Source organism: Type-C symbiont of Plautia stali, assembly GCF_059730935.1.
The window spans coordinates 1,607,966-1,664,404 of record NZ_AP035923.1 but is presented as its reverse complement, the minus strand read 5'-3'; the positions used below and the strand labels follow the sequence as shown (position 1 = coordinate 1,664,404).

Here is a 56,439-nt window from a genome sequence, read left to right as displayed (position 1 = left end):
TAACGTCTGCTGCAGGCTGTAGTTTTGATGGCTGGCGTACAGCACGCCGGCGCAGAAGGCATCGCCCGCCCCGACGCTGCCGACAATCTCCTCTGCCGCTAAGCACCAGGCGGGCTGCCACAGGCCGTCGCCCGCTGGCTGCTGGCCCCAGGCGCCTTCCGGTGCATGAATTACCACGCGCTGGCGCACACCCTGCGCCAGCAGCCAGCGTGCCGCAGCAGCAAACGCCGCCGGTGACGCCAGCGTGCCACTGCTGCGCAGCTCGATGCCGGTGAGCGCCTGCGCTTCCAGTTCGTTAATCACCAGATAATCGAGCCAGCGTAGCGCCGGCTTCACCAGCGTCTGATACTCGCCGGCGCGCGAAACCAGATCGAGCGAAGTGAGATAGCCGCGCTGCTGCATCTCCGCCAGCAGCCGGGCGCTGCGGGTACCGTACTGCGCATCGGGCTGGTCGAGCTTATCCAGTAACAGCAGATAGCCGAGGTGGAAGATGCGGTGCGCGGTGGCGAGGTGAGCGAAGTGCGCCACATCGAGCTGCGCATTGGCCCCGCGCGCGTGAAAAAAAGTGCGCTGACCGTCCGGCGCGGTCATCACCTGCGTCATCGCCGTGGCTGCCGCACCGGTGCGCTGTACGTGCTGACGGTCAACATGATGCTCATCCAGCAGTTGCAGCAGGTAATCGCCGTCGCTGTCCTCGCCCAGCATCCCCACGGCGGCCAGCGGCAGACCGACCTGCATGCGCGCCAGGGTAAACAGCACATTCAGCGCCGCACCGCCGCTGCATTTCTCGCTGTGGCTAATCTCCGCCAGCCAGCCCTGTTCTGGCCAGTGGCTGATGCGCTGCACGTGATCCACCAGCATGTTACCCGCCGCCAGAATGCCGTTGCGTGCTGCCATGTCAGGCCCTCCCGGCGCTGCCAAACACCTGCATCTGCTGGGCCACAACGCTGGCGATATCGCGTTCAACCGCCATTAACAGTTCGGCGAACGAGTCGTAGCGCGCGTCGCGCTGGGTGATTTGCGTTTCAATCGCCCCGAGCGCCGCCTGCGACATACCGGTGTAGAAGTTGATTTTGTGGATGCCGAGGCTGATGGCGCGGCGGAAATCGGCGTCGCTGATGCCGGAACCACCGTGCAGCACCAGCGGAATGCCGGCCGCTGCGCGAATCGCCGCCAGACGGTCAAAATCAAGCTTTGGCTCGCCTTTGTATTTGCCGTGGGCGTTGCCGATGGCCACGGCGAGGCAGTCGATGCCGGTTGCCTGGACAAATTCCGCCGCCAGCGCCGGGTCGGTGAATTTATTGCTGTCCGCTTCGCCAAACAGCGCGCCACCCTCATCGCCGCCCACGGCGCCCAGCTCGGCCTCGACCGAAATGCCCAGCGCGTGGCACATCTTCACCACTTCCCGCGTCTGGCGAATGTTCTCGTCATAGCTCAGGGTTGAACCATCGAACATTACCGAGGTGAAGCCGAGGCGAATCGCCTGCATCACCGCATCAAAATGCAGGCCGTGATCGAGGTTGAGCACCACCGGGATGGCGTGCAGCGCCGCTTCGGCACGGATAGCGGCGATCTGCGGTTCCAGGCTGACGTATTTAAAATGCACCTCGGCAATGTTGATGATAAACGGCGAACGCTGCTGTTCCGCCGCATGGAACAGCGCGCGCAGAAAGTGGGTGTCGAGAACGTTGAACGCGCCGAGCGCGTAACCGTGCTGCTGCGCATGGGCGAGGCCCTGCGCCAGAGAGATCAGTGCCATGGAACACTCCTGTTATGCCAGCCAGCGGTGATATTCGTTACACAGCAGCCAGCGCGGCGCTTCATCCTCATCAATCGGATTAAAGCGCGCCAGCGGGGTAAGAAAGACGTTGTCGTGCTCATCGTCATTGGGCATGGAGACTTCGCCCACCAGCACATCGCCGTAGCCGGTTTCGCCCCAGAAGCTGTGCCAGACACCGGGCAGTAACGTGACGCTTTCACCGGGTGACAGCCGCAGTTGGGAACCGGCGGCATGAGTCTGGCAGATGCCATCCAGCGTGACCTGTACCGGCGTATCCGCCAGCCGATCGCCGTCGCGATTGTGTAGCGTGACAATCAGGTTGCCACCGCCGCGGTTGATAATGTCCTCCATTTTTTGCGGATGATAATGCATCGGCGTCACCTGCCCTTCGCGCACGTGCATGATCTTCTCCGCATACGGTTTGCTCCACGGCTGTCCGCCGCGTGAACCGTTGCGCAGGGTAAACAGCGTCAGGCCGGTCTGGCTGAAATCATCGGCACCAAAACTGGTGACATCCCAGCCGAGGTGCAGCGCCAGCAGTTCGGCAGCGGCTGAGGTATCCAGCGCGCGCCACTGGCTGAGACCGTAATCGGCCCACGGCGGCAGATGCACATCCTGCCGCAGAAAGAATTCGCGGGTCAGTTGCAAAATCGCGTTAACTTCGGAACGTTGCATAGCTGCGTCTCCGGCGGGCGTGGCGGCGCGCAGTGTGCACCGCGACGCCCGTGTGGCTTATTTCACCGTCCAGCCTTTGTAGCTGCTGACATTGTTACGATCGATCAGCGTTACCGGAATCAGCACCGGCTTATCCGGCGCTGGCTTGCCCTGCAGGATGTCATAGCCAATCTCAACCGCTTTGGCCGCCATCACCTGCGGATCCTGGGCTGGTGTCGCGACAAACAGCGAGCCTTTGCGCTTCAGCGCCTCTTCACCGTCTGGCGATCCATCGACGCCGACGATAAAGAACTCGTTACGCTGCGCCTGTTTCGCCGCCAGATCGGCACCGATAGCGGTAGGATCGTTGATAGCGAATACGGCATCAATCTTCGGATTGGCCGACAGCAGGCCGGTCATCACTTCCAGTCCGCCTTCGCGACTGCCTTTGGCGTTCTGGTTGTAAGAGAGCAATTTGATATCCGGGTGGGTTTTCAGCTCATTCATGCAGCCTTCCACGCGGTTCTGCACCGCTGATACCGGTGGTCCGTTGATGATGACCACGTTGCCTTTGGCTTTCAGGCGGTCGGAGATGTATTTACAGGCCATGGCCCCGGCCTGGGTGTTGTCAGAGGTGATGGTGGCATTGGCACCGTCCGCGGCCACGTCTACCGCCACCACCACGATGCCGGCATCACGCGCGCGCTTCACCGCTGGCGCGATGCCTTTGGAGTCGGCGGCGTTGAGGATGATCATGTCCACTTTAGCGGCAATGAAGTTGTCAATCTGCGCTACCTGCTGGCCAAGATCGTAGCCGCTGGAGACCAGCGTCACGTTGACCTTATCGCCCGCCAGCTGACGCGCCTTGAGCTCCGCCCCTTTGGTGATCTGGACGAAGAACGGGTTAGCCAGATCGCCCACCGTCACGCCGATGGATTTCAGTTCTTTGGCCTGCACAAATGGCGCACTGAACAGCGTCGCGGCCAGCAGTCCGGTGATAATCGGATTAAAACGCATAGTCGATGTTCTCCTGCTTTTTTGGTTTTATGCCCTGATTGCCTTTGCCTTTGCCCTCACCCTAACCCTCTCCCGCGTGCGGGAGAGGGAACCGTTCTGCATAGTTTTCAGGTGAAGCTCTCGTTTTCCAGATCTTCGCTCCGGGCTGCCCCCTCTCCCGCGAGCGAGAGAGGGAACCGTTCTGCGTGGTGTTCAGGTGAAGCACTTGTTTTCTAAATCTTCCCTCCGGACAGCCCCCTCTCCCGCAAGCGGGAGAGGGTTGGGGTGAGGGCCAAAGCCAGCGCCCGCCCCTCACCCCACGTGATGCCGCGTACGGTACTTATCGATCAGCACCGCAATGATGATCACCCCGCCCTTAATCACCAGCTGCCAGAAGTACGACACGCCCATCAGCGTCATGCCGTTGTTCAGCGTGGCGATAATCAGCGCGCCAATCAGCGTGCCGGTAATGGTGCCAATGCCGCCGACAAAGCTGGTCCCGCCCAGAATCACCGCGGCGATCGCGTCCAGCTCATAGCCCACGCCGAGGTTGCCGTTAGCGCTGTACAAACGCGATGCGCTCATCAGGCCACCCAGCCCGGACAGCAGGCCGCTCATGGCGTAGACGAACACCAGTACCGCGCCGACTTTAATACCGGTCAGGCGCGCTGCCTGCATGTTGCCGCCCACCGCATAGATATGCACGCCAAGCGTGGTGCGGCGCAAAATAAACCAGCACAGCGCAATCACCGCAAAGGCAATGATAATCAGCCACGGGATCGGGCCGAGATAACCGTTGCCTATCCACTCAAAGTTGATATCCGAGTTAATCACCGTGGTGCCGTTAGCCAGCAGATAGGCCGCCCCGCGCAGCGCGGTATAGGTGCCCAGCGTGACGATAAACGGCGGCAGGCCCGCCCAGGCGACCAGAATGCCGTTGAACAGCCCCATGATCAGCCCGGCTCCGAGCGCGGCGGGGATGGTCAGCCCGGCAAACGCCGGATCGAGCGACACCACCATCGCCACCACCGCCGTGGTGCCCAGCATTGAGCCAACCGACAGGTCAATACCGCCGGTGAGAATGACAAACGTCATGCCCGCCGCCAGCACAATGTTGATGGAGGCCTGACGCGTGATATTCAGCAGGTTAGCTTCGGTAAAAAAGTTCGGGGCGACAAAGCCAAATACCGCCACGATCAGGATCAGAATCGGCAAGATACCCACGGTTTGCAGCAGGTCACTCATCAACGCACGTTTTAGCGTTGGACTTTTTACGCGTGCGGTTTCACTGGTCATTCCCGTCTCCTCAGGCCTGGACCGGCTGCGCGCCGGTGGCCAGTGTCATTATGTTTTCCTGGCTAATCTGCTCGCCGCTCAGCTCGCCGGCGATGGTGCCTTCGCGCATCACGTACACCCGGTCGCTCATGCCCACCACTTCCGGCAGCTCGCTGGAGATCATCAAAATCGCCACGCCCTGCTGCGCCATCTGGTTCATCATGCGGTAGATTTCACTCTTGGCGCCGACATCTACGCCGCGCGTCGGCTCATCCAGAATCAGGATGCGCGGCGCTATCGATACCCAGCGCGAAATCAGCAGCTTCTGCTGGTTGCCGCCGGATAAACCGCCAGCGCGCACCTGGGCGTGCGGCACGCGGATATTCAGCGATTGAATCGCCTCGCTGGCGATTTTCTGCCCTTTGCGCCGGTTAAGCAGGCCGTAGCTGGCATCACGCTCAAGTGTGGCCATCACGATGTTTTCCTGCGCCGCCAGTTCCAGAAACAGCCCCTGCTCTTTGCGGTTTTCGGTCAGGAAACCGATGCCGCGCGCAATGGCGTCTCGCGGCGAGTGAATCTGCACTTTTTCCCCGTCGATCCAGATTTCCCCGCCGGCTGGCTGATGCACGCCAAAAATCAGCTGCGCCAGCTCGCTGCGGCCGGCGCCGACCAGCCCGGCCAGCCCGACAATCTCCCCGGCACGGACCGCCAGGCTGCTGGGATGCACTTTGCGGTTGTCGGTCAGATGATTTACCGCCAGGCGGATTTCGCCGAAGGTAATGGCGCGGTCTTTGTTGAACAGATCGCTGAGCGGACGGCCAACCATCATGCGCACCAGTTCGCTGGCGTTCAGCTGTTCGCGCGTCAGGCTGCCAACGTACTGGCCGTCGCGCAGCACGCTGACGCGATCGGAGAGTTCATACACTTCTGCCATGCGGTGGCTGATGTAGATGATCGCCATGCCTTCGCTGCGCAGGCGTTTGATCAGCGCAAACAGCTGTTCGGTTTCGCGATTCGAGAGCGCTGCGGTGGGTTCGTCCATCACCAGGATGCGGCTGTTGCGATGCAGCGCGCGGGCAATTTCCACCTGCTGCTGCTCGGCGATGCTCAGGCGGCTCACCAGATCGGTGGCGCTGAACTGCGCGCCAAGGCGGTTAATCACCTGCTGCGCTTCTTCCGCCATCTGGCGACGCTTCACCAGCCCGCCACGGGAAATCTCACTGCCGAGAAAGATGTTTTCCGCCACCGTCAGATTCGGTGCCAGGTTGATTTCCTGATAAATCAGGGTGATCCCTGCCGCCAGCGCCTCTTTCGGGCCCCTGATGGCGTAGGGTTGACCATCGATAAGAATTTCCCCGCTGCTGGCGGTATACGCGCCGGCCAGAATCTTCATTAAGGTACTTTTACCGGCACCGTTTTCGCCCATCAGCGCGTGCACTTCACCCGGCCAGACCGTCAGGTCGACGCCTTTCAGCGCATAGAAGCTGCCGAAGCGCCGGGTAATTGCCCGCATTTCTAATATCGGTGTCGCCGCCATCTTCAGGCTCCTGCTGCCAGTGGATAGCCGCGAGTTAAGCAACGCCAGATAAATGGAAAATGTCAGACGCCGTTCATATTTGTCATATTGCGCTCCGGCCGCGCTTCTATACTCGCCGGAGTTGAGCGGTGAGGAGCGGCAGCAATGAGTCACAGTCTGCACTGGCACGCCGGCGCGCGCGGGCGCCTGCTGATGTTTAACCTGCTGGTGGTGAGCGTTACGCTGGCGGTGAGCCTGGTGGCTATTTTCGGTTTTCGCCACGCCGGTCACATTCAGGAGCAGGCACAGGCGCAAACGCTGGCCGACATGAACGGCAGCCTGGCGCTGGCGCGGGATACCGCTAACGTCGCTATCGCCGCGGTGCGGCTGGCGCAGGTGGTGGGCGCGCTCGAATACCAGAGCGAATCGGCGCGTCTGCAGCAGACCCAGCAGGCGCTGCAGCAGTCGCTGAGTCAGCTGGCCAGCGCGCCGCTGGCCGCACAGCAGCCGGCGCTGCTGGCACGCATCCGCGAGCGCAGCCAGATGCTGGAGCAAAGCATCAGCCAGCTGCTGCTGGAGGGGCATCAGCGCCATTTACAGCGTAACGTGATGCTCAGCGGCCTGTGGCAGGCGCAGTTGCTGCTCAACCGTATCGACCTGCTGGCCAGCGACGGCGCGTTTCTGCCGCTGCGCCAGCAGACGGCCGCGCTGTTAACCGTGGCAATTCAGTCCGCCACGCCGCAGGCCGCAGTGCAACAGCTGAACAGCGTGCTGCCGATCTGGTCTGCGCTGCCGCTGCAGGGCGTGCTGGCGATGCAGCGCGCGCGGCTGGTCAGCACCAGCCAGCAGCTGCTGCCGGTGGCCGGTCAGCTGGAGCAGAGTGACATCGCCATCGCCTACGCCACGTATCGCATCAAGGCGCTGGTGGCGATGCTCAACGAAGACATCACCCACTACGTTCAGCTGGTAGCGCAGCAGAGCGATGCGCGCAGCGCCACCGCCCATCAGGAACTGGATTCAATCATCGGTTTCATCGGTCTGTTTATGTTACTGGCGCTGCTGATTACCGGTTACGCCGGTTACTACATCTACCGCAATCTCGGTTCCAGCCTTACCGCCATCGCGCACGCCATGACGCGGCTGGCGCAGGGGGAGAAAAGCGTCAGCGTGCCCGGCCTGGCACGGCGCGATGAGCTGGGCGATCTGGCGCGCGCCTTTAACGTGTTCGCCCGCAACACCGCTTCGCTGGCGCACACCTCGCAGCTACTAAAAGAGAAAAGTAACCAGCTGGAATCGACCTTCCTCGCCATGCGCGACGGCTTCGCGCTGTTTGATAACAGCGGTCAGCTGGTGGTGTGGAATGCGCAGTACGCCGAACTGCTGGGCTTCGCGCCGCGCGAGCTGCATCGCGGCATGCACTATCAGCGTTTGCTCGATCGCGTCGATGTGCAGCTCAGCAGCCTGCACGACGCGCAGGAAGTCAGGTTGCCGGATGGCCGCACGCTGGAACTGCGCTTCAGCCCGGTGCCGCGGCGCGGCATGGTCAACACGGTGCTGGAGCGCACCTCGCGTAAGGCGCTGGAAGCGGCGCTGCTGCACAGCCAGAAGATGAAAGCGGTCGGTCAGCTGACCGGCGGCCTGGCGCACGATTTCAATAATTTGCTGGCGGTGATCATCGGCAGCCTGGCGCTGACCGTCGATCAGCTGCCGCCCGGCACGCTGGCCAGCCGCATTGAGCGCGCGCGGCTGGCCGCCGATCGCGCCGCTCAGCTGACGCAGCGCCTGCTGGCCTTCTCACGCAAACAGGCACTTTATCCGCGTGCCGTTGCAGTGGTGGAACTGGTGGAAAATCTGCAGTCGCTGCTGCAGCACTCCCTGCTGCCCGGCCAGCATCTGGTGGTGGATGCGCAGCGCCCCGGCTGGCCGGCGTGGATTGATGCCGGCCAGCTGGAGAACGCCCTGATGAATCTGGTAGTGAACGCGCGCGATGCCATGGAGCGCCAGAGCGGCGAGATCCGCCTGCGCATCTGGAATCAGCGGATTCAGGAGGCCGATGGCAAGCGCGACCGCGTCACCATTGAAGTGATTGACCACGGCTGCGGCATGTCCGCCGAGGTGCGGGAACAGGTGTTTGAACCCTTCTTTACCACCAAAGCCACCGGCAGCGGCAGCGGGCTGGGGCTGTCGATGGTGTACGGATTTGTGCGCCAGTCCGGCGGACAGATCGAACTGGAGACCGCGCCGGGCCAGGGCACCACGGTGCGTCTGCTGCTGCCGCGCGCGCCGGAAGCCGCGCAACCGCTGGTGAGCGCGCCGGTGCTGACGCCGCGTGCCAGCCGCGATCGCCTGATACTGGTGCTGGATGACGAGCCGGCGGTGCGCCAGACGCTGTGCGAACATCTGCATCAGCTGGGTTATCTGACGCTGGAGTGTGCTGACGGCGAGAGTGCGCTGACGCTGCTGCGCCAGACGCCGGATATCGATCTGCTGATCAGTGATCTGATGCTGCCGGGCGCCCTGAACGGTGCGGATGTGATTCGTCAGGCGCAGCAGCAGTGGCCACAACTGGCCACCCTGCTGATCAGCGGTCAGGATCTGCGCCAGACGCCGGTGACGCTGCCGCTGTGTGAACGGCTGGCGAAACCCTGGCAGCAGGCGCAGCTGGTGCAGGCACTGGAGCGCGCCTGGCAGCGCAGCGAACGGCTCAGTCGCGCGCGGCAGGCTGCCACAGCGGCACCCCTTTCCCGGTGATGTAGCGTTTACGCAGCCGGCTGGAGATGGCGTCCATCACCATCACCACCACCACCAGAATCACGGTCAGGAACATCACCACATCCCAGTTCCACAGGCGCATGTTTTCGGCGTAGACCAGCCCGACGCCACCGGCGCCGACAAAGCCCAGCACCGCCGCCGAGCGGGTGTTGGACTCAATCTGATACAGACTCAGCGCGAGAAAGGTGGGAAACGATTGGGTAAAAATGCCGTAACGGTGTTTTTGCAGGCTGTTGGCCCCCACTGCGCTCAGGCCGCGACTGGGTGAGCGTTCAACCGCTTCATGCCCTTCGGCATACAGCTTGCCCAGCAGGCCGATGTCCTGCATCACAATCGCCAGCACCCCGGCCAGCGGCCCCATGCCTACCGCCCGCACGAAGATCAATCCCCAGATGGCCATGTCGATGCCGCGCAGCACATCCAGCAGCCGGCGCACCAGCAGCGATATCGGCCGCATCAGCGGATCGTGCATCACATTGCGCGCCGCCAGAAAGGAGACCGGTAGCGCGATGACGGTGGCGGTGAGCGTGCCGGCAAACACGATAGCCAGCGTGATGCCGACCTGCGAGAAATAGTAGCCAAACGGCCAGTTGACGAAATCCTGCCAGACGAACATGCGCAGGAAATAGCTTCCGAGCTGCTGGCAGCCGATGACAAAGCGCTGCCAGTCGATGCCGAACACGCTGAAGAAGAACAGATAGTAGAGCACCAGCGCCAGCGCAATCAGCGCGATGCGCCGCAGATAACGGTTTTGCGCGGCAAACAGTGCAGCGTGCTGCTGTTTCAGTTTCGCCACGTCGGGCGCTAAGGCGATCATTTTACGTCTCCTTCTACCACACGGCGGCGCAGCCAGCCGGATAGCGTATCCAGCAGCGACACCACCACGATGATCAGCAGCAGCGTCATGCTGACCTGATCGTAGCGATCCAGTTTGATGTTGGTCATCAGCTCCTGACCGATGCCACCCGCGCCCACCAGCCCGAGGATGGTGGAGGAGCGGAAGTTAATTTCCAGCCGCATAAAGCTGTAGGAGAGAAAGGTCGGTTTCACCTGCGGCCAGAAGGCGAAGCGCATACGCTGCAGCTTGCTGGCACCACAGGCGGCGAGACCGCGCACCGGTTTATCGGAGGCACTCTCAATCGATTCGTAGAACAGTTTGGTCAGACTGCCGATGGTGTGCAGCGCCAGCGCCAGAAAGCCGGGGATAGCGCCGATGCCGAACGCCATCACGAACATTACCGCCCACGCCAGCTCCGGCATGGTACGCAGGAAGGCAACAAAGGCGCGAATCGCCATGCGCAGGCTGCGCGGCGTCTGGGTGTTATCAGCGGCGAAAAACGCCAGCACGGCGGCGATCAGCACTGCAATCAGGGTGGAGGACAGCGCCAGCTGCAGGGTTTCCCAGATCAGCGGCAGCTGAAAGTGCAGGCGGTAGCCCCAGTAAGCCAGCGAACCTTCGGTTTTGACGTCCGCGAACAGCAGCGGCAGGTGCAGCACCGGCAGCGTTTCGCCGATGTAGTCAAAAAAGTGTGGCAGCGATTGCCAGACCGTGACCAGGTTGAATTCCGCCACGTTGCCGGCCGCGAGATAAAGCGCCACCAGCAGCAGCGACCACAGCAGCGTGTCGCGCTTTTGCTGGCGGCGAATACGTTGGTAGTAGTGTTCGAAATCGGTCAAGGGAGAGATCCTTTGTTGATGGCGAGGGATTGCCCTCACCCTAACCCTCTCCCGCCAGCGGGAGAGGGAATTGTCCAGCAGTATGATGCAGGCCCGTACCCCATCATCTCCCGCCAGCGGCGAGGAAATTGTCCGGTAAACAATGCCGGCTCGTGCGGCCCCCTCTCCTGCCAGCGGCGAGGGAATTGTCCGGTAGCTCGTGCGGCCCCCTCTTCCCCCGGGAGAGGGCTGGGGTGAGGGAAAAACCGCACGAAGCCACCCGCTCGTTACCCGCGTGCACCCTTCATCAGGTCGCGCTTCATATCGATGATATTCTGGTAATCCGCGACGCTGGCGGCGCCGATGTGCTGGGCACCGCCCACCGCTTTAACAAAGCAGCTGTGATCTTCTTTATCCAACTTCTTGATAGCGGCCACCACTTTCGCTTTGAAGTCAGCGGGCAGGTTATTACTCACCAGAATCGGGCCGTTAGGAATCAGCGGCGACTGCCAGATGATGCGGATCTGCTTCATCAGATCCGGGTGATCCATACGAATCAGACGACCAAAGGCCCCCGAGGTGTAGCCACTGTTGTAATCGCCAATCAGCGACGTCCAGGTCACCGCGCCGTCGAACTGGCCGTTCAGCACGCCGAGGATGTCCTGCTCGTGGCCACCGGAAAACGTCACGCTGGAGAAAGTGTTGTTGTACTTATCATCCACCGTACCGCCAAACTCTTTCTTAAAGGCCTGATTCGGCATCAGGAAGCCGGAGGTGGAATCCGGATCGGCCATGCCAAACGATTTACCTTTCAGATCTTCCAGCTTCTTATACGGGCTGTCGGCTTTGACGATCACCACCGAGTGGTAACCTTTCGAGCCATCTTTGTCGTCCACCACGATACCGACGATATCCACGGCCTTCGGGTTTTGCAGATAGACCGAGGCGTAAGACGCTGGCGACATGCTCAGCACCATATCGATCTTATTGCCCAGCAGCCCCTGAATCACGCCGGCATAGTCAGACGAGTTGCGCAGCTGCGTATCCACGCCCAGCTCTTTGTCGAAGAAGGTTTTCACACACTGGTTATCGCCAATCTGCTGGGTGGCGTTCTGCCCGCCCAGAATTCCCAGGTTCAGCTGTTTCGGTGCATCCGCTGCGTTAACGCCAAAAGCCATCAGAGCGCCTGTCAGTAAAGCTAAAGCAGTCAGTTTCATTGTGAGATTTTCTCTTGCCGTGGGAGTTAGTGGAGCTGGTTAATTTCGTCGCCGTACAGCGCATGCAGCAGGCTGTCGGTCAACTGAGCGGGATGGCCGTCAAACAGCACTTTGCCGCGCTGGATGCCGATCACCCGGGTGCAATACTGCTGCACCAGTTCAATCGAGTGCAGGTTGACCATCACGCTGATGCCCTGCTCGCTCACCTGGCGCAGCACATCCATGATGCGTTTGGTATTTTTGGGATCGAGCGACGCCACCGGCTCGTCGGCCAGCAGGATTTTCGGGCGCTGCATCAGCGCGCGGCAGATGGCGACGCGCTGCATCTGGCCGCCGGACAGATTCTCCGCCCGCTGCAGCGCCTGCGGCAGCATGTTCATCCACTGCAGCAGTTCAATCGCCTGCGCACGGTCGGTGTCGGAGAAGATTTTGAAAAAGGATTTCAGCGTTGAGGTCTGGCTGAGCCGGCCCAGCAGCACGTTGGTCAGCACGTCGAGGCGCGGCACCAGGCAGAAGTCCTGAAAGATCATGCCGCACTCGCTGCGCCATTCGCGCATCTGCCGGCTGTTGAGCGTCACCACATCGCGGTCCGCCTCGCCGTGACGCATGCTGAGAATCGCGCCTTCGCTGCTGGCAATGGTGCCGTTCAGCATATGCAGCAGGGTCGATTTGCCTGCGCCCGAGCGGCCGATTACCGCCACCAGCTCGCCCGCATGCAGATCGAAACTGACATCATCCAGCACTCGGTTATCACCGAAGGCTTTGCACAGCCCCTGCACCGACAGCACCTTGTCGCCATGGCGCTGGGCAGGATGTGCATTGTCGACGACGGTTTTGAGTAGTGCCTGTGCCATGTTGCGCTCCATCTCTTCTGAGGTGTTGATTGCCCGTTATTACGGACACTGGCGATGAAGGTCTGATGACAGAACCATGATTAAACGGTGACAGCGTCGCGCAAACCGACAGCAATCTGCTGGGCATCGAACGGTACGCTGACGTTTTCCGGTAACCCATTGTCCAGCAACCAGTTATCCATCTCATGTGACAGGTGCACCAGCCATGCCTGGCGCGGAGCCAGCCGGGCCACGATGTCCAGTGCGCGGGTAACGTCGTTGTGATTACCCACCGCGGCGCGCGGCGCATCGTTACAATCGATCACCAGCTGATCGAGCGGCTGGCCCTGCAGGAAATCGGCGGTGTCCGGCGGCAAACCACAGGTGTCGCACAGCCACGCCAGCCGCGTGCCATGCCAGTCGAAGAGGTAGCCGTAAGTCAGCCGCGAATGCTGCAGTGGCAGCGCCGTCACCTGCAGGGCGCCGAAGCTGTGCGCGACAAAAGGCGTCAGCGCCGGGCGAAACGCCAGCAGGCCGGGATGCTTAAACAGATCGTCGCAGCCCTTTTCATCCGGTGGCGCCCACACCGGAATCGACGCGCCCCGGCCCCAGCGCAGACTGAACAGGCCGGCCACGTGATCCATGTGGAAATGCGTCAGCAGAATGCGGCTCAACTCACCGGGCTGGAAGCGCTGATGCAGATCGGGCAGACCGGCATCGAGCAGGATGCGCTCGCGGCCGGTGTCGATCAGCGCGCTGGTGGCGTGACGCGCATAGCGCGGCTGCAGCCGGGCGCGTTCACAGGCGCGACAGTCGCAGCCAAACAGCGGCGCGGCCTGCACGCCGCCCGTACCGAGAAAGGTCAGATTCATGGCGGATGCTCCAGTAACTGGCGCAGCTGATGGAGCGTGTCGATCAGCGCGCCGTCGTTGTTGAGCGCGTGGCAGTGGGCAGGCAGCGGTTCTGCTGCGCGCGCCAGCCGTCGCTGAATGTCGGCTTCACTTTCGCGCCCGCGCTGGCGCAGCCGTGCCGCCAGTACGGCTGGCGAGACCTGCAGCACCAGCGGCAGCAGCTGCTCGCCGTAGTGCTGGCGCACGACTGGCAGATGCAGACGTGAACCGTTGACCAGCACGTTAAGACCGCGCGCCAGCCAGTGGTCAATCTCCTCGCCGAGCGCGTAGCTCAGGCCGTGTGCGCGCCAGCTGATGGCGAACAGGCCGAGCGCTTCACGCCGACGGAATTCGGCTTCGCTCAGCGCCACGTGGTTTTCACCGCCGGCATCGGCCGGCCGCGTGATATAGCGATGGGCGATCACCAGCTTGTCCGGCGGCGCCTCGCGCAGCGCGTTTAGCAGGCTGTCTTTACCCGAGCCCGAGGGCCCGGTCAGCCAGATGAGGCGCGCCATCAGAACACCAGCCTGCCCTGTGACCAGACGTGGCGAATGTGCACATGACCGTGATCGGTGTGTGCCAGCACCAGATCGGCGCGCAGCCCTTCCGCAATCGTGCCGCGATCGTGCAGGCCAATCGCCTGTGCCGGGTTGCGCGTGACCAGCGCCGCCGCCTGCGGTAGCGTCAGCGCATTACGCTCGTCGGCCACCAGGCGGAATACCGCATCCAGCAGGCTGGCCGGATAGTAATCCGACGAGAGGATGTCCAGCAGGCCGTGGCTGGCCAGCTGCCACGCCGCGACATTGCCGGAGTGCGATCCGCCGCGCACGATGTTGGGCGCGCCCATCAGCACCCGCATACCGCAGTCGCGCGAGGCGCGAGCCGCTTCCAGCGTGGTGGGAAACTCGGCAATGGCGCTGCCCACCGCGTGTGACTCCGCGACATGCGCCGCCGTGGCATCATCGTGGCTGGCAACCGGAATACCGCGCGCCTGGCACAGGCCAGCGATGGCGTTGCGGTTCGGCGTGGAGAATTCGGCAGCCAGCGCCAGCTGTTCGCGCTCAAACTGATCCATCTGCTCATCGTTGAGCTGATATTTGCCCTGATAGTAGGTGCGGTACATCTCCAGCGACGCATACTGGCGCTGGCCGGGTGAATGATCCATCAGTGACACCAGCGACAGCTCCGGGGTGCTCATCAGCGCTTCAAACAGCGGCAGCGTAGTGTGGTGCGGCAGCTCACAGCGCAGGTGCAGCTGGTGGTCGGCGCGGTTGATGCCCTTGCGGTTGCTGTCCTGAATCGCCGTAATCATTTTGCTCAGGTTTTCGAGGCGATGACCGCCGTCGCGCACGTCACCGACGCCGATGGCGTCCAGCACCGTAGTGATGCCGCTGGCGACCATCAGTGCATCGTGACTGCTCATCGCCGAATGCGCCGGCCAGTCGACTTTGGGCCGTGGCGTAAAGAATTTATCGAGATTGTCGGTATGCAGTTCGACCAGCCCCGGCAGCAAAAACGCGTTTCCGCCGTCCAGCGCGCCCGGCTGCTGACTGCCGCTGTCGCTGAAGCTGGCGATCCGGCCACCGCGCATCTCCAGCGATCCGCTGACGACCTCATTTTCCAGCACCAGCCGGACATTATTCACGATCATGCCTGTTCTCCTGTGTGCAGCGGCTGCATGACGTGCAGGCGGTCGGCCACCCGGGCGCGCACCGCTTCGTCATGGAAAATACCTACGATAGCGGCCCCGCGGGCGCGCGCCTGTTCAATCAGCTCCACCACCGCCGCGCTGTTAGCGCTGTCGAGTGACGCTGTGGGTTCATCCAGCAGCAGCACCGGATAGTCAGCGATAAAGCCGCGTGCGATGTTGACGCGCTGCTGTTCCCCGCCGGAGAAGGTCGAGGGGGCCAGCGACCACAGGCGCTGCGGCACGTTAAGACGCGTCAGCAGTTCGCGGGCGCGCTGTTCACAGCGGGCGCGTTCGACGCCGCGCTCCAGCAGCGGCTGCATGACAATCTCCAGCGTCGGTACGCGCGGAATCACGCGCAGAAACTGGCTGACCCAGCCGACGGTGTCACGGCGGATCGCCAGCATCTGACGCGCCGGTGCCTGTGCCAGATCGACCCACTGGCCGTGATGCTGCAGCCAGATGTGACCGCTGTTGGCCTGATAGTTACCGTACAGCGCACGCAGCAGCGTGGATTTACCGCTGCCGGAGCGCCCGTGCAGCACCACGCATTCGCCGGCGGCCACTTCAAGGCTGGCGTGCTGCAGCACCGGCAGCTCGGCGCTGTTCTGGTTGTGCAGCACAAAGGTTTTGCTGAGATTCTCTACGCGCAAAATGGGTTGCATGTTGATGTCCTGATAATGATTCGTGCAGCCGCACGTAACCGTAGCGGCGCGATTTATCGCGCATTTAACAGCAACGCTCGCTGTTCAACTGAGCGCAATAAATTGCGCCGCTACGATTGGTGCACACCTCATGAGTAGTGCGCATTAATGCGCACCGCCAGCGTGTTCTATGCCAGCACCGATGAAACCAGCAGCTGGGTGTACGGATGGTGCGGATCGTCGAGCACCCGGTCGGTGAGCCCGCTCTCCACCACTTTGCCCTGCTTCATTACCAGCAGGCGGTGCGCCAGCAGACGCGCGACGCCCAGATCGTGGGTGACGATAATCACCGCCAGATTCAGTTCGCGTACCAGCGTGCGCAGCAGATCCAGCAGGCGCGCCTGCACCGAGACATCCAGCCCGCCGGTCGGCTCATCCATAAACACCAGCGTCGGCTGCGTCACCAGGTTGCGCGCAATCTGCAGACGCTGCTGCATACCGCCGGAAAAGGTGGTGGGCAGATCGTCGATGCGGTTGGCCGGAATTTCGACGTCCTGCAGCCAGCGCAGCGCCTCGTTGCGGATGTCGCCATAATGCCGCTGTCCAATCGCCATCAGACGCTCACCAATATTGCCGCCCGCCGTCACCTGCGGACGCAGACCATCCAGCGGATGCTGATGCACCACGCCCCACTCGGTGCGCAGTAACCGCCGGCGCTCGCTCTCGCTGAGCTGATACAGATCGCGGCCGTGGTAAAGAATGTTGCCCTGCTGGGGCGTCAGACGTGCCGACAGGCTGCGCAGCAGCGTGGTTTTTCCCGAGCCGGATTCACCGACAATCCCCAGCACTTCTCCGGGATAGAGCGCAAAACTGACGTCTTCAAAACCTTTGCCCGGCGCGTAGAGGTGCGTCAGGTTATTGACCGCGAGCAGCGGCTGTTCACTGTGCATGCTGTTGTTCCTGCTGCTGGTGGCAAAAATCGGTATCGGAGCAGACAAACATGCGCGTACCGGCATCATCCATCACCACTTCGTCGAGATAGCTTTGGCGCGAACCGCACAGCGCACAGGGTTGTGCCCAGCTCTGCACGCTGAACGGGTGATCGTCGAAATCAAGACTTTCCACTTTGGTGTAGGGCGGCAGTGCATAAATGCGTTTTTCACGTCCGGCACCAAACAGCTGCAGTGCCGGCATCATGTGCATCTTCGGGTTGTCGAATTTGGGAATCGGCGACGGATCCATCACGTAGCGATCGTTAACCTTCACCGGATAGGCATAGGTGGTGGCGATATGGCCGTAGCGGGCGATATCTTCATACAGCTTGACCTGCATGATGCCGTACTCCTCCAGCGCGTGCATGGTGCGGGTTTCGGTCTCACGCGGCTCAATAAAGCGCAGCGGCTCCGGGATCGGCACCTGGAAAATCAGCACCTGATCCTCTTCAAGCGGCGTCTCCGGAATGCGGTGCCGCGTCTGGATCAGCGTGGCGTCTTTGGTGGCTTCGGTGGTTGCCGCCCCGCTGACGCGCTGGAAGAAGCGCCGGATAGAGACCGCGTTGGTGGTGTCATCCGCGCCCTGATCGATCACTTTCAGCACGTCGCTGTCGCCAATAATGCTGGCGGTGATCTGAATGCCGCCGGTGCCCCAGCCATACGGCATCGGCATTTCGCGGCCGGCAAACGGCACCTGATAACCAGGGATCGCGACCGCTTTCAGAATGGCGCGGCGGATGGTGCGTTTGGTCTGCTCATCCAGGTAGCCGTTGTTGTAGCCGGTTAATTCACTCATCATTCTGCTCCTGATGCTGTTGGCGCAGCCGCTGCAGCAGCTCCAGCTCCGCCTGGAAATCCACGTAGTGCGGCAGTTTCAGGTGCGAGACAAAGCCGGCGGCTTCGACGTTATCGGCGTGCGACAGCACGAACTCTTCGTCCTGCGCCGGCCCGGCAATGCGCTCCTGATACTCGGGTGCCTGCAGCGCACGGTCCACCAGCGCCATCGCCATCGCCTTACGCTCTGCGCGTCCGAACACCAGACCATAGCCGCGGGTAAAGTGCGGCGCGCTGTCGCCCTGGGTGGTGAAGCCGTTGACCATTTCGCATTCGGTCAACAGGATCTCGCCGATTTCAATCTCAAAACCCAGCTCTTCGGGGCAGATCGACACGCTGAGATAGCCGGTGCGGATTTCACCGGCAAACGGATGGTTGCGGCCATAGCCGCGCTGGGTCGAATAGCCAAGCGCCAGCAGAAACCCCTCGTCGCCGCGCACCAGTTGCTGTAAGCGGGCAGCGCGTGACGCCGGATAACCGGGCGGCTGGCGCGTGATGTCGCACGGCTCGCTGCCGTCATCCTCTTCACGCGCTGCCAGCCCTTCACGCGTCATCATGCTGAATACGTGCGGACAGCGCTGCGCCAGCGCCTGATCGTCACGCGCGGCGGCCGGCGTTTCGCCGTTGGCCAGCAGGGTAAAATCCAGCAGGCGGTGGCTGTAGTCATAGGTCGGGCCCAGCACCTGGCCACCGGGCAGATCTTTGTAAACTGCCGAGATGCGGCGCTCGATGCGCATTTCCGCGGTTTCCAGCGCCATGCTGTCCGCGAGGCGCGGCAGCGTGGTGCGGTAGGCGCGCAGCAGGAAAATCGCCTCGACCAAATCACCACTGGCCTGTTTAATGGCTAAGGCCGCCAGCTGTGTGTCAAAGATGCCGCCTTCGGTCATCACCCGGTCCACCGCCAGCCCCAGCTGTTGCGCCACCTGATCGCAGCCCAGCTCCGCAATGCTGCGATCGCCGCGGCGCAGATCGGCCTGCAGCTGATGGGCGCTGGCAATCGCCTTTTCGCCCCCTTTCACGGCTACATACATCAGCACACCTCCACGTCGGTGGTGCGTGGCAGCGCCATCATCGCTTCACCGCAGGTGAAAATCAGATCCACCCCCTGCGGGAACGGATGCGGGCGCTCACGCAGATAGGTCAGAATGGCGGCCGGCAGCTGCGGCGCGATGGCGCGCGGCTCACGCAGGCCGGGCCCGGAGAGGCGCAGCGTCAGCCCGCCGTTGAGCGACGGCACTTCGACAATCAGCGTGGTGCTCTTCTCAGGGGACAGATTGTCACCGGCGGCGAAGCAGGCGGGATCGGGATTGGCCGCCGCGTGGGTCAGCGCAAACGGGGCATCGCGCTCATCGACAATCGGTACGCCGGTGTGAAAGCGCAGGTTGCTGCGCACGATATCGCTGTCCACGCGGCGATCCAGCCACAGCGCGCTCTCCTGATCGACCAGCGTCAGCAGCACCGCCGTTGCGGCCGGGGAGAGATCGCCCCAGCCCTGCGCCAGCGGCAGCGAGACCATCACGCCCGGCTCGCTCATCGCTTTGAGAATGCGGCGGAAGGCGCGCTGGGCGTCGGCAACCGGATGGTTAAAACTTGCCAGTAATGTCATTCGTTATCTCCGCGAACCAGCGTAAAGAAATCCACTTTGGAGCTGGCGATTTCCCGCGCGCGCAGCTGGCGCTGCTCTTCACGCAGTGCCGCCAGCGGGGCAATAATTTTTTCCTGCAGCAGCGCCTGGGTTTCCGGCTGTTGCAGCAGCGCATCAATCAGCGCGCAGCGTTCGGCATGCGCCTTATCGCGCCCCAGCACATAGCTAAAACCCAGCGTGCCGTCGTGCAGTCTGATCACCGCGCGGGTGACGGTGGCATCGCCCATGACGAAGCGTTTCCCGCTGCCGCCCATGCGCGCCTGCAGACGGGTTAAGCCGGTTTCCGCCGGGCGCAGGCGCTCGAAGGCGGGTGTAAGCTGTAGCGACAGCCAGTGGCTGGCCAGCGCGCTGGCTTCACTGTGCGCCAGCACCGAAAGCCAGTGCTGACGGGCGGTTTGCTGTTTCATTGGTGCTCCAGGGTGAGTTCAATCATGTCGCCACGCGTCAGGCTGACGGAGTACTCCGCCACCTGACCGTCCGGCTGTGTATTCAGGGTGCGCACGCACAGCAGCGGCGCGTGCAGCGTAATCTCCAGCTGTTTGCACTCTTTGGCCTGCGCGCGGCGGGTGCTGATGCGGGTCTGACGGCGGCTCAGCTGCAGGCCGAGTTGCTGCTGCATGAAGTCGTGCAGGGAACCGTGCTGGAACGTCTGCAGCGCCGGCCACCAGCGCAGGTCGGCCAGATAGTGATTGATCACGCACACCGGCACGCCGTTGACGCGGCGCAGAGTGCGTAAATGGATGACGTTAGCGCCCTCCTCCGTGCCCAGCGCCGCCTCCACGTCGCTGCTGGCAGGCCGCAGCACCGCCATCAGCCGTTCACTGGTGGGGTGACTACCCTGCTCCAGCAGGTTCTGGCTAAAGCGCGCCTGGGCATGCAGCGGGTAGTCGTACGGGCGCATCAGCACCAGGATGCCGACGCCATGGCGCCGCTGCAGCAGGCCTTTGTTCACCAGCTCATCCACCGCCCGGCGCAGCGTATGGCGATTGACGGCGTAGTGATCGGCCAGCTGCTGTTCAGACGGCAGATAATCGCCGCAGCGATAGCGCTCCTGCAGCGCCTGCTCCAGCTGGGCGGCAACCGCCTGATAGACAGTGGTCGGATGTCTGGATATCTCCATCACGCTCAATACCTCTTTCGCTTCAGGTTGAGGGGCGCAGCGGAAGAGGCTGCGGAATGGCGACTACAGTGCGGGAGACAGATGACAGTGCCGTGACGGCTTAGTGACGTGCGGATGAATTTGCTTTAAGGCAGCAGGATGGCAGCCAGACAGCGGCCAATTCAATAAAATCCACTTAACTGTTACCTTTGTGACTATGCGCAAAAAAATCGCGTGCAGTTTCACACCTTTAACGCTTCCCTTACCGGATGCAGGCTGCGTAAATTCTGCTAATTTATTCAGTAAGCCCTGCCCGGAGCGCGAAACCTTAAAATGATAAACACCTTCAAACTTTCGCACGGTTTTCGCCGCAATTTTTTGCGCGAAGTGATCCTGCCGCTGGTGGCGATTTTGCTGCTGACTTTTCTCGGTGCCGGTTTCGGCCTGTTCTGGAGCACCTCGGCCACCAACCATGAGGCGCGCGAGCAGCAGCAGCGGATGATCGCTGCCTCGTTCAATCAGAGCCTGAGTGAACATCTGCGCCAGCTGCGCAGCCTGACACGCTGGTCCCCGCTCGCCGATCAACTGGCGCAGCCGCAGCCGGACAGCGACTGGCTGAATCAAAACGTCGGTAGCTGGCTGTACGATATGTTTGATCATCAGCTGATTGTGCTGCTTGACCGCACCAATCAGCCGACCGCCGTGTGGCGCAACGGCCAGCCGGTGGCGGATCTGCGCATCGGGCCGTACCTGCGCGATCTGTTGCAGACGCCACTGGTGCAAAGCAGTGATGAGGTACCCGGTCCGGCCGACCGCGCGGATTTTGTGCGCATCGGCCAGCGTGCGGCAGCGCTGGCGGTGGGCGATATCAGCAGCACGCGCGAGGCCGGGCGCTACCGGCTGGTGAGTATTAAGTTTCTTGATGATGGCTATCTGCGCAACTTGTCTGAACGCAGCCAGCTGCGGCAGCTCTTCTTTAGCGATGGCGTACCGCAGAACGAACACAAAGCGCGCTATCCGCTGACCTCGCGTCAGGGCGATATTGTCGGTTACCTTAGCTGGGATCCGGACAAGCCAGGCGCGCAGATGTTGCGTACTCTCGGTCCCTCCACGCTGATTTCGGTGCTGCTGATCACCCTGCTGTGCCTGTTTATGGTGCGGCGCATCTGGACTTCCTCGCTCGATTTATCGCAGTCGCTGCTGAAGCTCGGGGCCAGCGAGGCGCAGGCGCAGCATCTGGCGTTTCACGATGTGCTGACCGGGCTGCCGAACCGGGCGCTGGTTGAAGATCGGCTGACTCAGGCACTGGCCGCCGCGACGCGTCACGACCAGCGCGTGGCGTTGCTGCTGCTGGATCTGGATCGCTTCAAAATCATTAACGATACCTGGGGCCATCACGCCGGCGATGACCTGATTATCGAGGTGGCGCGCCGCCTGAGTCACCTGGTGCGCGCCAGCGATACCGTCGGGCGTATTGGCGGCGATGAATTTATCATCGTGATGCCGGAGGTTGAGAATATCGGTCAGGTGCAGGCGCTGGCGCAGCGCATCATCGCCGCGCTGGGCGAGCCGTATCAGCTGGTGGGCAACGAACTGTGGGTTGGCGTCAGCATTGGCCTGGCGCTGGCACCCCGCGATGGCATTGACCGGCTGGAGCTGATGCGCAAAGCCGACATAGCGCTGTACGAGGCGAAAAATGGCGGACGCGGTCAGTATCGTCAGTTTGAAAAGGTGATGGATGAATCGCTGCGCACGCGGCAGCAGATAGCGGCGGATCTGCGTCAGGCGCTGGTCACGTACGACGGTCTGGCGGTGTGGTATCAGCCACTGATGGAGATCAGCGGCCAGCAGATTGTCGGACTGGAAGCGCTGCTGCGCTGGCATCATCCGCAGCGCGGCGATGTTTCGCCTGCGGACTTTATCGCCATCGCCGAAGAGACCGGCATGATTATTCCGCTGGGCGAATGGGTGCTGCGCGAGGCCTGCAAAACCGCCCTGAAGTTACCGCAGGTGATTGTGGCGGTGAATGTTTCGCCGGTGCAGTTCCGCGCCAGCGGGTTTGTCGAACGCATGATTGAGATTGTGCAGTCGGAAGGAGCCGATCCGCAGCGGCTGGAGCTGGAAATCACCGAAGGCGTGTTGATTGAGGATGAACACGAAGCGCGCAACAGCATCATCGCGCTGCGCGACGCCGGGTTCCGTATCGCGCTGGATGATTTCGGCACCGGCTATTCGAGCCTCAATTATCTCAGCACCTTTCCGGTCGACAAGATTAAAATCGATCGGTCGTTTACCCAGTCGCTGGGCGTGGCGGAGAACTCCACCGCGATTGTTGAATCCGTGGTACGCCTCGGCCACGCCATGGGCCTGACCGTCACCGCTGAAGGCGTCGAAACCGAGGGCCAGAAAAACGCGCTGGCTGATGCCGGGTGTAATGAGCTGCAGGGATATTTGTTCAGCCGCGCGGTGCCGTTGAGCGAGATTGAGCGGATGGTGTGAGGGGAGTACGGCGTTCAATTTGTTTGTTTTTGTCCTGGTGCGCATAAATGCGCACCCTACAAAATCTTGTACCGTCCTGTGGGTTTGCCATTTACGGCAAACAAACACAATCCCAACCCTGTAGGGGCGCCATTTATGGCGACCTGGTAAAAACCCGCACTCATCTAAAATTATCCTGGTGCGCATAAATGCGTACCCTACAAAACCTTGTACCGTCCTGTAGTTTTGCCAATTACGTCGACCAAACACAATCCCAACCCTGTAGGGGCGCCATTTATGGCGACCTGGTAAAACCCCGCACTCATCTAAAAATAACCCATTCATCGCGCTCTGAATATCTGGAATGCAACTCCCAACGTTCCCCTCTTCTAATGGCTTTACGCAAATAAAAGGAGCACATTCTTTTTGCACAAGGAGGTCATAATGAAAAATCGCAAATATCCCCGCCTGAAGCGTTATAATTATCGTTCGGCAGGCGCCTATTTTTTAACGCTGGTGTGTCATCAGCGTCGCTCCTTATTTGGCGATATACATCATGGCATAATGATAGCCTCGCCTTTAGGGAATATCGTTATCTCCGCCTGGAACGAGGTTCCGCGCCGGACGCGTTTCGCCACGCTTGATACATTTGCGCTGATGCCCAATCACTTCCATGCCATCCTGTGGTTACAGGAACGTAATGAACGCCCCATCAATCAAATAATTAATTTATTCAAAGGCGGCATCACGCGCCAGGTAGGATATAAAATCTGGCAACGCAGCTTCTACGATCGTGTTATCCGCAATGAAAACGAATTACTGCATATACGGCAATATATTATAGATAATGCAAAACAGTGGGAATCAGACCGATTGTATATTTCAGGTGCGCATTAACGCGCACCCTACAGTGAAACAGTAAATATTTAGCCCGGCGTTATCCCGGGCATAAACAGGACGGCGCGCTAACCCTTGCTGTGCAGCAACTGGCTGGCGGTGTCGCTAATCACCTGCGTCATGCCGCGGTCGCCCTTCGCCATTGACGACATAAAAGCTTTGGCCTGCTTAAGCGTGATATGCGGCGGCAGCGGGGCCACTTCCGGATCGGTTTTCACCTCCAGCACTACCGGTCGGGTGGCGCTGAGCGCCTGCTGCCACGCCGCCGCCAGATCCTCCGGCCGGTCGACATAGATGCCCTGCAAACCGAGGCTGTCGGCAAAGCGCGCATACTGCACATCCGGCAGCTGCTGCGAAGCTTCAAAGCGTGGATTGCCTTCCATTACCCGCTGTTCCCAGGTGACCTGATTGAGATCCTGATTATTGAACACGCAGACAATCAGGCGCGGATCGGCCCACTGCTGCCAGTATTTCTGAATGGTGATCAGCTCGGCCAGGTTGTTCATCTGCATCGCCCCGTCGCCCACCAGCGCCACCACTGGCTGAGTGGGAAAGGCAAATTTCGCGGCGATGGCAAACGGAACGGCGGCCCCCATGCAAGCCAGCCCACCCGACAGCGTGGCGCGCTGGCCCTGCTTCACCCGATAATCGCGCGCAAACCAGTTGGCGCAGGAGCCCGAGTCCGAGGTGACAATCGCATCTTCCGGCAGCTGCGGGGACATCTCCCACACCACGCGCTGCGGATTGACCGGGTTGGCGGGCGCCATAGCGCGCTGTTCCATCAACGTCCACCAGTCGCGCACCTGCACCGCAATCGCCTCCTGCCAGTGGCGATCCGCTTTATGGGTCAGTAACGGCAGCAGCGCGCGCAGGGTTTCTGCCGCGTCGCCGTGCAGATTGACCTCGCACGGATAGCGCAGCCCCAGCATCGCCGGATCGATATCGATTTGTACCGCGCGCACTTTACCTTCCGGCGGCAGAAACTCGGTCCACGGAAAACCGCTGCCAATCATCAGTAAAGTGTCGCAATTCTGCATCAGCTCCCACGACGGTTTGGTGCCGAGCAGGCCGATCGAACCGGTGACAAAAGGCGCATCGTCCGGCAGCACGTCTTTGCCCAGCAGCGCTTTGGCCACGCCCGCGCCGAGCACATTGGCAATTTGCACCACTTCAACCGCAGCACCGCGTGCACCGGCACCAATCAGCACCGCGACTTTTTTGCCGGCGTTAAGCACCTCTGCGGCGCGGCGCAAATCCTCGTCGTAGGGCACAATCTTCGGCCGCTGATAGCCCGGGCCGGAATGGGTAAATCCGTGCGCATGCTGCGGTGGCTGCCAGTTCTCATCCTGCAGATCTTTCGGCAGGATGATCACCGCGACGCCGTTTTGCGCTTTGGCAATGCGCACGCCGCGATCGACCAGATGCTGAACCTGCGCCGGCGCCGCTGCTTCCTGCACGAAGTTCGCCACATCGGCGAAGATGCGGTCCAGATTCATCTCCTGCTGGTAGCTGGCGCCGCGCGCAGTGGTTTCTGCCTGGCCGGCAATCGCCAGCACCGGCGCGTGATCCATTTTGGCATCGTACAGGCCGGTCAGCAGATGGGTCGCGCCAGGTCCGCCGGTCGACAGACAGACGCCGAGCTCACCGGTAAATTTGGCGTGACCGGCAGCCATAAAGGCCGCCATCTCTTCATGTCGCACCTGAATAAATTCGATGCCTGCACCGGCTTTATTGGCCCGCTGGATAGCGCCCAGCACGCCGTTGATGCCATCGCCCGGATAGCCATAAATGCGCGTGACGCCCCATGCCTGCAGGCGTTCAACAAAGAAATCGCTGGTTTTCTTGCTCATGACGGGCTCTCCCTTAGACGTTTGCAATAAACGTTAAGGGTAGCCGACGAAATGGAATGTGACAGATAACGCCTGTTCGGCGACGTTCGCCGCGTCTGGCTTAGAAATCGCCGCCGTTACGCTTAGTTAACCCAGCGCAGGCGAGACCAGCGCGAAAGTCTGCGGCCCGTTCGGTGCCGCCCGCCACGGTGCGCCGTGTACCATCGCATAAGGCGCATCGACCTGCGCCAGCCCAAGGTTGAGCAGCCACGCGCCGAGCCGGGCATCGGGCGTGTCCAGCCGGACAAACTGCTGCGTCAGATCCTGCATCAGCTGCGACACCAGCGCCTGCGCCGCCGCAACATCGTCAGCAATCACCGGGCCGATGGTCCAGCCGTGCCCAAAGCGGCGGCGACTGGCAAACCCCTGCAACCTGCCCTGTGCATCCTGCAGCACCACGCTTTGCGCCAGCAGCTGCTGATGCAGACGCGTTCGCCGCAGCCCGTTCGCCAGATAATCCAGTGCGTCGATGGCGGCGGCATCCGCTTCAACGGCCGGCCGCAGCGTCAGGCCATCCGGTACGATTACCGCAGGCTGCTGCGCCAGCGCGCGCGTCTGATGCTGCGCCACGCGATCGCAGGCCTGGAAGCCGAGCTTCTCATACAGCACCTGCCCCATATCGGTGGCGTGCAGCCGCACGTTGCAGCCGGAGAATTTTTCCAGCATTGCCTGCATCACCTGGCGGCCAATACCGCGTCCGCGCGCCTGTTCGCTCACAATCACCAGGCCAATAGTGGCGGCATCCGCTCCCCAGCGCCAGCCAATCGCCCCGCCGAGATAGTCGCCCTGCGCCTCAACCACCACGCCTTCACCCAGGGCAATCAGCTGCTGCCAGTCTTCACGGCGGTGCGCCCAGCCCAGTTGCTGAGTCAGGCGATAACCCGCTTCGGCGTCCGCGAGGGTCATGGCGCGCAATATCGAATTCATTCTGTTCTCCCTGAGAAACATTCTGCCCGCCAGCTTGCCACGTCCGTTTGGGGAAGCAAATAAAAAAGGCCCGCACCGGGCCAGAGAGGAAACTCAGATTTGGAAATCGATGGCGGGTTCGTCGTCGGTTTCGTAAGAGAGCGCCTGCCGTTTGATCTCTTCCAGTGACAGGTTAGCGTTACACAGTTCAAGGAACTGCCAGACGTAGTTGCGCTGGAGCTGGCCGCGCTTCAGTCCGAGCCACACGGTGTTGGCATCAAACAGATGGTGAGCATCGATCTTCACCAGGTCTTCGCCATCGTAAATATCGCACGCCTGATCGGCGAGGATACCGACGCCCAGCCCGAGTTCGACATAGGTTTTCACCACGTCAGAATCCTGCGCGCTGAGCACGATATCCGGGCGGAGGCCAGCAGCCTGGAAGGCGCGGTCCACGCGCGAGCGACCGGTAATCCCCTGACGATAGGTGATCAGCGGATGGCGGCTGAGGCTGGCGAGCGTGACCGGCTGATTCGCCAGCAGCTCGTGATCGTGCGGTACCAGCAGCGAGTGGTGCCAGCTGAACCATGGGAACGCCGCCAGGCTGGTGTTATTCACCAGCTGCTCCGAGGCGATGCCGACATCGGCCTCACCGGCCAGCAGCATGGCGACGATCTCCTGCGGTGAACCCTGATTGAGTTCCAGCCGCACGTTGGGATAGAGCTGGCGAAACGCTTTGATGACGCGCGGCAGGCTATAGCGCGCCTGGGTGTGCGTGGTGGCGATGGTCAGCACGCCACTGGTCTCATTGGTAAACACATCCGCCAGCCGGCGCACTTTGCCGGCCTCATCAAGGATGCGTTCAGCAATGGTCAGCAGCGCTTTGCCCGGTTCGGTCATGCCTAACAGCCGCTTGCCACGACGAATGAAGATTTCCACGCCCAGTTCATCTTCCAGATCGCGAATATGCCGGCTCACCCCCGATTGTGAGGTAAACAACGTATTGGCGACTTCTGTCAGGTTGAATTCGCAACGGGCTGCTTCGCGTATAATTTTAAGTTGCTGGAAATTCACACCCTTTTCTCCTGTTTCCTGCCCCTGTTTCGTCCATGTTATGAAGTTGGTGTGATTGCAACAAATAATAAAAAACGGTGTGTTATGCGGAATAGTAATAAGCGTGAGGTTGGGGATGGGTGCGCTTTGCCGCCCTCACCCCGGCCCTCTCCCATGGGGAGAGGGAGTGGATCGCGCGCAGATGTGGGTAAATGTGAAGCGATTTGCCGCCCTCTCCCATGAGGAGAGAGTGGATCGCGTTAGATTAAGATGGCGCGCCGGGATGGATGGCCGCACCAGACGGTTCCCTCTCCCGCGGGCGGGAGAGGGTTAGGGTGAGGGAAAAAACCTCTCTATCAACCCACTAACATCAGCTCGCGCTCCTCCACCATCGGCTTATTCAGCAGCGACAGCAGGATATTTTTTACCGCCTGCGCCGATGGCGACAGCGGCAGGCGCGCTGAGACATTCAGCGACAGCGGCAGATTAAGCGACGGACTGTTAATGCGTGCCATCCATGCATGCGTTGAACTCACCAGCGCGCGTGCCGCCGATTCCGGCAGTACGGTAACGCCCATGCCGCTCGACACCGCCGCGGTTAAGGTTGAGATCGACTCAATTTCACCGATGATTTTCGCGCTCAGACGACGCAGCGAGAACGCTTCGTCCACGCGTTTGCGCACGGCGCTGTAGTCACGCGGCAGGAACAGGTTCATCTGCGCCACGTCAGCCAGATCCACCGTAGCACCCGGACAGGCCGTCGCCCCTACCAGATATAGCTCCTCTTTCATCAGCGGAATGCTGTTGATGCCGGCAGTCGGCGCGCGATCGTACAGCACGGCCATATCCAGCTGGCCATTCATCACTTTCTCATTGAGTGAAGTGCCGCTGTTCTCGTGCAGATAGACCAGCACATCAGGATATTGCTCGCGCACCGTTTGCAGCAGCGGCATGGTGAGTGAAGAGGCCGCCGTGCCCGGCGCGAGGCCAATCGATACCTGACCATTGAGCGCCTGGCCAGCGTTGATCACCGCTGTCTGCGCCTGTTCGCACTGGCGCAGGATGGTGCGTGCGTGAGCATAAAGAATTTTACCGGCTTCGGTTGGCGTTACGCCGCGCTTGGTGCGGATCAGCAACTGCTGGTCGAGTTCGTTCTCCAGCGTCGCCACCTGTTGGCTGAGTGCAGGTTGTGCGATATGCAGGACTTCTGCTGCCTGCGTCAGGCTGCCGATATCGACGATTTTTACAAAGTATTTCAGTCGTCTTAAGTTCATATTGCCTCCGTCACGGATCCCCGAATGCCCAAATGATGAGTTCTCAGCCTGCTGGCTTGTGACAAAGAAATTGCAATATGCAGGCCAGGTTTGATCTTTACCCGGCGGGCACTGACCAGAATTTTCCTAACGAACGGGAAAATAAGCGTTTCTGATTACCCCGAATGGGTTAATAAGTGCCGCACATGACCCATAACGTTTATCCGCTGGCGATGACGCACCCTGATGGTGCAGCATTTGCGAGGCAGATGTGCAAAAAAGTGATGACTGCGCGTGCTGCTGTGGTGCAAAACGGGCAGAAAATGCACGGATTGCGGGGGCAGAAAGGAGAATAAAGAGAAATTGCGCGGTGGCTATCAGTGGGAAAACTTATTGTGTCTGACGATGCCGGCAGCCCGGCAGCGTGCAATTACCGCCTTCACCCTGCTCCTCTCCCGGAAGAGAGGAGCAGAACGGGTTAGCGTTTTTTGCGGTTGCGGTGCATATCGATTGAAACCGCTGCGACGATGATCATCCCTTTGATGATGTCCTGCACGTAGGCATCGACGCCAACAAAGGTAAAGCCACTTTTGATTAAACCGAGGATCACTGCGCCGATCAGCGTGCCGGTAATCCGCCCGACGCCGCCCATCAGGCTGCTGCCACCGATAACTGCGGCGGCGATGGCGTCGAGTTCATACGCCATGCCCATGCTCGACTGGCCGCTGCTGACGCGTGCCGCCAGCACCACTCCCGCCAGACCCGAGAGCGCCCCGGCGATGGTATACACGATGATCAGGTATTTATTAACGTTGATGCCCGATACTTTGGCGGAGGTCATGTTGCCGCCAATCGCATAGACATATTTGCCGTAGCGGGTGTGTTTGAGTGCGATGTGGAACAGGAAGGCGACCACCAGGAAGATAATCACCGGCATCGCGCCCTGACCGATGGAGGTGAAACCGTCCGACAGGAAGCTGATCGGGTTACCCTGGGTATAATATTGTGCCAGACCGCGCGCCGACACCATCATACCGAGCGTAGCGATAAACGGCGGAATGCCGGTTTTGGTGATGAGCACACCGTTGACCACGCCGCACAGCAGGCCGACGCCGATGCCGGCGACGATCGGGATGGCGGCGGGCAGATTGACCAGTGACGGATACATCGGCGACAGGCTGTCAGACGTCTGCGCCAGGCTGGCGGCAACCACCGCCGTCAGGGCGATAACCGAACCGGACGACAGGTCGATACCGGTAGTAATAATGACCTGGGTGACGCCGACGGCGATAATACCGATGATCGCTACCTGCAGCACAATCAGCACTAAACGGTTGGTGTTGAGCAGAAATGACTGGTCACGCACGTACCAGCCGGCTATTTCAAAAATCAGCGCAATGCCTAACATCACGACAAAGATGCCGGTGTCTTTCGGCAGTTTATGGCGCAGATTGCCGAAGAAAGAACTCTGTTCGGTGGCCTGCGGGGCCGTTACTTTTACGTTACTCATAGGGGTCTCGTGCCTCACTCGGATGCCAACGACAAAATGGTTTCCTGGTCGGCCTCTTCTTTATCGAGGATGCCGGTTATACGTCCGCCGTGCATCACCATCACCCGGTCGCTCATGCCGAGAATCTCCGGCAGCTCAGAGGACACCATGATGATGGCCACGCCACGGTTAGCCAGTTCACTGATCAGGCGGTAGATTTCGGCTTTAGCGCCAACATCAATGCCGCGGGTTGGTTCATCGAGGATCAGAATCTTCGGTTGCGCCAGCAGCCAGCGCGCAATCAGCACCTTCTGCTGGTTACCGCCACTGAGGTTATTGATGATCTGATCCATGGTCGGCGTTTTAATATTGAGTTTGCGGATCTGCTCCATGCAGTCCTGCGCCATCTTCATGTGGCTAACGAAACCGCTTTTGCCGATGTAATCGGGCATATTGACGATGCTCATGTTCTCCAGCACTGACAACACGAGAAACAGCCCGGACTTTTTACGGTCTTCGGTGAGAAATGCCATGCCCTTCTCAATCGCCGTTGAGGGCGAATCGATTTTCACCGGCACACCATCAATCAGCACTTCACCGCTGTCGAAGCTTTCCATGCCGAACAGGCTCTCCATCACCTCGCTGCGTCCGGCACCCACCAGCCCGGCCACGCCGAGGATCTCGCCTTTGCGCACGCTGAAGCTGACATCGGTAAAGCGATCTTTGCAGGTCAGATTGCGCACCGTCAGCACTTCTTCGCCGATGGCACTGTTGAATTTAGGGAACAGCTGCGTCAGTTCGCGTCCCACCATCTGGGTGATCAGCGACTGACGGGTAAAGGCGGTGGTGCTGTTGCTGCCGACCCAGGTGCCGTCGCGGAAGATGCTGATCTCATCGGTGATGGCAAAAATTTCATCCATTTTATGGCTGATATAAATGATGGCTTTGCCCTGGGCACGCAGGTCGCGGATGATGGTGAACAGATGCGCCACTTCGGTTTCCGTCAGCGCCGAGGTCGGTTCATCCATAATCACGATGTCGGAGTTCCACGACACCGCTTTGGCAATTTCCACCATCTGCTGGGACGCAATGCTGAGCTCGCCGACCAGCCGATCGGCTTTCAGACGGATATTCAGCTTGTTAAGCAGTTCCTGCGTCTGCTGATTGAGCTTGCCGTGATCGACAAAGCCGTACTTCATCGGTTCACGACCGAGCCAGATATTCTCCGCCACGGTCATGTAAGGCACCAGATTCAGCTCCTGGTGAATCATGGAAATGCCGGAACGCAGCGCGTCCATGGTGTCCTGAAACTGCACTGGCTCCCCTTTAATGCGGATAGTGCCCTTATCGGGACGATACATCCCGATAAGGCATTTCATTAAAGTGGATTTGCCCGCGCCATTTTCACCCATCAGGGCATGTACCGACCCCGGCTTAATACGCAGTGAGACATTGTCGAGTGCCTTCACTCCGGGGAAGAACTTGCTGATGCCTTCGGCTTCAAGCGCAAAAGCGGTCATACATCACCTCCGTACGGCTAAGTCGGTTACGGTTTATTTCTGATTCTGACTGGCAAATTTTTCGTAGTTATCTTTGGTGATCAGCTGGAACGGGATATCGACCACTTTCTGCACTTTCTCGCCGTTAATCAGCTTGACCGCCGTCTGTACCGCGCCTTCACCCTGACCTTTCGCATCCTGGAAGACCGTGGCGACCATTTTGTCGTTCTTGATCATCTGCAGTGCATCCGGTGTACCATCCACACCCGCGACCAGAATGTGATTCGGGTTTTTGCCCAGCGCCTGCAGCGCACCGATCGCCATTTCATCGTTGTTAGAGGCAATGGCCTGAATGTCATCGCCGGCGGTCAGCCAGTTACTCACCACGTCCACCGCATCATTACGGGTGAATTTGGCGGTCTGTTTCTGTACCACTTTAATGCCCGGATATTTGGCGACCACCGCTTCCACGCCTTTGGTGCGTTCACGGGTTGATTCGTTAGCCAGGTCACCCAGCAGAATCGCCACGTTGCCTTTGCCGTTCATCTTTTTCGCCAGCGCTTCCATCTGCAGACGGCCTGCCAGTTCAGAATCCGAACCGACGAACGCCATTTTGTCTTTCAGCTCACCCGATGGTTTGCGGTTGACGAATACCAGAGGCACACCGGCCTTAGCGGCGGCATCCACCAGCGGTTTCACCGCATTGGTATCGACCGGGTTCACGATGATGGCGTCAACACCCTGACCAATGAAGTTCTGCACCTGCTGCAGCTGCTGGGCCACGTCGCCTTTGGCGTCTTCAACCTGGCCTTTGATATTGTCTTTTTGCATCTCTTTCTGCATGGCTGTGCGCAGGATGGTGAGGAAGTTGTCATCAAACAGCGCCATAGAAACGCCCAGCTGGATATCTTTTGCCATCACAGCGGCAGGTAACATGCAAGCTAACAGGGAAGTCACTAACGCTTTTTTGAATTTCATAGGTAACCCTTCTTATTTGTTAACGTGCTCAGGTTGGCTGAGTCCGCGAATGAAAAATATCTTTTACATTCACTCAACGTCGCTGGCGTTTTTTTTCTGTTCGTAGAGGTAAGGCTTCTGGTCTGACGCTATCGGTACCGTGCTGCTCCTTTTTTCAACATCTTCCTTATCAATATGTTACTTTCGAAAGAAGCGTTGAGCGGACAAAACTCGTTTCGGGCGTGATGATAAGCAGTTCATTTGTTTCATCCTTTCTTCTTTTGAAATTTTCATCATAAAAGCACTGAAATGATTGTTTTAAAATCGGCAAATAACAAAACTTTGACACGCATCTAACATCTCAAAGGAAATGCGTTTAAAGTGAGATCTTGCTGGCAGTTTGAAATCTGCCCATTCAAGGCAGAAAAGCAGCAATCCGCTGCTTTTACGCGCACTTAAACCAGAAGTGTGCGATCGGGCTTTGACAACGGGGATCGGCATCGCTAATATTCGCCTCGTTCCAACGATTCCTCTGTAGTTCAGTCGGTAGAACGGCGGACTGTTAATCCGTATGTCACTGGTTCGAGTCCAGTCAGAGGAGCCAGATTTAAAGAAGCCCGCTCAGGGAAACCTGAGCGGGCTTTTTGTTGTGGTGAGTTTGCTGGGCGATGGAAGATGATACGGGCCGCTAAATCAAACCCGCCGGACTGATGTCAGCCACCCTTTTATTTTATAACGTTTTGCCCAGGCAAATGGCCTCTTCCCGGCCGCGGTAGGGTCCGTAATTTTCTCTCTGCCGGTAACCCTGCCTGATATAAAAATCCACGGCGCGCTGATTAACATGCCGGGTTTCCAGCCACAGTTCACGATATCCCAGGGTTTTTGCCGCGGCTTCCAGAGTGCTGAGCAAGGCGCAGCCGATGCCCGGCAAACTGCGGTCGGAGAACATCCTTTTCAGTTCAGCGATCCCGGCAGCCACCGGCCGTAACGCGCCGCAGCCGACGGCCGTGCCCTGCGCATCTCTCGCGATCACCCACAACGCGCCTTCACCCTGAAAGGTGTCAACGCTGGCGCGGCTGTTTCCGCCATCGCCAGTGATAGCCGCAAGCTCTGCGGAGAGTTTTTCAATCAGCCACTGTGATTCCGCCGAGCGCGGGTCTGCGTGTTCAATCTTCACCATCGTGATACCTGTATTAAAGGAGGCTGCTGTGGCGCTACCAGACTGACCTGACACCTACAATAGGTGTTGTTCGTCACCACCCGCTGCAATATCTGGCAGGCAAGTCCGGCGTTACCCAATATGCTTCTCTTCCTTGCCTGCCAGCGCTTCTTCACTCTCTATCATTGCAAAGAATAACTCGAGCTGCCCGAGCATCATCGACGCGGCCACCGATAACTGGCGTTGTGGTGCCACGCACAGTGACAGAGTAAAGGGTTTTAATACCGTGTCGATCAGCGGAATGAATTTCAGTTCTCCCCGGCGATATTCATCAACAATATCCAGCCAGCACATCAGGCTGATACCAACATCATCACGCACTAACGATCGCAGCATATGAATGTTATTGGTGCGCCCCACTTCCTTCAGGCGAATGCCAGAACTGTTAATGAGCGCTTCCAGCGGATCGGCCAGCATCAATGGCGCGGCGGGCACAATAAACGGCCAGGGTTCGCAATGGCTAAAGCGAATAGCTTCCAGCGCTGCCAGGGGATGATGTCGGCTAACCACAATCCCCAGACGCAGATCGGCAAAGGATTTCACCAGCAGTTCACGCGAGCTTTGTGGGTTGAGCATGATGCCAAAATCCGCATCACCGGCGGTCAGCGCATTCGCGATATGGATATTGCTCATGGTGGTGAGGGTAAACGAAATGCCCGGATAGTCTTCACGGATACGCTGCAGGATTGAGGAGAAAAAACCGCGGTTAATGGCATCAATGGTGGCGATATGTACATGACCATGTCGCAAGCCACGCAGATCCTCTAATTGGGTACAAACACGACCAAAATCACGTTGCCAGTTTTTGGCCGCATTAAACAGGATTTCGCCAGCGGCAGTCATACATAAACCTGATGGATGGCGTTCAAACAACGGCATATCCAGCTGTTCCTCCACGCGCAAAATCTGCCGGTCGATAGAGGAGGCAGAGACGTGCAACACCTCGGAAGCCTTACGTAGCGAACCCTGGCGTGCCACTTCGGTGAAATAAATCAGAAAACGTGAGAAGGCAAACATAGTGGGTGCTCTCTTTTTTGCAACGCATCATGCGAATTAAACAGATGGACGCTTACACAACGGCAAAATAATAATCGCATCCATGATAAAGACAAGGGTATGCGCGGCGCTAACGCTGATGACAGCCCTGCAAAGACAGGCTGATTATGAAATCAACACACCTGGCTGTCACCGTCATCGCAAAGCAGTCCAACGGTGCTGGCAATCTGTTACTGACGCTGGAGAGTGCCAGCGACCAACCGCTGCCGCCTTTTACACCGGGCGCGCACATTGATGTCCACCTGCCGGCGGGAGGGGTGCGTCAATACTCACTGTGTTCGCCAGCCAGTGCCGCTGGCTATGAAATCTGCGTGCGTCTTGATCCCGCCTCGACAGGCGGTTCCCGCTGGCTGCATCAACAGCTGAATGTCGGCGATGCGTTAACCCTGTCGGCACCGCGTAACCACTTTCCGCTACCGGATGCACCGCGCACCTTATTATTTGCTGCCGGTATTGGCCTGACGCCACTGCTGGTCATGGCAGAAGCGCTGGCCGGGCGGCAGGCTGAATTCATGCTGCATATCTACCTCAAACATCATGATGAACTGGCGTTTGCGACACGTCTGGCGCAGCTCGGTGAGCGTGTCGTCATTCACTACAGTAGCGAAGGCGACAGCCTGCGCACCCGGATACCTGACGATCTGGAAACATCGGCCAACAGCGCGCTGGTTGCCTGCGGACCAGCTGGCTTCATGCACCACCTGCAGCAGCAAGCGCTGGAACGCGGCTGGCAGCCGGATCAATGGCACAGCGAACGTTTCAATCCTGCAGCCTCCCTGATCACCGCAGGTGATAGCTTCGACGTGGAGATTGCCTCTTCCGGCGCACGTTATACCGTTGGACAGGCTCAAAGCATTGCCGGGGTGCTGGAAGCGGCGGGTATCGACATCGAACTCTCCTGTGAGCAAGGCATGTGTGGTGCCTGCATTACGGGTGTTTTGTCGGGTGAACCCGATCACCGCGACGAGGTGTTAAGCCCAAAAGAGCGTGCCGCGAATGACTGCATCGTTCTGTGCTGCTCACGCGCACGCTCTCCGCTTCTGGTACTGGACTTATGAACATCTATCCAGGCGCAACCGGCGCACGTTTACCCCGCTGGCTCCTGCCAGACAGCTGGCCACAGCAGGACAATCAGCCGCAGCTGGCGACGTTACATTTTCACGCTGACGGGCTGCAGTTCGCGCCCTGTGAAGGAGCGTATGCTGATTATTTGCCCCTCAATGGCGCTCTGGTGCTTCCCGCCCTGATCGAACCGCATGCGCATCTGGACAAAACGTTCACCTTCGAGCGCAGCCCGGCACGCCAGCCCGGTTTGCTGGCTGCGATTACCGCGATGCACCAGGATCGCGTGCACTGGAGCCGTGCAGACCTGCATCAGCGCGCGCATCAGGCGTTGCAATGGGCGGTAGAGAGCGGCGTGGGTTTATTGCGCACCCACGTCGATTGGTTCAGCGCGCAGGCGCCGCTGGCGTGGCAGGTTATTGGTGAGTTACAGCATCCTTTATGTCGTATCGAACGCGTGGCCCTCGCCCCGCTGAGTTTTTTCGCCAGCGCGGATGATGCGCAGCATATTGCCGCTCAGGTGGCCATCAGCGGTCCGGGCGCACTTCTGGGTGGTTTCATTCACAGCAGCAACTGGGATGCGCAAGCCTTCTCACATCTTCTGCAAGCTGCCGAACAGTGGCAGCTCGATATCGACCTGCACATTGATGAAGAGTTGAATGCTGATGCCCAGGGCATGCGCTGGCTGGCGAACTACCTGCAACAACATCCGTTCAGTGGTCATATTACCTGCAGCCACAGCTGCGCGCTGTCGCAACAGGAAGATGCGCTACAGATTCTTGATCGGCTGGCCCTGCACCAGGTGACGCTGATCGCTCTGCCCCTGACCAACCTGCTGTTACAGGACGCCGTGCCCCATCGCACACCGCTTCAGCGTGGATTAACGCTGGTGAAAGAAGCGCAGGCGCGTGGAATTTCACTGCTGCTGGGCGCTGACAACGTGCAGGACGCCTTCTGCCCTCTCGGCAGTTACGACCCCCTCGATACCCTGTTCAGTGGGGTATTGAGCCTGCAGTTGGGAGCTGCCTTTGATGAAGCCTCTCAGCTCATCTGCCAGCCCGACGCTTTCCGTCACAACGATATGGTGATTTTTCCGCATGCCGATACAGCAAGCTGGCCGCTACGCCAGCGCCAGCGCCAGCGCTATCGGCTTAAACAAGGCGTGCGTTATGGAGAAGAAACTGATGACGCTAGATGAAGGGGCGGGTAAGCCGCTGGCGAAATATGCGGCATGGCGACGCGTCGGCGACTTTATTTTTCTCTCCGGCATTATTCCGGTGAATCCGCAAACCGCGACGATCGTGCGCGGTTACAGCGATATCCCCGAAGCAGCGCAACGGCTGCTGGGACGCAGTGGTGAATTTTCTACCGATTTCAAAGAAGGTCCAATCCTGGCACAAAGCTGGTATGTGCTGGAGAGCATCCGCACCACCCTTGAAAGCGCCGGAGGGCAGATGAGTGATGTTTTCAAACTGGTGCAGTACTTTCGCAATCTGGACCATTTCCCGCACTACAGCCGGGTGCGCAAGCAGTTCTTCCCGGATGAACCGCCGGTGTCAACGGTGGTGCAGGTCAGTGAAATGCTGCCGAGTCCGGACGTACTAATTGAAGTTGAAGCCACAGCGTGGTTGCCACAATAACGCGAGGAAACAGTATGTTGCATGGTTATATCCCGGCAAACCGCTTTTTGCCGTACCTGAGCTGGACCGATATCGCCACACTGGATAATAAAGCCAACACGGTGATTGTGTTACCGACCGGCGCCATCGAACAGCATGGTCCCCATCTGCCGTGTGCCGTAGACAGCGTCATTTCATCGGGCGTGGTCGGGCATGCCCTGGCACGTTTACCCGCGGACATCCCGGCTTACGCCATTCCGCCGATCACCTATGGCAAATCCGATGAGCACCTGCACTTTCCCGGCACGCTGACGCTGACCGGGGAAACTTTGTTACATACCATTCTGGAGATTGGTGAATCCCTTTATCGCGCCGGTTTCCGCAAGTTTTTAATGGTGAATGGCCATGGCGGGCAGCCACAGCCGCTGCAGATGGCCGCACGCGAACTCCGTCTGCGACACGGTGACATGATCATCATCATGCAAGACACCTTCAAAGTGCCCAACTGTGCCGAAAGTTTTATGGACGACAAAGAGCGTCAAATGGCGATGCATGCCGGTCATGCGGAAACCGCACTGATGCTGGCACTCGCCCCCGACACCGTGCAGATGAGCAAAGCCGTGGCGAATTATCCGCCTGCATTCCCTTGCCCGACGCTCTCGACCAGTAAACCCATGGCGGCATGGGCTTCTTATGATTTCGGCCCCAGCGGCGTGATTGGCGATCCACTGCCGTCCACGCCCGAACAAGGCGCGGCGATTCTGGATTCGCTGGCGGAAAGTTGGGCACAGGTAATCACCGAAATGCATCAAATGAGCTGGGTAACCCGCGCTGAACCGGCATGGGGCACAGGTCACTGGCAGGGCAAAGTATTAGACCACAACGACGCTGCATCACTCTTAACACCGCGCTAACCGGGGGATCACGATGAATAAAAAATTAAGCATGATTGCCGCACTGTCGCTGGCGCTGTCGGCCCAGAGCATGGCGGCGGAGAAATTCACCTTTATGACCAACTGGTATGCGCAAGCAGAGCATGGCGGTTTTTATCAGGCACTGGCGCAGAACCTGTATAAAGATGCCGGGCTGGACGTCACCATTAAAATGGGTGGTCCCCAGGTTCACACCATGCAGTTGATGGCGGCGGGTCAGGCAGACTGCATCATTAGCGATAACATGCAGGCGCTTGAATCCTGGCAGCAGGGTGTTGAAGCCGTGCCCGTTGCCACTACGTTCCAGCACTCGGCAATTGCTTTTCTCACCCATCCTGATGTGAAAGATAAAGCGGATCTGCAGGGTAAAACCTTCCTGCTGGCGGCGGAAGCTTATACCTCCTACTGGCCATGGGCGCAGAGTGCGCTCAGCCTGAAGAATGCGCGCGTGCGCCCGTACACGTTCAGCATCCAGCCATTCCTCGCAGACAAAACGCTGGTGCAGCAGGGTTATATCACCTCGGAACCTTTTGCTGTGCAGAAAGCCCATGCGCAAGCCAATGTCTACCCGATCAGCGAATGGGGTTACCCGCCCTACGGCAACAGCATTGTGTGCATGAAATCAACCATTGAAAAACGTCCGCAGGCGGTAGCCGCATTCGTTAAAGCCTCAATGCAGGGCTGGAAAAACTATCTGCAGGATCCGAGCGCTGGCAACGTCCTCATCAGGAAAGAGAATCCACAGATGAGCGAGGAGCAGATCGCCTTCGGTATCGCCCAGATGAAGAAATACCAGATGGTGACGGGCGGCGACGCGCAAACGGCGGGTATCGGTATTATTACCGAGCCACGGCTAAAACAGACATGGCAGCTGCTGGTGGATAACAAGCTAATCGATCCGGCCAAAGTGCCGTTTGCGGGTAGCTACACGCTGCAGTTCATCAAAGACGTTAAGGTCATGCCATGAACACCGCCAGCAACATAACGCCGATTAATCCGGACAGCCAGCCACGGCCTGCCGCGCCGCCGGCGATTGAGGTGCTCTCCGCGGAGAAAATCTATCCCAACGGGACGCGGGCACTGCTGCCGGTGGAACTGACCGTGCGCCAGGGCGAGTTTGTTTCACTGCTCGGCCCTTCCGGCTGTGGCAAAAGTACCTTGCTGAAAATGATTGCCGGCTTAATTGAACCCAGTGATGGCAAACTGATGCTATTTCGTCGCGATCGTCGGGAGAATCAACGCGATCTGCCGCTTTCCTTTGTGTTTCAGGAAGCCACCCTGATGCCGTGGAGCAGCGTGCATAAGAATGTACGCCTGCCGTTGGATCTGGCGGGGGTACCACGCGGTGAAGCCGACACCCGGGTGCGCGAGATTCTGGCACTGGTTGGCCTGGGTCAGTTTGGTCATGTACTGCCACGCGAGCTTTCCGGTGGCATGCAGATGCGGGTGTCAATTGCCCGTGGTTTAGTGACGCGTCCCCGGGTGCTGTTGATGGATGAGCCCTTTGGCGCGCTGGACGAAATCACCCGCAACAAACTGGACAGCGACCTGCTCGATTTGTGGCAGGAGCAAAAGCTTACAGTAGTTTTTGTGACCCACTCGATTCAGGAAGCCGTATTCCTGTCGCAGCGTGTGATTATGATGGCCGCGCGACCGGGTCGCGTTGTTGATGATATTCGCATTGAAACCAGCCTGCCGCGTGATGATGCGTTTCGTGTCAGTCAGCCGTTTACCCATTATGCGCAGCTGTTGCAGCGCGGCCTGCTCGCAGCCAGTCAGGAGAGCAAAGCATGAAACCGCTTGCAGCAAACCGTAAATTTCAACAATGGCTGTTTCCGGCGGTGGTCGCCATTGCCATGCTGTTACTGTGGCAGTTTCTGGTCACCGCGTTTAAGGTGCCCGCCTTTCTGGTCCCTTCTCCACTCATCGTGGCGCAAAGCCTGGCGCAAAACTTTCCGGCGTTGTTTATGTCTTTACTTTACACGCTGAAAATCACGGTGATCTCGTTTGTGCTGGCGACGGTTATTGGCTCCATCATTGCGTTTTTACTGGTGCAGAATCGGTTTATCGAGACGGCGTTATTTCCTTATATTGTCTTTCTGCAGGTAACGCCGATTGTCGCCATTGCGCCGCTGATCATTATTTGGGTGAAAGACACCACGTTGTCCCTGGTGGTGTGCGCCACCCTGATGGCGGTATTCCCGATCATTTCAAACACCACACAAGGTTTACGTAGCGTGTCTCCGGGGCTACTGAGCTATTTCAGGCTAAACCATGCATCCCGCCTGCAAATTTTAATACGCCTGCGCATTCCATCGGCGTTGCCCTACTTCTTTGGTGCGTTGCGCATCTCCAGTGGCTTGTCGCTGATTGGCGCGGTGGTCGCGGAGTTTGTTGCAGGCACCGGCGGCACGGATACCGGGCTGGCCTATCAGATCCTACAGGCTGGCTATCAACTCAATATTCCGCTGATGTTTGCCGCATTGTTACTGATTTCCCTGGCCGGCTTCCTGCTCTTTGCTCTGATGTCGTGGCTCACGCGCCGCGTACTGGCAGCATGGCATGAGAGTGAATTGAGCCCGAGTTAATGCAACACGGGCGGATCATCAACCGCCCATCACCTCTTCGACTGACAGGAGCTATACATGTCTGAACCCGATCGCCAGTCTGCACTGGCGGCGCTGGTCGCGGCGTTGCCGGAATTTGACTGGATTAAAGAAGCGCCGAAAGTAAAACGTCTGTCACGTGACTTTCACTGGTTTAGCCCGGTGCTTAAACACCAGCTGGAAGAGAAGTTCGCCGAGCTGGCTGTTCGTCCACGCGATGAGAACGAACTGCTTGCCGTTGTGGCAGCCTGTGCAAAAGCCCGTATCCCACTGAATCTCCGGGGTGGCGGCACCGGCAACTACGGCCAGCTGATTCCGCTGGAGGGCGGTGTCATGGTCGACATGACACGCCTGAACAGCGTCACCGCCATGGGTAGCGGTACGGTGCGCGCGCAGGCTGGCATTCGTCTGGGCGATCTCGAAGCACATACTCGCCCGCATGGCTGGGAGCTGCGTTGCATGCCCTCAACCTGGAAACTTGCCACGCTGGGTGGTTTGTTTGGCGGCGGTTTTGGCGGAGTAGGATCGATTAACTACGGTCCGCTGGCCGCGCCAGGCAACGTGCTGTCAATTCGTATGATGACGATGGAAGAGACACCGCGCATCATTACGTTGCAGGCACCGGATGCCCTGCTGTTGCATCATGCTTACGGCAGCAATGGCATCGTGCTGGAGATCGAGTTGGCACTGGCACCCTGCCACGACTGGATAGAGCGCCTGGATACCTTCGCCGATTTCCCCTCCGCGATGGCTTATGCCGATGCGCTGGCGCGTTCACCTGGCATTGTTAAACGTCAAATCGCGGTATTTGCCGCACCGGTGCTGGATTATTTCAGCGATTTAGCGGAGGCGCAGATTCGGGCTCAACATGGTGTCATTTCGGTGACCGGAAGCGAGAGTGATGGCCTGCTGCCCGCTATCCTCGCACAACACAACGGCCGTAATGCATTGCACTTTGCCGAAGGGGAAAATAGCGGCCATTCCCTGATTGAATATTGCTGGAACCACACCACCCTGCAGGCATTGAAGGTTGATAAAACCCTGACTTACCTGCAAACCGCTTACGCCGTGGATAATTACCATCAACAGGTGCTGGCAATGGAAGCTGAATTATCGGATGAGGTGATGTCACATATTGAATTTCTGCGCGACATGAACGGCGCGCTCACCTGTAGCGGCCTGCCATTAATCCGTTACAGCAGCCCGGAACGGCTCAATGCCATTATGGATATTTATCGTAGCCATAATGTGAAAATAAATAATCCGCATGTCATTCATATTGAGGATGGCAAACAAGGTATGGTGCGGCCTGATGTGGTTGCCCTAAAATCCGCCTGCGATCCTTACAACTTATTAAACCCCGGCAAGCTACGTGGCTGGGAAGTACGTGAAACCTTGCCGGCGGTACATATTCCCGGCGTTAATTGATCATCACTTTTTATTTACGGCATAACTCACCGCCGGGTGATCCTCTCACCCGGCTGGCATCGTTACGCTTTCCTCAACGGGTGTGTTTATTCAGGGATCATGCAATGAGAGCACTAAAACGTGTCGGTTTACTTGCGCTGTTTTTCCCCTTCGCGCCAGCAACACTGGCTGCGACACAAAGTAATATCAGCGACTGTCATTACGATGCCAGCGGTGTAGACAGCTTCAGCGATATATTCACCTGCGGTACCGTTAGCGGCAGTTTACGTACGCTCTACTACTCCACGCACAATGCCTATTTTTCCAAAGGCTTTAATCAGGACACCACCAGTTACGGCGGCAGTGTGAAATATGAAACGGCTCCCGCGTATGGTTTTCGTGCTGGCGTGAGCGCCATCTTTTTGCGGGGGATTGATCACCCGGATGAAGCGCATACCATCAGCGACATTGGTGATAATCAGACCAATATCGGGGAAGCTTATTTAAGCTGGCAACAGGATGATTTTAAAATTACTGCCGGCGATCAACGCATTAACATTCCCTTCGTCGGTGACTATGACTGGCGTATTACACCGATACTCTTCAGGGGCGTTGATGCCAATTATGGCGACAGCACCCAGTATTTGCATGCGACCAAAGTCTGGCGCTACAAACCCTGGGGCGACGATCAGTTCCTGGATACCACGGCCTATTCGGATATCGATGAGCGCACTAACGGCATGTGGGCGATAGGTGGCGGACAGGGCACGCAGTGGGATAACAAAAAACTTACCGGACAAGTGTGGTATCAGGAATATGCTGATTATTCCCGCGTTGTCTATGGCGAAAGTCATATGCAGTGGCAGGATACATTGTTGCAGCCGGATGTGGCTCTGCAGTTTATTCGCGGTACCAGCTTAGGGAAAGCGCTGGCCGGAGAGGTCAATAGCACCTCTTACGGTGCTCAGCTCGCGCTGAGTTTCACCCCTGCACTGAACTGGAAATTGGGCTACGACCATATTGCTGCCAGTCCCAATAGCTGGGGTAACGGTTCACTGGTGGTGCCTTATGCCCACAACAGTTCATCGGGTCCCTATTTCGCCCAGCCGTTTTTCACCAGTACCCAGGATCTTGGCAGTGGCAATGCATATATGACCAACCTGAACTACGTGCTTAATGAGCATCTTTCTCTGGGTACACAATATTCGTTTATGGATTTAAAACCCTCGGCACAGTCTGCCAGCATTAATCAGTCGGAATATCTGGTGTATTTCACCTGGGCGTTCAGCGGTGTATTAAAAGGATTAAGCGTGACCGATTTTGCCGGCGTGCAGACATCGCCTCTGTACGATTCACATTTCTGGCAGAATCGTTTGAGTTTGCAATATGACTTTTAATCATTCATTCCATCAGAATTAACTGTCTTTACCCGCTGTTCAGGATGAGTTGTTGATTAACCCAAAGGCCCCTTTAACAGGGGCCTGTTGAGTTTTTTGACGACATGCACCGCCAGCGCCTGATGCGAAGCATTTGTCTGCAGGAGAGCGTACTGCCGCAGACGTGTTTCTCAGTGCCGCCTGTCAATGCGCTGCACCAGCCGATCGCCGAGCCACTGGATACCGCACACCAGCACGATCAGTACGGCGATCACCGCCACCATCACCGCCGTGTCAAAACGCTGATAACCGTAGCGAATCGCCAGATCGCCCAGGCCGCCCGCCCCGATGGCGCCCGCCATTGCCGAGGCGCCGATCAGCGCCACCAGCGTGACGACAAAACCGGAAAGAATGCCCGGCAGCGCTTCCGGAATCAGCACCTCCCAGACAATACGTAATTTGCTGGCGCCCATGGCACGCACTGCATCAATCAGCCCGCGATCGACATCGCGCAGTGAAACTTCCGCTACCCGGGCAAAATAGGGCGTGGCGGTGATCGATAACGGCACAATTGCGGCCCAGGTGCCCAGAGAGGTGCCGACCAGCAGACGGGTAAAGGGAATCAGCGCCACCAGCAGAATAATGAACGGCAGCGAGCGAAAGCCATTGATCACCACACCCAGCAGGCGGTTGATGCTCCGGTTTTCAGCAATGCCGCCGGGGCTGGTCGTAACCAGAATCAGTCCCAGCGGTAATCCGGCCAGCAGCGAAAACAGGCCGGCCACCGTCGTCATCAGCAGCGTTTCACCCAACGCGTTGAGCAGTAAATCAATCATCACTGGCGACATAACCGACCAACTCCACCTGTGCCTGCTGCGCACGCAGCCAGCTGAGAACCTGATACTCATCGGCAGCGTTGGCGGCCGGGAGCGCAATAAAGAAACGCACTACCGCGTAGTGCTGAATGTGGTCGATGCCCCCCTGCAGCAGGCGAAATTTACCCTGCAGAGCGCTGGCAAACTGCGTCAGCAAATCCCCCTGCGCCGCCACACCAGCAAAGTGAACGCTATAGATCGCCTCACCTTCACGCTGTTCGCTGAGCCGCGCTGCGAGATTCTCCGGCAGCTGCGGCAGCAGCCCGCGCAGCAGCGTGCGCGTCAGCGCGGATTGCGGATGGGCGAACACCTGCCACACCGGGCCCTGCTCGACAATCTCCCCGGCGTCGATGACGGCCACGCGATGCGCCACGGATTTGATCACCTCCATCTCATGCGTGATCAGCAGAATGGTGATACCAAGCTGCTGATTGAGCGATTTCAGCAGCGCGAGAATCGAGCGGGTGGTTTCCGGATCGAGCGCCGACGTGGCTTCGTCACACAGCAGCAGCGCCGGGCTGGCGGCCAGCGCGCGGGCAATGCCGACGCGCTGTTTTTGTCCACCGGAGAGCGCCGCCGGATAGTGTCCGGCCTTGTCGCTCAACCCCACCAGCGCCAGCAGTTCCGCTACGCGCTGGTTGCGCTGTGCCTTTTCCATGCCAGCTATTTTCAGCGGCAGCGCCACATTCTGCGCCACGGTTTTTGCCGACAGCAGATTGAAGTGCTGAAACACCATGCCGACGCGACTGCGCACCGCCTGCAGCTGCTGTTCCGACAGACCGGTAATACGCCGCCCTTCAATCTCGATTACGCCTTCATCAGGCTGCTCCAGCCCGTTGAGACAGCGAATCAGCGTCGATTTTCCGGCGCCGCTGCGCCCGATCAGGCCAAGGATTTCGCCTTTTTGCACCGTCAGTGAGACATTGCGCAGCGCCTGTGTCTGGCCGAAACGGCGCGACACGCCCTGCAAACGCACCACGTTGCTGTGCTGCGCCACGCGCTCGCGTACTGTTGCCTCTTCGATCACGCCGCGCGCCACGGCGGTCAGGGGCACGGTGGCCTCGGAAAATAGCGTCATGGATGGGTTCCTTACCAGGCGGTTTCGCCCGTGCCTTTGTAGACCTTGTCAAACACCGTTTTGACGGCATCGTTCTGGTACGATGCCACCAGGGTTTTCACCCACGGGGCGCTGGCGTTCTCTTTTTTCACCGCGATGAAGTTGTTGTACGGATTGTCTTTCACCGGCTCCTGCGCGATACGATCCGACGCGGTCAGGCCGCTTTTCAGCGCCCAGTCGGTATTGACCACTGCTGCATCAAGATCCGGCACCGAGCGACCAATGATGCCGGAATCCAGCTCTTTGATTTTCAGGTGATGGGGATTGTCAGTGATGTCGGCCGTGGTGGCGGCAATGCCGACGCCCGGTTTGAGTTTGATCAGCCCCTGTTGCTGCAGCAGCACCAGACCGCGCGCCTCGTTCGACGGATCGTTAGGCACGCCGATTACCGCTCCGTCTTTCAGAGCGGCGGCACTTTTCACTTTCTTCGAATAGAGACCGATCGGCCAGACGGCGGTATCGCCGACGCGCACGATATCGTAATGATTGACCTTGATTTGATTATTCAGGAACGGCTTATGCTGGAAGGCATTGGCATCCACTTCACCATTCTGTAACGCTTCGTTGGGCTGATTATAATCATTGAAAATCACGGTCTTCACCGTCAGCCCTTTCGCGGCGGCCTGCTTGATCACTTCACGCCAGACGTCTTCGTCCTCGCCGCTCATGATACCGACCTTCACCGCGGTTTTATCCGCCGCCTGCGCCAAAGAAAACGGCGCGACCACGCTGCCGGCAACCAGTAACGCGCCGACGGTTAACAACAATTTCTTTTGGGCTGATGCGAAGCGTGTGTGCATAAATTATTTCCTGAGTGTTATTATTACGCGAGTCAAAATAAGCTGCCGTGATCGACAGATACGCGCAGTATACGCAGTTGCTTATTCCAGCATTATGATTTATCCGGGAATGCTATTCCTGAAATGAATAAAGCCATGCCGCCGCTCGTCGCGCCAAAAGGCCCCGGGCGGCTGTGCTACCATGCCTGTTTGATTGACCGTTATTGAGCGCTATGTCGGATACCACACCCAAACGTAAAAATGACCCGGAAGGGTTGAAAAAACGCATCCTCGCGGGTGCGCTGCAAACCTTCGCCGAATACGGTATGCAGGGCGCGCGAATGGAGCAGATTGCTGAACTGGCACAGACCACCAAGCGCATGGTGGTGTATCACTTCATCAACAAAGAGAAGCTGTATATTGAGGTGCTGGAGCAGGTGTATCAGGCGATTCGCCAGCATGAAACCGGCCTGAATCTTACTACGCTGGAGCCGGAAGAGGCGATGATCAAACTGGTGGAAGCCAGTTTTGACTATCACGTCACGCATCCCGATTTTATGCGCCTGGTGTGTACCGAAAACCTGCTGCGCGGGCGTTACATCATGCAGTCGGAGCGCATCAAAGCGATGAACAAAAGTACCCTCGATTTGCTGGATGACATCCTGTCTCGCGGCCAGCGTCAGGGCATCTTTATCGACGGCCTGGATACCGTGGACGTACACCGCCTGCTCAGCAGTATTTGTGTGCATCATGTCTCCAACCGCTACACCTTCCACACGCTGTTTACCCCCCACGACAGTGAAGAGGACAGTATTCGCCGCAACCGTCAGCTGGCGGTGACGGCCACGCTACGCTATATCCGCAAAGCCCCGTAATCTGCGGGTTCGCTGTGATGGTCTACGCTTGATCAAATAACCGGGACCGTGACAGACCTCAGATTAAGGAACGCTGTAGTGAAGAAAGATGCTCTCCTCTATCCGTTACGCAATACGCAAAATACCGATGACACGCCTGCGCTCTGGAACTGGGCGCAGAATTCGGTAGTTGGCCAGCGCCAGCAGTTGCATCAGCCGCGCAGTGAAGCCGAGCTGCAACAGCTGTTGCGCGACTCGCACGGCAAAGTGCGCGTGCTCGGCAGCCGTTTGTCGCCCGGTCGCATGCTGTGCGTACAGCCGCAGGACGTGCTGCTGGATCTCAGTGCGCTGCGCGGCATCCTCGCTCAGGATGAAGAGAGCGTAACGTTTGCCGCGGGCACGCCGCTGCAGCAGGTGTATGACAGCCTGACAAAGATGGATCGCATGCTCGCCTCTTCGCCCGGCGTGATTGCGGTGCAGACGCTGGCCGGCGCGCTGGCAACCGGCACCCACGGTCAGGGCCTGGCACAGAGTTCGCTGGCGGACGAAGCGCTGCATATCCGCATGGTGCTGGCCGATGGCAGCGTGCGCGAGTTTCAGCGCGGCGACGCCGATTTCCCGGCGGCGATGGTTTCACTTGGCGCGCTCGGCATCGTCACCGCCATTACGTTGCGTACTGAGCCATTTCGCCTGTTTACCTGCCATAAATTCGCCGCGTCTGCCGATTCACTGGAACAGGATTTGCTGACGTGGAATGAGCAGCACGAACTCAGCAAAGCCTGGTGGTTTGTCGATGACAACCTGATGCATGTCTGGAACGCCGATGTCGCCAGTGCCGAGGACAGCCAGGCATGGTACGACCATCAGCGCGAAGTGATTGAGCACGGCGATCAGGCCGACAGCAGCCTGAACGACACCATCGATCAGACGCTGGAACACATGCATCGCGACACGCAGATTCACGGCAAAGGCGGCAAACAGTTCCGTACCGTCACCCGCTTCCGTGATTTCACCGACATCAGCGGCGATATCTACCAGCTGTTTTGTCGTGGCATCGCCGTACCGCAGATCAACGTTGAGATTGGCGTGCCGCTGGCCAAAACGCCGGAAATTATCAGCAAGATTAAAGCCTGGTACGCGCAGAATCGTCCGCACATGCACTATCCCATCATCCTGCGCTGCACCGGCGCTTCACAGGCGTGGATGAGCCCGGCGCATCAGCAGCCGACCTGCTTTTTTGGTTTTGTGGTGTATTACGCGGATGACGGCTCGCTGTCGCAGGACGGACTGCATTTCCTCACCGAAGTGGAAAAATTGCTGGCGGCGGAAGGTGGACGTCCGCACTGGGGTAAATATTACGATCCGCAGCGCTATCAGTGGCGCGCCATCTATCCGCAGTGGGATGCGTTTCGTGCAGTGCGTGAACAGCTGGATCCGACGCACCGCTTTAGCAATGACTATGTCACGGCTTTGTTTGATTGAGTTTGATTGATTTTGATGGGGAGAAGCTATGTACGCCTGGGTAACGCTGTTAACGCAGCCGGAATATTATGTCGGGGTGAAAGCGCTGCATCGCTCACTCAAACGCAGCGAAACGCGCTGGCCGCTGATTGTGATGGTCACCGATGCCATCGACCTGAACATGCGCGAAGCATTACAGGCGCTGGGCTGCGTGATCCATCCGGTCCAGCCGCTGATGCCGGACGCTGCGCTGGAGCAGCATTATGCCTCGGCACAGTTTGGTGAAGTGTGGAGCAAGCTGCGCGCCTGGGAGCTGACCGGCTGCGAGCGCGTGGTGTTTCTTGATGCCGATATGCTGGTGCTGCGCAACATGGATGAGCTGTTTACGCTCGACCTCGGCAAGCATGCGCTGGCGGCCTGTCACGCCTGCCGCTGCAACCCGAATCAAATCGCCAGCTATCCTGACAGCTGGCAGCCGGAGCATTGTCACTACACCTGGCAGGCGCGCAGTGAAACGCCTCCCGCCGATCTTGATAACTATCTCAACGGCGGTTTTCTGATGCTGCAGCCGGATCAGGCGGTATTCGACTGGCTGCAGCAGAAAGTGGCTGAGATTGACGACCTGCGTCGCTATCCGTTCTCCGAACAGGATTTGCTCAATGAAGTGTTTGCCGGGCGCTGGCTGCCGCTGCCGTACATCTACAACGCGCTGAAAACCCTGCCGTTCCAGCACGCCGGCTTATGGCATGACGACGAGGTGAAGAATCTGCACTACATTCTCGCCAAACCGTGGAAGCGCGATCTGAACCAGCCAGAGGCGCAGCGCGACCGTTATTATGCGCTGGATAAGCTGTGGTGGGAGCTGGGCACGGATTAATGGCTGGTCGCGGCGCGATTTATCGCGCAATGGGTTGGTCGCCATAAATGGCGACCCTACAGGGTTGAATGCGAGTTACAAGGTCTGGGTGCGTTCGTGAAGGACGCGTTGTCGCCATCAATGGCGACCCTACAGAATCTAAAACGGGTCAAAGCCTTTGCTGAATTTCGTAGGGTGCGCATTTATGCGCACCTGGTAGCGGCGCGATTTATCGCGCAATGGTTGGTCGCCATAAATGGCCCCCCTACAGGGTTGAATGCGGGTTACAAGGTCTGGGTGCGTTCGTGAAGGACGCGTTGTCGCCATCAATGGCAACCCTGCAGAATCTGATACGCGTTAAAAGACCTTGCCACATTTCCCAGGGTGCGCATTTATGCGCACCTGGTAGCGGCGCGATTTATCGCGCAATGGTTGTCCGCCGCAAAAACTGCCAGCGTTTCGCCCTTCCTGCTTCAGCGCGTTTTTGCAATGCGCTCCAGCGCAACCTGCGCCAGAAATCCTGAACGGGTTTTAAATTCCGGATGGGTCGCCACGCAACGGTCGATGCGATCAATCAGTAACTTAGGCAAAGTGACATTGATTTTTTCCGAGCCGCCCAGAATCCGGGTCACATCAACATCCACCAGCACCCACACGTAACCAGCAAACTCCGCCGATTTCATCAGCGATTTAAGGTCCGAGACCGCCGGAATATCCTGGCCGAGTTCAACCATTAACTCCAGATGACCGGTAATCGCCTCTTTGGCGTTTTTTACGGCCTCTTCCAGCGTATCTCCCGCGGAAAAGCAGCCGGGTAAATCTGGCACCGTAACGCCGTACGCGGTGGTTTCATCTCCCGCTTCGATTGCGATGGGGTAAAACATAAGTGTGCCTCTTGCAAATTAATGGACGGTCAATCCGGCCTGTTTTCTGATACTTTTTACCGTTTTAATCGGCAAATCCTTTTTTGGATGCGGTATCGTGACCAGGCCTTTTTTCGTCGGATGGACAAAATGATGGTGGCTACCGTTAATTCGTATCAGCTCCCAGCCGTCGGCTCTGATTTCGGCCATTAGCGATCGGCTATCCATGCGCGTGTCCTGCTACGTCCTCAAAGCAATAAAATAACCCCAATAACCCTGAAATGCAATATTCAGAGTTATTGGGGTTATTAAATTTCAATAATTGTGCGCTTCCCTGCGCACTGTCGCTTAACGCCAGCCGAGCTCTGGCGCGACGTGGGTCAGAATGCTGTCGATCACGTGCGCACAATAATCCACGCCAAGCTGATTAGGGATGGTCAGTAACAGGGTATCGGCTTCCGCAATCGCTTCATCCTGTGCCAGCTGTTTGATCAGCTGCTCCGGCTCTGCGGCATAGCTACGCCCAAAGATGGCGCGGGTTTTCTCATCGAGGAACCCGACGGAATCCTGCTCCTGTCCGCCGCGACCAAAGTAAGCGCGGTCGGTGTCGTTCATCAGGGCAAAAATACTGCGGCTGACCGACACGCGCGGCGCACGCTGATGCCCTGCCGCCTGCCAGGCTTCTTTATAGGCGCGAATCTGCTTCGCCTGCTGCACATGGAACGGTTCGCCGGTCTCGTCATCCTTGAGCGTCGAACTCTGCAAATTCATCCCCAGCTGGGCCGCCCAGATCGATGTGGCGTTCGAGCCGGAGCCCCACCAGATACGCTCGCGCAGGCCTTCGGAATACGGCTCGAGGCGCAGCAGCCCCGGTGGATTCGGGAACATCGGCTGCGGATTGGGTTTAGCAAACCCTTCGCCGCGCAGCACTTCCAGCAGCTCTTCGGTGTGACGACGTCCCATATCCGCATCGGTTTCCCCTTCGCGCGGATTGAAGCCAAAGTAGCGGTAGCCTTCAATCACCTGCTCCGGCGAGCCACGGCTCAGGCCGAGCTGCAAACGGCCGTTGGCGATCAGGTCCGCTGCCCCGGCGTCTTCCGCCATATACAGCGGATTTTCGTAACGCATGTCGATCACACCGGTACCAATCTCGATGCGGCTGGTTTTGGCACCGACCGCCGCCAGCAGCGGAAACGGTGAACTCAGCTGGCGGGCAAAGTGGTGTACGCGGAAATAAGCACCGTCGGCACCCAGCTCTTCGGCGGCGACCGCAAGGTCAATCGACTGCAGCAGCACATCCTGCGCCGAACGGGTGGCCGAATGTGGTGACGGGGTCCAGTGACCGAAAGATAAAAAGCCAATTTTTTTCATGCTAAATGCTCCTCGCGGGCCAGAACGGCGCCGGCGTCATCAATCAGAATTCGATGAGGTAAGGTTACGCCTGTGCGAAGAGGACTGATAGCCAATAGTTTTCGTGCGCTTCTTCAACTTTTTTGCATAACAAAGCAATTTTCCGTCTTTGTGTTTATCACGCGTATCACGCATCGTGAGCGCATCTTTTCCCGTCTCGCTGACTGAATACATGAACATGGTCAAAGGAACCTCCGCCTACCTCAGTGCGCAACAGCGCGAAGTGGTGCACCAGCTGGCGCGCAGCTGGCTCTGGCGCAGCGAATTGCCGACCTGGCTGTTAATCATTACCGTTTATAGCGGCTGGTTCGCCAGCGTGCTGTACTGGCAAACGCTGGGCCTGCCCCTCGCCACACTGCTGCTGATCCTGTTCACCACCTGGTATTTGTCGCTGCAGCATGAGCTGATTCATGGCCATCCGACGCGCCTGCCGCGCCTTAATCAGCTGTTTGGTACGCTGCCGCTGGCGGTGTGGTATCCGTATGGTCTCTACCGGGATTCGCACCTGGCACATCACCGCAACCACACCCTGACCGATCCGCATGATGATCCGGAAACCTATTATCTGTCGCCGGCGCACTGGGCACGGCTCAAACCCTGGCAACAGCGCGTTATCCATCTGCGTAATACCTTTCCGGGACGTCTGCTGCTGGGACCGCTGCTGGATATCCTCGCCACGCTGCGCGCGCTGACGCAAAGCGTGGTGCAGCGCGACGTGCCGGCGATGATGATGTGGCTGGTGCACCTGCTACTGCTGGCCGTGCTGTTTTACTGGCTCAGCCTGCGCGGCTTTTCCCCGCTGTGGCTGGTGCTGGCGGTGAGCTATCCGGCGCTGATGCTGACCAAGGTGCGCTCATTTTACGAACATCGTGCCGATGAGGCGCCGCTGGCGCGCTCGGTGAATAACGAAGCGGCCTGGCCCTGGCGCCTGCTGTTCCTGAATCTCAACTATCATTCTGTACATCACGATCTGCCCGGTTTACCCTGGTACGGTCTGCGCAAAGTCTATTTGCTCTACCGCGACGGCTACTATCAGCGTAATCAGGGTTTTCGCGTTGCCGGTTACGGCGAATGGATGAAGCGCTTCTGGCGTCAGCCGATCGACGTTAACGCCCACCCGGGACACCACAAGGACGCACAGAATGCACATCATCTCTTTACCGATGTACGACATCGACCACCCGAGCACGCTGGCCATGACCTCAGTGCTGACGCAGCTGCTGGCGAAGCGCGGCGTGCAGGCTGAGGTGCAGTGGCACGACGACCTGCTGCCACACTGGCGTGATGACAATCTGCTGCTGAGTCAGACCTGCGGCTATCCGCTGGTCGCGCTATTGCCTGACGTGCAACTGGTGGGCACGTTTCAGTCCAATGCGCCTGGCTGCCATGACCTGCGCTATCGCAGCTGGCTGGTGGCGCGGCAGGAAGATGAGAACCTGAGCCTCGCTGATTTCCGCGGCCGTCGCGCAGTGTGCAACAGCAATGACTCACACTCCGGATACAATTCGCTGCGCTATGTGGTCGCGCCGCTGGCCCAGAACGGCAAATTCTTCGCCACTACCCGGTTCAGCGGCAGCCACCGCCAGTCGCTGGCCGCGCTGCGCGCCGGAGAGGCCGACCTCGCCGCGATTGATTGCATCACCTGGGCGCTGCTGCGCAAATACCGGCCGCAGGAGCTGCAGGGCTTAGCCATTATCGGTGAAACCCCGCTGTGTGCCGCGCTGCCGCTGATAACCTCGGCGAAAACCGACAGTTTGCTGCTGGAAAAGCTGCGCAGCACGCTGTTTGAGCTGGCCAATGTGGAGGACTACAAGGATATGATGAAGGCCAACCTGCTGGCGGGCTTTTCTGTGCCGCAGCGCGACTGGTTTGACGAGGTTAAACGCTGGGAAGATGACGCCGCCGCGCTGGGCGTGACGGCGCTGTAAATAAAGCACTAACCGGCGGCATCCCTGCCGCCAGCGGGCTTACTGTGCGCGAGCCGCGATAATCGCCTCCGCGACGTTACGCGGTGCTTCGGCGTAGTGGGCAAACTCCATGCTGTACGTGGCGCGGCCCTGCGACATCGAGCGTAGCGTGGTGGCGTAGCCAAACATCTCGGCCAGCGGCACTTCAGCACGGATAATGCGCGCGCCGAAACGCTCGTCCATGCCCTGCAGCGTGCCGCGCCGGGATGACAAATCGCCCATCACACCGCCGGCATACTCTTCCGGCGTCTCCACTTCCACCTGCATCACCGGCTCAAGTATCACCGGATCGGCCTGCTTCGCTGCCGCTTTGAAGCCAAAGATCGCCGCCATGCGGAACGCCATCTCCGACGAGTCAACGTCGTGATAAGAGCCAAACGTCAGCGTGGCTTTGATGTCGACCACCGGATAACCGGCCAGCACGCCGCTGTTGAGCGCTTCGCGAATGCCCTTCTCCACCGAAGGAATGAATTCGCGCGGCACCACGCCGCCTTTGGTCGCGTCTTCAAAGGTGAAACCGCTTCCGGCCGCCTGCGGCTCCAGCGTCAGCACCACGTGACCATACTGGCCCTTACCGCCCGACTGACGTACAAATTTCCCTTCTACCTCGCGCACCGTTTTGCGGATGGTTTCGCGGTAGGTTACCTGCGGCCGGCCAATATTGGCTTCCACGCCAAACTCGCGTTTCAGACGGTCGACGATGATCTCCAGATGCAGTTCACCCATGCCGGAGATGATGGTCTGACCGGACTCCTCATCGGTGTGCAGCCGGAACGACGGATCCTCTGCCGCCAGCCGCTGCAGCGCCAGCCCCATTTTTTCCTGATCGCCTTTGGTCTTTGGCTCAATCGACAGCGAAATCACCGGATCGGGAAACTCCATGCGCTCCAGCGTGATTACCGCATTAGGATCGCACAGTGTTTCGCCGGTGGTGACCTCTTTCAGCCCGACGCAGGCGGCAATATCGCCGGCGCGAATCTCATCAATTTCGATGCGATCGTTAGCCTGCATCTGCACGATGCGGCCAATGCGCTCTTTACGCCCTTTCACCGCGTTCCACACGCTGTCACCCTTGCGCAGCACGCCAGAATAGACGCGCACAAAGGTCAGCTGACCGACGTAAGGATCGCTCATCAGCTTGAACGCCAGCGCCGAGAAAGGTTCCTCATCGTCAGCATGGCGTTCGTCGTGTTCGCCGCGCTCGTTGATGCCGGCGACCGGTGGCACGTCGAGCGGCGAAGGCATCAGTTCGATGACCGCATCGAGCATGCGCTGCACCCCTTTGTTTTTAAACGCGCTGCCGCACAGCATCGGCTGGATTTCGCCCGCCAGCGTGCGCTGCCGCAGCCCGGCAATCACCTCGTCTTCACTGAGATCGCCCTGCTCCAGATAGCGATCCATCAGCGTTTCGCTGGCTTCTGCCGCTGCTGCCACCATGTTTTCCCGCCACTCCGCCGCCTGCGCCTGCAGCGCGTCCGGAATCGGCGCATAGCTAAAGCTCATGCCCTGGCTGGCGTCGTCCCAGTAGATGGCGCGCATTTTGTTGAGATCGATGACCCCGCTGAACTGCTCTTCAGCGCCGATGGGAATGACAATCGGCACCGGATGCGCCTGCAGGCGATCTTTCATCATCTGCACCACGCGGAAAAAGTCCGCGCCCTGGCGGTCCATCTTGTTGACGAACGCAATGCGCGGCACATGGTATTTATTCGCCTGCCGCCAGACGGTTTCTGACTGCGGCTGAACGCCACCGACCGCGTCGTACACCATCACGGCACCATCCAGCACGCGCATTGAGCGCTCCACTTCAATGGTGAAGTCAACGTGTCCGGGAGTATCAATGATGTTGATACGGTGCGGCGTAAAACTGCCGTCCATGCCCGGCCAGTAGCAGCTGACCGCCGCCGAGGTGATGGTAATGCCGCGCTCCTGCTCCTGCGCCATCCAGTCGGTGGTTGCCGCGCCATCGTGCACTTCACCCAGCTTGTGGCTCATTCCGGTGTAAAACAGGATGCGCTCAGTGGTGGTGGTTTTACCGGCATCGATGTGCGCGGAGATGCCGATGTTGC

At 58.9% G+C, this 56,439-nt stretch carries 54 protein-coding genes and 1 tRNA gene (2 of these 55 only partly in view); 19 read left to right on the top strand and 36 right to left on the bottom strand.

Going from position 1 to position 56,439, the window contains the following annotated elements:
- From AC6I7J_RS07560 to AC6I7J_RS07535, 6 genes are all read right to left on the bottom strand, one after another.
- Positions 1 to 897, bottom strand: partial view of a carbohydrate kinase family protein gene (locus AC6I7J_RS07560; protein WP_021509815.1) — the 5' portion only. Its footprint begins 156 nt before the window's first position; 897 of the gene's 1,053 nt are visible here — the first part of the coding sequence; it begins with the start codon at positions 895 to 897; its stop codon lies off the left edge, out of view.
- A gap of 1 nt (position 898) precedes the next feature.
- A complete protein-coding gene (locus tag AC6I7J_RS07555) occupies positions 899 to 1,759 on the bottom strand; it encodes a ketose 1,6-bisphosphate aldolase (RefSeq protein ID WP_498007065.1) in 861 nt (286 codons plus the stop codon).
- Between the two features lie 12 nt (positions 1,760 to 1,771).
- A complete protein-coding gene (locus tag AC6I7J_RS07550; protein ID WP_498007064.1) occupies positions 1,772 to 2,455 on the bottom strand; it encodes a D-lyxose/D-mannose isomerase in 684 nt (227 codons plus the stop codon).
- Between the two features lie 57 nt (positions 2,456 to 2,512).
- Positions 2,513 to 3,451, bottom strand: a complete 939-nt coding sequence (locus AC6I7J_RS07545; protein WP_021509812.1) for an ABC transporter substrate-binding protein — start codon at positions 3,449 to 3,451, stop codon at positions 2,513 to 2,515.
- A 291-nt stretch (positions 3,452 to 3,742) separates the two neighbouring features.
- The gene (locus AC6I7J_RS07540) at positions 3,743 to 4,726 is read right to left on the bottom strand and encodes an ABC transporter permease subunit (protein WP_021509811.1); all 984 of its coding nucleotides are present in this window, start codon (positions 4,724 to 4,726) and stop codon (positions 3,743 to 3,745) included.
- A gap of 10 nt (positions 4,727 to 4,736) precedes the next feature.
- Positions 4,737 to 6,242, bottom strand: coding sequence for a sugar ABC transporter ATP-binding protein (locus tag AC6I7J_RS07535; RefSeq protein ID WP_059012350.1), 1,506 nt, complete (start codon positions 6,240 to 6,242; stop codon positions 4,737 to 4,739).
- Positions 6,243 to 6,386: 144 nt separating this feature from the next.
- On the opposite strand from AC6I7J_RS07535, the gene AC6I7J_RS07530 reads away from it, so the two are divergent.
- Positions 6,387 to 8,972 carry an ATP-binding protein gene (locus AC6I7J_RS07530; RefSeq protein ID WP_058757356.1) on the top strand — a complete coding sequence of 862 codons (2,586 nt, stop codon included), beginning with the start codon at positions 6,387 to 6,389 and terminating at the stop codon, positions 8,970 to 8,972.
- Here the strand turns inward: AC6I7J_RS07530 and phnE (AC6I7J_RS07525) are convergent.
- The 14 genes from phnE (AC6I7J_RS07525) to phnF form a co-directional block, all read right to left on the bottom strand.
- Positions 8,926 to 9,810 carry a phosphonate ABC transporter, permease protein PhnE gene (gene phnE, locus AC6I7J_RS07525; protein WP_498007063.1) on the bottom strand — a complete coding sequence of 295 codons (885 nt, stop codon included), beginning with the start codon at positions 9,808 to 9,810 and terminating at the stop codon, positions 8,926 to 8,928. The genes AC6I7J_RS07530 and phnE (AC6I7J_RS07525) overlap by 47 nt on opposite strands.
- Positions 9,807 to 10,670, bottom strand: a complete 864-nt coding sequence (phnE, locus tag AC6I7J_RS07520; protein WP_058782066.1) for a phosphonate ABC transporter, permease protein PhnE — start codon at positions 10,668 to 10,670, stop codon at positions 9,807 to 9,809. The genes phnE (AC6I7J_RS07525) and phnE (AC6I7J_RS07520) overlap by 4 nt, the downstream gene beginning before the upstream one ends.
- 266 nt (positions 10,671 to 10,936) lie before the next feature.
- The gene (gene phnD, locus AC6I7J_RS07515; protein WP_031280167.1) at positions 10,937 to 11,866 is read right to left on the bottom strand and encodes a phosphonate ABC transporter substrate-binding protein; all 930 of its coding nucleotides are present in this window, start codon (positions 11,864 to 11,866) and stop codon (positions 10,937 to 10,939) included.
- A 26-nt stretch (positions 11,867 to 11,892) separates the two neighbouring features.
- Positions 11,893 to 12,720: a phosphonate ABC transporter ATP-binding protein gene (phnC, locus tag AC6I7J_RS07510; RefSeq protein WP_021509805.1), complete on the bottom strand. Its 828-nt coding sequence runs from the start codon at positions 12,718 to 12,720 to the stop codon at positions 11,893 to 11,895.
- Positions 12,721 to 12,800: 80 nt separating this feature from the next.
- A complete protein-coding gene (gene phnP / locus AC6I7J_RS07505; RefSeq protein WP_498007062.1) occupies positions 12,801 to 13,571 on the bottom strand; it encodes a phosphonate metabolism protein PhnP in 771 nt (256 codons plus the stop codon).
- Positions 13,568 to 14,104: a ribose 1,5-bisphosphokinase gene (phnN, locus tag AC6I7J_RS07500; protein WP_104188816.1), complete on the bottom strand. Its 537-nt coding sequence runs from the start codon at positions 14,102 to 14,104 to the stop codon at positions 13,568 to 13,570. Before phnN ends, phnP begins: the two co-directional genes overlap by 4 nt.
- Positions 14,104 to 15,240: an alpha-D-ribose 1-methylphosphonate 5-triphosphate diphosphatase gene (gene phnM / locus AC6I7J_RS07495; protein ID WP_021509802.1), complete on the bottom strand. Its 1,137-nt coding sequence runs from the start codon at positions 15,238 to 15,240 to the stop codon at positions 14,104 to 14,106. The genes phnN and phnM overlap by 1 nt, the downstream gene beginning before the upstream one ends.
- Positions 15,237 to 15,941, bottom strand: coding sequence for a phosphonate C-P lyase system protein PhnL (gene phnL, locus AC6I7J_RS07490; protein WP_021509801.1), 705 nt, complete (start codon positions 15,939 to 15,941; stop codon positions 15,237 to 15,239). The genes phnM and phnL overlap by 4 nt, the downstream gene beginning before the upstream one ends.
- A 167-nt stretch (positions 15,942 to 16,108) precedes the next feature.
- On the bottom strand, positions 16,109 to 16,870 hold the full coding sequence (gene phnK / locus AC6I7J_RS07485) for a phosphonate C-P lyase system protein PhnK (protein ID WP_211725429.1): 762 nt from the start codon (positions 16,868 to 16,870) through the stop codon (positions 16,109 to 16,111).
- On the bottom strand, positions 16,860 to 17,708 hold the full coding sequence (locus AC6I7J_RS07480) for an alpha-D-ribose 1-methylphosphonate 5-phosphate C-P-lyase PhnJ (RefSeq protein WP_498007216.1): 849 nt from the start codon (positions 17,706 to 17,708) through the stop codon (positions 16,860 to 16,862). Before AC6I7J_RS07480 ends, phnK begins: the two co-directional genes overlap by 11 nt.
- Positions 17,701 to 18,777 (bottom strand): carbon-phosphorus lyase complex subunit, encoded by a 1,077-nt coding sequence (locus AC6I7J_RS07475; RefSeq protein WP_498007061.1) that lies wholly within the window; start codon positions 18,775 to 18,777, stop codon positions 17,701 to 17,703. The genes AC6I7J_RS07480 and AC6I7J_RS07475 overlap by 8 nt, the downstream gene beginning before the upstream one ends.
- Positions 18,777 to 19,352, bottom strand: coding sequence for a phosphonate C-P lyase system protein PhnH (gene phnH / locus AC6I7J_RS07470; protein WP_058771117.1), 576 nt, complete (start codon positions 19,350 to 19,352; stop codon positions 18,777 to 18,779). Before phnH ends, AC6I7J_RS07475 begins: the two co-directional genes overlap by 1 nt.
- Positions 19,349 to 19,798 carry a phosphonate C-P lyase system protein PhnG gene (gene phnG, locus AC6I7J_RS07465; RefSeq protein ID WP_159378474.1) on the bottom strand — a complete coding sequence of 150 codons (450 nt, stop codon included), beginning with the start codon at positions 19,796 to 19,798 and terminating at the stop codon, positions 19,349 to 19,351. Before phnG ends, phnH begins: the two co-directional genes overlap by 4 nt.
- The gene (phnF, locus tag AC6I7J_RS07460) at positions 19,795 to 20,511 is read right to left on the bottom strand and encodes a phosphonate metabolism transcriptional regulator PhnF (RefSeq protein ID WP_498007060.1); all 717 of its coding nucleotides are present in this window, start codon (positions 20,509 to 20,511) and stop codon (positions 19,795 to 19,797) included. The genes phnG and phnF overlap by 4 nt, the downstream gene beginning before the upstream one ends.
- A 312-nt stretch (positions 20,512 to 20,823) precedes the next feature.
- Here phnF and AC6I7J_RS07455 point away from each other — a divergent pair, with 312 nt between their 5' ends.
- Together AC6I7J_RS07455 and AC6I7J_RS07450 are read left to right on the top strand one after the other, a co-directional pair.
- Complete coding sequence (locus AC6I7J_RS07455) at positions 20,824 to 22,989, top strand: putative bifunctional diguanylate cyclase/phosphodiesterase (RefSeq protein WP_222986470.1); 2,166 nt, start codon at positions 20,824 to 20,826, stop codon at positions 22,987 to 22,989.
- 423 nt (positions 22,990 to 23,412) lie between these two features.
- Positions 23,413 to 23,865 (top strand): transposase, encoded by a 453-nt coding sequence (locus tag AC6I7J_RS07450; protein WP_498007059.1) that lies wholly within the window; start codon positions 23,413 to 23,415, stop codon positions 23,863 to 23,865.
- A 68-nt stretch (positions 23,866 to 23,933) separates the two neighbouring features.
- On the opposite strand, the gene AC6I7J_RS07445 is transcribed toward AC6I7J_RS07450, so the two are convergent.
- The 4 genes from AC6I7J_RS07445 to nac all read right to left on the bottom strand — a co-directional run bounded on the left by AC6I7J_RS07445 (position 23,934) and on the right by nac (position 28,987).
- Entirely contained in the window at positions 23,934 to 25,715 is a 1,782-nt protein-coding gene (locus AC6I7J_RS07445) for a thiamine pyrophosphate-requiring protein (RefSeq protein WP_166711557.1), read from the bottom strand.
- Between the two features lie 126 nt (positions 25,716 to 25,841).
- Positions 25,842 to 26,681: a GNAT family N-acetyltransferase gene (locus AC6I7J_RS07440; protein ID WP_498007058.1), complete on the bottom strand. Its 840-nt coding sequence runs from the start codon at positions 26,679 to 26,681 to the stop codon at positions 25,842 to 25,844.
- Positions 26,682 to 26,774: 93 nt separating this feature from the next.
- Positions 26,775 to 27,734, bottom strand: a complete 960-nt coding sequence (gene cbl, locus AC6I7J_RS07435; protein WP_021509789.1) for an HTH-type transcriptional regulator Cbl — start codon at positions 27,732 to 27,734, stop codon at positions 26,775 to 26,777.
- 335 nt (positions 27,735 to 28,069) lie between these two features.
- The gene (gene nac / locus AC6I7J_RS07430; protein WP_058757341.1) at positions 28,070 to 28,987 is read right to left on the bottom strand and encodes a nitrogen assimilation transcriptional regulator NAC; all 918 of its coding nucleotides are present in this window, start codon (positions 28,985 to 28,987) and stop codon (positions 28,070 to 28,072) included.
- A 185-nt stretch (positions 28,988 to 29,172) separates the two neighbouring features.
- Here nac and AC6I7J_RS07425 point away from each other — a divergent pair, with 185 nt between their 5' ends.
- Positions 29,173 to 29,322, top strand: coding sequence for a hypothetical protein (locus tag AC6I7J_RS07425; protein WP_155519939.1), 150 nt, complete (start codon positions 29,173 to 29,175; stop codon positions 29,320 to 29,322).
- 122 nt (positions 29,323 to 29,444) lie between these two features.
- On the opposite strand, the gene AC6I7J_RS07420 is transcribed toward AC6I7J_RS07425, so the two are convergent.
- From AC6I7J_RS07420 to AC6I7J_RS07410, 3 genes are read right to left on the bottom strand one after another with little or no spacing between them, the layout of a single operon-like run.
- Entirely contained in the window at positions 29,445 to 30,476 is a 1,032-nt protein-coding gene (locus tag AC6I7J_RS07420; RefSeq protein ID WP_058777949.1) for an ABC transporter permease, read from the bottom strand.
- A 14-nt stretch (positions 30,477 to 30,490) separates the two neighbouring features.
- Entirely contained in the window at positions 30,491 to 31,975 is a 1,485-nt protein-coding gene (locus AC6I7J_RS07415; RefSeq protein WP_021509786.1) for a sugar ABC transporter ATP-binding protein, read from the bottom strand.
- Between the two features lie 33 nt (positions 31,976 to 32,008).
- Positions 32,009 to 32,932 carry a sugar ABC transporter substrate-binding protein gene (locus tag AC6I7J_RS07410; RefSeq protein ID WP_058777951.1) on the bottom strand — a complete coding sequence of 308 codons (924 nt, stop codon included), beginning with the start codon at positions 32,930 to 32,932 and terminating at the stop codon, positions 32,009 to 32,011.
- Between the two features lie 507 nt (positions 32,933 to 33,439).
- Between AC6I7J_RS07410 and AC6I7J_RS07405 the strand changes: the two genes are divergently transcribed.
- Positions 33,440 to 33,515: transfer RNA gene (locus tag AC6I7J_RS07405), tRNA-Asn, on the top strand.
- Between the two features lie 126 nt (positions 33,516 to 33,641).
- Here the strand turns inward: AC6I7J_RS07405 and AC6I7J_RS07400 are convergent.
- Together AC6I7J_RS07400 and AC6I7J_RS07395 are read right to left on the bottom strand one after the other, a co-directional pair.
- Positions 33,642 to 34,091: a GNAT family N-acetyltransferase gene (locus AC6I7J_RS07400; RefSeq protein ID WP_498007057.1), complete on the bottom strand. Its 450-nt coding sequence runs from the start codon at positions 34,089 to 34,091 to the stop codon at positions 33,642 to 33,644.
- A gap of 111 nt (positions 34,092 to 34,202) precedes the next feature.
- The gene (locus tag AC6I7J_RS07395) at positions 34,203 to 35,147 is read right to left on the bottom strand and encodes a LysR family transcriptional regulator (RefSeq protein WP_222951880.1); all 945 of its coding nucleotides are present in this window, start codon (positions 35,145 to 35,147) and stop codon (positions 34,203 to 34,205) included.
- Between the two features lie 146 nt (positions 35,148 to 35,293).
- Here AC6I7J_RS07395 and AC6I7J_RS07390 point away from each other — a divergent pair, with 146 nt between their 5' ends.
- From AC6I7J_RS07390 to AC6I7J_RS07350, 9 genes are all read left to right on the top strand, one after another.
- The gene (locus AC6I7J_RS07390) at positions 35,294 to 36,244 is read left to right on the top strand and encodes a PDR/VanB family oxidoreductase (protein ID WP_498007056.1); all 951 of its coding nucleotides are present in this window, start codon (positions 35,294 to 35,296) and stop codon (positions 36,242 to 36,244) included.
- A complete protein-coding gene (locus AC6I7J_RS07385; RefSeq protein WP_498007055.1) occupies positions 36,241 to 37,446 on the top strand; it encodes an amidohydrolase family protein in 1,206 nt (401 codons plus the stop codon). The genes AC6I7J_RS07390 and AC6I7J_RS07385 overlap by 4 nt, the downstream gene beginning before the upstream one ends.
- Positions 37,433 to 37,888, top strand: coding sequence for a RidA family protein (locus AC6I7J_RS07380; RefSeq protein WP_088518078.1), 456 nt, complete (start codon positions 37,433 to 37,435; stop codon positions 37,886 to 37,888). The genes AC6I7J_RS07385 and AC6I7J_RS07380 overlap by 14 nt, the downstream gene beginning before the upstream one ends.
- Positions 37,889 to 37,902: 14 nt before the next feature.
- Entirely contained in the window at positions 37,903 to 38,781 is an 879-nt protein-coding gene (locus AC6I7J_RS07375) for a creatininase family protein (protein ID WP_088518059.1), read from the top strand.
- 13 nt (positions 38,782 to 38,794) lie between these two features.
- Positions 38,795 to 39,766, top strand: coding sequence for an ABC transporter substrate-binding protein (locus AC6I7J_RS07370; RefSeq protein WP_088518058.1), 972 nt, complete (start codon positions 38,795 to 38,797; stop codon positions 39,764 to 39,766).
- Positions 39,763 to 40,593, top strand: a complete 831-nt coding sequence (locus AC6I7J_RS07365; protein WP_088518057.1) for an ABC transporter ATP-binding protein — start codon at positions 39,763 to 39,765, stop codon at positions 40,591 to 40,593. Before AC6I7J_RS07370 ends, AC6I7J_RS07365 begins: the two co-directional genes overlap by 4 nt.
- On the top strand, positions 40,590 to 41,387 hold the full coding sequence (locus tag AC6I7J_RS07360; protein ID WP_166720703.1) for an ABC transporter permease: 798 nt from the start codon (positions 40,590 to 40,592) through the stop codon (positions 41,385 to 41,387). The genes AC6I7J_RS07365 and AC6I7J_RS07360 overlap by 4 nt, the downstream gene beginning before the upstream one ends.
- 57 nt (positions 41,388 to 41,444) lie before the next feature.
- Positions 41,445 to 42,833, top strand: a complete 1,389-nt coding sequence (locus tag AC6I7J_RS07355) for an FAD-binding oxidoreductase (RefSeq protein ID WP_132466813.1) — start codon at positions 41,445 to 41,447, stop codon at positions 42,831 to 42,833.
- A 104-nt stretch (positions 42,834 to 42,937) separates the two neighbouring features.
- Positions 42,938 to 44,209 (top strand): TonB-dependent receptor, encoded by a 1,272-nt coding sequence (locus tag AC6I7J_RS07350; protein WP_346302972.1) that lies wholly within the window; start codon positions 42,938 to 42,940, stop codon positions 44,207 to 44,209.
- Between the two features lie 170 nt (positions 44,210 to 44,379).
- On the opposite strand, the gene AC6I7J_RS07345 is transcribed toward AC6I7J_RS07350, so the two are convergent.
- The 3 genes from AC6I7J_RS07345 to AC6I7J_RS07335 are packed head-to-tail and all read right to left on the bottom strand — an operon-like array spanning position 44,380 to position 46,980.
- Positions 44,380 to 45,036 carry a methionine ABC transporter permease gene (locus tag AC6I7J_RS07345; RefSeq protein ID WP_211727413.1) on the bottom strand — a complete coding sequence of 219 codons (657 nt, stop codon included), beginning with the start codon at positions 45,034 to 45,036 and terminating at the stop codon, positions 44,380 to 44,382.
- On the bottom strand, positions 45,017 to 46,141 hold the full coding sequence (locus AC6I7J_RS07340; protein ID WP_150058634.1) for a methionine ABC transporter ATP-binding protein: 1,125 nt from the start codon (positions 46,139 to 46,141) through the stop codon (positions 45,017 to 45,019). Before AC6I7J_RS07340 ends, AC6I7J_RS07345 begins: the two co-directional genes overlap by 20 nt.
- Before the next feature lie 11 nt (positions 46,142 to 46,152).
- A complete protein-coding gene (locus AC6I7J_RS07335; protein WP_498007054.1) occupies positions 46,153 to 46,980 on the bottom strand; it encodes a MetQ/NlpA family ABC transporter substrate-binding protein in 828 nt (275 codons plus the stop codon).
- A 212-nt stretch (positions 46,981 to 47,192) separates the two neighbouring features.
- Between AC6I7J_RS07335 and AC6I7J_RS07330 the strand changes: the two genes are divergently transcribed.
- From AC6I7J_RS07330 to AC6I7J_RS07320, 3 genes are all read left to right on the top strand, one after another.
- Positions 47,193 to 47,834 carry a TetR/AcrR family transcriptional regulator gene (locus tag AC6I7J_RS07330; RefSeq protein ID WP_021509768.1) on the top strand — a complete coding sequence of 214 codons (642 nt, stop codon included), beginning with the start codon at positions 47,193 to 47,195 and terminating at the stop codon, positions 47,832 to 47,834.
- Between the two features lie 78 nt (positions 47,835 to 47,912).
- Positions 47,913 to 49,295, top strand: a complete 1,383-nt coding sequence (locus AC6I7J_RS07325; protein ID WP_498007053.1) for a D-arabinono-1,4-lactone oxidase — start codon at positions 47,913 to 47,915, stop codon at positions 49,293 to 49,295.
- A gap of 28 nt (positions 49,296 to 49,323) precedes the next feature.
- Positions 49,324 to 50,151: a glycosyltransferase family 8 protein gene (locus tag AC6I7J_RS07320; protein ID WP_498007052.1), complete on the top strand. Its 828-nt coding sequence runs from the start codon at positions 49,324 to 49,326 to the stop codon at positions 50,149 to 50,151.
- Between the two features lie 452 nt (positions 50,152 to 50,603).
- Here AC6I7J_RS07320 and AC6I7J_RS07315 read toward each other — a convergent pair whose 3' ends face one another.
- The 3 genes from AC6I7J_RS07315 to AC6I7J_RS07305 all read right to left on the bottom strand — a co-directional run bounded on the left by AC6I7J_RS07315 (position 50,604) and on the right by AC6I7J_RS07305 (position 52,364).
- A complete protein-coding gene (locus AC6I7J_RS07315; protein WP_058781997.1) occupies positions 50,604 to 51,014 on the bottom strand; it encodes a type II toxin-antitoxin system HicB family antitoxin in 411 nt (136 codons plus the stop codon).
- Positions 51,015 to 51,032: 18 nt separating this feature from the next.
- Positions 51,033 to 51,221, bottom strand: a complete 189-nt coding sequence (locus tag AC6I7J_RS07310) for a type II toxin-antitoxin system HicA family toxin (RefSeq protein ID WP_058771102.1) — start codon at positions 51,219 to 51,221, stop codon at positions 51,033 to 51,035.
- 120 nt (positions 51,222 to 51,341) lie between these two features.
- Positions 51,342 to 52,364 (bottom strand): LLM class flavin-dependent oxidoreductase, encoded by a 1,023-nt coding sequence (locus AC6I7J_RS07305; protein WP_021509376.1) that lies wholly within the window; start codon positions 52,362 to 52,364, stop codon positions 51,342 to 51,344.
- Positions 52,365 to 52,581: 217 nt separating this feature from the next.
- Between AC6I7J_RS07305 and AC6I7J_RS07300 the strand changes: the two genes are divergently transcribed.
- Positions 52,582 to 53,649, top strand: coding sequence for a fatty acid desaturase (locus AC6I7J_RS07300; protein ID WP_498007051.1), 1,068 nt, complete (start codon positions 52,582 to 52,584; stop codon positions 53,647 to 53,649).
- On the top strand, positions 53,546 to 54,331 hold the full coding sequence (locus tag AC6I7J_RS07295; protein WP_498007050.1) for a phosphate/phosphite/phosphonate ABC transporter substrate-binding protein: 786 nt from the start codon (positions 53,546 to 53,548) through the stop codon (positions 54,329 to 54,331). Before AC6I7J_RS07300 ends, AC6I7J_RS07295 begins: the two co-directional genes overlap by 104 nt.
- Before the next feature lie 39 nt (positions 54,332 to 54,370).
- Here AC6I7J_RS07295 and fusA read toward each other — a convergent pair whose 3' ends face one another.
- On the bottom strand, positions 54,371 to 56,439 hold the 3' portion of the coding sequence (fusA, locus tag AC6I7J_RS07290; RefSeq protein WP_498007049.1) for an elongation factor G. It continues 31 nt past the right edge of the window; the window shows 2,069 of its 2,100 coding nt (coding positions 32-2,100); the start codon falls outside the window, past its right edge; it ends in the stop codon at positions 54,371 to 54,373.

Coding starts and splice junctions, on each gene's coding strand:
- AC6I7J_RS07555 (WP_498007065.1), bottom strand. CDS start 1,759: ATGGCACTGATCTCTCTGGCGCAGGGCCTCGCCCATGCGCAGCAGCAC.
- AC6I7J_RS07550 (WP_498007064.1), bottom strand. CDS start 2,455: ATGCAACGTTCCGAAGTTAACGCGATTTTGCAACTGACCCGCGAATTC.
- AC6I7J_RS07545 (WP_021509812.1), bottom strand. CDS start 3,451: ATGCGTTTTAATCCGATTATCACCGGACTGCTGGCCGCGACGCTGTTC.
- AC6I7J_RS07540 (WP_021509811.1), bottom strand. CDS start 4,726: ATGACCAGTGAAACCGCACGCGTAAAAAGTCCAACGCTAAAACGTGCG.
- AC6I7J_RS07535 (WP_059012350.1), bottom strand. CDS start 6,242: ATGGCGGCGACACCGATATTAGAAATGCGGGCAATTACCCGGCGCTTC.
- AC6I7J_RS07530 (WP_058757356.1), top strand. CDS start 6,387: ATGAGTCACAGTCTGCACTGGCACGCCGGCGCGCGCGGGCGCCTGCTG.
- phnE (WP_498007063.1), bottom strand. CDS start 9,810: ATGATCGCCTTAGCGCCCGACGTGGCGAAACTGAAACAGCAGCACGCT.
- phnD (WP_031280167.1), bottom strand. CDS start 11,866: ATGAAACTGACTGCTTTAGCTTTACTGACAGGCGCTCTGATGGCTTTT.
- phnC (WP_021509805.1), bottom strand. CDS start 12,720: ATGGCACAGGCACTACTCAAAACCGTCGTCGACAATGCACATCCTGCC.
- phnP (WP_498007062.1), bottom strand. CDS start 13,571: ATGAATCTGACCTTTCTCGGTACGGGCGGCGTGCAGGCCGCGCCGCTG.
- phnN (WP_104188816.1), bottom strand. CDS start 14,104: ATGGCGCGCCTCATCTGGCTGACCGGGCCCTCGGGCTCGGGTAAAGAC.
- phnM (WP_021509802.1), bottom strand. CDS start 15,240: ATGATCGTGAATAATGTCCGGCTGGTGCTGGAAAATGAGGTCGTCAGC.
- phnL (WP_021509801.1), bottom strand. CDS start 15,941: ATGCAACCCATTTTGCGCGTAGAGAATCTCAGCAAAACCTTTGTGCTG.
- phnK (WP_211725429.1), bottom strand. CDS start 16,870: ATGCACAGTGAACAGCCGCTGCTCGCGGTCAATAACCTGACGCACCTC.
- AC6I7J_RS07480 (WP_498007216.1), bottom strand. CDS start 17,708: ATGAGTGAATTAACCGGCTACAACAACGGCTACCTGGATGAGCAGACC.
- AC6I7J_RS07475 (WP_498007061.1), bottom strand. CDS start 18,777: ATGTATGTAGCCGTGAAAGGGGGCGAAAAGGCGATTGCCAGCGCCCAT.
- phnH (WP_058771117.1), bottom strand. CDS start 19,352: ATGACATTACTGGCAAGTTTTAACCATCCGGTTGCCGACGCCCAGCGC.
- phnG (WP_159378474.1), bottom strand. CDS start 19,798: ATGAAACAGCAAACCGCCCGTCAGCACTGGCTTTCGGTGCTGGCGCAC.
- phnF (WP_498007060.1), bottom strand. CDS start 20,511: ATGGAGATATCCAGACATCCGACCACTGTCTATCAGGCGGTTGCCGCC.
- AC6I7J_RS07455 (WP_222986470.1), top strand. CDS start 20,824: ATGATAAACACCTTCAAACTTTCGCACGGTTTTCGCCGCAATTTTTTG.
- AC6I7J_RS07450 (WP_498007059.1), top strand. CDS start 23,413: ATGAAAAATCGCAAATATCCCCGCCTGAAGCGTTATAATTATCGTTCG.
- AC6I7J_RS07445 (WP_166711557.1), bottom strand. CDS start 25,715: ATGAGCAAGAAAACCAGCGATTTCTTTGTTGAACGCCTGCAGGCATGG.
- AC6I7J_RS07440 (WP_498007058.1), bottom strand. CDS start 26,681: ATGAATTCGATATTGCGCGCCATGACCCTCGCGGACGCCGAAGCGGGT.
- nac (WP_058757341.1), bottom strand. CDS start 28,987: ATGAACTTAAGACGACTGAAATACTTTGTAAAAATCGTCGATATCGGC.
- AC6I7J_RS07425 (WP_155519939.1), top strand. CDS start 29,173: ATGACCCATAACGTTTATCCGCTGGCGATGACGCACCCTGATGGTGCA.
- AC6I7J_RS07420 (WP_058777949.1), bottom strand. CDS start 30,476: ATGAGTAACGTAAAAGTAACGGCCCCGCAGGCCACCGAACAGAGTTCT.
- AC6I7J_RS07415 (WP_021509786.1), bottom strand. CDS start 31,975: ATGACCGCTTTTGCGCTTGAAGCCGAAGGCATCAGCAAGTTCTTCCCC.
- AC6I7J_RS07410 (WP_058777951.1), bottom strand. CDS start 32,932: ATGAAATTCAAAAAAGCGTTAGTGACTTCCCTGTTAGCTTGCATGTTA.
- AC6I7J_RS07400 (WP_498007057.1), bottom strand. CDS start 34,091: ATGGTGAAGATTGAACACGCAGACCCGCGCTCGGCGGAATCACAGTGG.
- AC6I7J_RS07395 (WP_222951880.1), bottom strand. CDS start 35,147: ATGTTTGCCTTCTCACGTTTTCTGATTTATTTCACCGAAGTGGCACGC.
- AC6I7J_RS07390 (WP_498007056.1), top strand. CDS start 35,294: ATGAAATCAACACACCTGGCTGTCACCGTCATCGCAAAGCAGTCCAAC.
- AC6I7J_RS07385 (WP_498007055.1), top strand. CDS start 36,241: ATGAACATCTATCCAGGCGCAACCGGCGCACGTTTACCCCGCTGGCTC.
- AC6I7J_RS07380 (WP_088518078.1), top strand. CDS start 37,433: ATGACGCTAGATGAAGGGGCGGGTAAGCCGCTGGCGAAATATGCGGCA.
- AC6I7J_RS07375 (WP_088518059.1), top strand. CDS start 37,903: ATGTTGCATGGTTATATCCCGGCAAACCGCTTTTTGCCGTACCTGAGC.
- AC6I7J_RS07370 (WP_088518058.1), top strand. CDS start 38,795: ATGAATAAAAAATTAAGCATGATTGCCGCACTGTCGCTGGCGCTGTCG.
- AC6I7J_RS07365 (WP_088518057.1), top strand. CDS start 39,763: ATGAACACCGCCAGCAACATAACGCCGATTAATCCGGACAGCCAGCCA.
- AC6I7J_RS07360 (WP_166720703.1), top strand. CDS start 40,590: ATGAAACCGCTTGCAGCAAACCGTAAATTTCAACAATGGCTGTTTCCG.
- AC6I7J_RS07355 (WP_132466813.1), top strand. CDS start 41,445: ATGTCTGAACCCGATCGCCAGTCTGCACTGGCGGCGCTGGTCGCGGCG.
- AC6I7J_RS07350 (WP_346302972.1), top strand. CDS start 42,938: ATGAGAGCACTAAAACGTGTCGGTTTACTTGCGCTGTTTTTCCCCTTC.
- AC6I7J_RS07345 (WP_211727413.1), bottom strand. CDS start 45,036: ATGTCGCCAGTGATGATTGATTTACTGCTCAACGCGTTGGGTGAAACG.
- AC6I7J_RS07340 (WP_150058634.1), bottom strand. CDS start 46,141: ATGACGCTATTTTCCGAGGCCACCGTGCCCCTGACCGCCGTGGCGCGC.
- AC6I7J_RS07335 (WP_498007054.1), bottom strand. CDS start 46,980: ATGCACACACGCTTCGCATCAGCCCAAAAGAAATTGTTGTTAACCGTC.
- AC6I7J_RS07330 (WP_021509768.1), top strand. CDS start 47,193: ATGTCGGATACCACACCCAAACGTAAAAATGACCCGGAAGGGTTGAAA.
- AC6I7J_RS07320 (WP_498007052.1), top strand. CDS start 49,324: ATGTACGCCTGGGTAACGCTGTTAACGCAGCCGGAATATTATGTCGGG.
- AC6I7J_RS07315 (WP_058781997.1), bottom strand. CDS start 51,014: ATGTTTTACCCCATCGCAATCGAAGCGGGAGATGAAACCACCGCGTAC.
- AC6I7J_RS07310 (WP_058771102.1), bottom strand. CDS start 51,221: ATGGATAGCCGATCGCTAATGGCCGAAATCAGAGCCGACGGCTGGGAG.
- AC6I7J_RS07305 (WP_021509376.1), bottom strand. CDS start 52,364: ATGAAAAAAATTGGCTTTTTATCTTTCGGTCACTGGACCCCGTCACCA.
- AC6I7J_RS07300 (WP_498007051.1), top strand. CDS start 52,582: ATGGTCAAAGGAACCTCCGCCTACCTCAGTGCGCAACAGCGCGAAGTG.
- AC6I7J_RS07295 (WP_498007050.1), top strand. CDS start 53,546: ATGCACATCATCTCTTTACCGATGTACGACATCGACCACCCGAGCACG.